Raw genomic sequence first — 57455 nt, forward strand, 5'->3', positions numbered from 1 at the left:
CAGTGAGCGTTTTGAGAGTATTCGGCAGGCAGCGGTGGATGCTTGATCCTGGCGGACGTTCGTCGGCTGTCGACGACCACTCCCACGATGTTGTACGAGGCAGTGCTACGCGATACTCGTCCTGTGGAGTGGTTCGAGCAGGCCCAGGCAGCGGAACAGCGCCAGGATTGGGATGCGGCCATCGCGTTGGTGAGCGCCCACGCCGAGTGCTACTCCACCGATCCGTCCAGGCACGACAGCCACCTATGGCACATGGAATTGCTCGCCCGTGCGGAACGGCTCTCGGAACTCACAGAGCGCGCTCTCACAGATGTCCACGCACGTCGGAGACTCAACGCATCGCTTCACGAGCGGGGGATGGAGGCGGCGCTGCGCAACCACGCCGAAGACGGTGACAGTGGTGCCCTGTATGCCCTTGTTCGGCTGCTGTGCGAGACGAGTCGGACCGAAGAGGCCCATCGAGCGGTCCAAGACCTCGGCCCGGACGATCAGTACGCACACCAGATCGTGGCCCGCTTTCGATCGCCATTGCGCGGTGCACGGTAACGCTCGGCACTGACCTGTCAGGAGCCGGCTCGTGGAGTACGTCATTTTCGGGTGAGGCCGAGCCAGGGTTTCTGATCGCGGTACTCGGTCGGTTACTGCCTTCCTGGCGAAGCTGCCGGTGTCGATCTCGGTGAGAACGTCGAGCTTGACCAGGCGCTTCAGCTTGGCGCGGGTGCCTTGAGGAGGTCTGGACCGGGAGCCGGTCGGCAAGGCCGGTGACGGTCTTCCGGGTGATCGCCAGGTGTTCGAGGTGGGTCTCGGCCTCCCGCAGCCGGCCCCGCGGTTCGTCGAAATGGATGCGGAGGTCCTCGGCCAGGGCCCGGGCGGCGTCCTCCTGGAGGAAGAGCGCGTCGAGCAGGGTGTCGATGTTCATGCCGTCACCTCTTCCGCATCGCGCCAGGTGGGGGTGTTCGCGCCGGTCAGGCGGTGCTCATAGTCGCGGACCAGGCGCCGGCGCAGTATCGAGATGCCGTAGGTCTGCTCGACCCTCCACCGCTTCGGCTGTGGGACGAACCCCGCCTCCTGCGGGTTTCGTTCGACGGTTTCCCCGGTGTGCTCGGCGACCTGGTTCAGCAGGACGACGCCCGCGGCATTGTCGTGCGTGCTTGCGGCGAGAACAGTGACGGCGACGACCAGCCCGAGCTAACCCGCACTGGCCTCCTGAACAGAGCCACTGTTGGCAGTTGCGCCCAAACGGAGAGGTGCCACGCAACGCCCGGGGCGTTGCGTGGCACACCAGCGTTCGCCTCAGGAGGCGGGTCAGCCGGGCAGGTCGCCGGTGTAACGGTAGATCGCGCCGGCGGCGTTGACTCCCCAGACGGTGCCGTCGGCGCCTACGCCGATGTCGGACAGCGACCCCGGGATGTTGAGCCAGGGGTTGGCCGGGGTGGTGTCGCTGTAGGTGTAGTGGTAGATCGCGTCGCCGGGGTCGCAGCCCCACACGGCGGTGCGTGAGCCGACGTCGATCGCTTTGAGTGAGCCGTTGATGCCCTTCCAGTTGCTGGCATCCCGGTCGCCGGTGTAGCGGTAGACCTGGTTGGCTGCGTTGCAGCCCCAGACGGTGCCGTCGGCGCCCGCGCCGATGTCGGACAGTGACCCGGGGATGTTGATCCAGGGATTGGCGGGGTTGGCGTCGCTGTTGCTGTAGCGGTAGACCGCACCGGCAGGGTCGACGCCCCAGACGTTGGTCCTGGATCCCACAGTGATCCGCACCAACGAGCCGTTGATCTGCTTCCAGTTGTTGCTGGTCTGGTCGCCGGTGTAGCGGAAGACCTGGCGTGCTGCGTTGACTCCCCAGACGGTGCCGTCAGCGGCCGCGCCGATGTCGGACAGCGACCCGGGGATGTTGATCCAGGGGTTGGCGTCGTTGTTGGTGTAGCGGTAGATCGCACCGGCGGCGTTGACGCCCCAGACGTTGGTCCTGGATCCCACTGCGATCCGCGCTAATGACCCGTCGATGTGTTTCCAGTCGGACATGCTGGCGGCCCCTTTCCAGTCGGGTGTGGCTCGCCAGCACGCTGCCCAAGCGGAACGATTCATCACCAAACCAGATTTAAAGGGTGATCAGAGGAAATGGCCCAATGTGGTGGTTTGCCCGGGAGTCAGCCGCTCCCACGCTGGCCTCACCCAGCTCGGCCCGGCCATCGGGATGACGCAATCGCGGTCACCCGTGCAGCTGCTTGACAACAAAATGACCGGGCCATCTTCCGTCTGTCTCTCACGTTCCCGACCGGCAGGGCGATGTCGGCGCCCCACTGAGCGCCGGAGCGGGCAACTCGGCTGGGGCTCTGTTTCCGTGAAGACGCACCGACGCGATACAGCTCACCGAACATCCCCACTTCATGGAGAACCGGACCGAGCGAGGCGGAGAGCATCCCTGGTCGTTTTCAAGGCTCTGGCCGCATGTGTGTGAAAGGACAGCTCGGCGCCCGGCAAGGAGGAAAAGGGCTGTCGTGCGTGACGGCCTTCAGCTGGCGGCGGGAGTGATGGTGGTCTCGGCGGTGGTTGGCGGCGGCACCGATGGCATGGTGCTGTCCGCCAGGTCAAGGAGGTTCGCGATCCGGCGGTCCCGCGACTCTGCCGGCCAAGCGAGCCGCAGGTTGGTGGGGGGCAGGTCTGTGACGGGAATCCCGACCACGCCGGAGCCGAGGCGATCCGTCACGCTGTGGCCCACGACGACTACGAGCCGTCCGAGTGCAACGCGGTCGGTGAGTTCGTCCAGGCCGGTCGCGGGGGGCTCGGAGACGTAGGCGGGATCGCTGCGCAGACGAGCCAGGGAGACGTCCCGGCGCCCGGCGAGGGGATGGTTCGCGGGCAGCAGCGCGACCGGGTACTCCTCGCCGATGTCGCTGCTTTCAAGATCGAGGGGGTCCTCGGTCACACACAGCAGGGCGACGTCGGCCTGCCCGCCTCGGACAGCCGCGGCCTGATCATGGGTGAAGAGCAGGTGCATCGTGCCGTGACCGTGGCGGGTCTCGTAGCGGCGGTGGAGGTTACGCAGCAGCCCGGAGCCCATGCCCGGGGCGACGGCGATCCGCAAGGCGCCGCTTGCAGCATGGATGGTTCGCTGGGTCGCGCGATCGATTGCCTGCAATGCGTTGCGGGACTCGACCAGGAGGACCTTGCCCGCGGGGGTGAGGTCGACGCGTCGGCTTGTCCGTTCGAACAGCGTGACGCCCAGGCGCCGCTCCAACTGCGCGATGGCACGGGACAGCGGCGGGGGTGCGATGCCCAGCCGTTCGGCGGCTCGGCTGAAGTGCAGTTCCTCGGCTACTGCGACGAAGTATTCGAGCTGCCGAACCTCAAGGCGATTCATACCTCCAGGGTAATGATCTGCGAATAAGTCTGCATCGCTCTCCCCGTTGACCAGGCGGCACGCTGGACTCGTTCTCAGACCGACAAGAAGTCAAGAGGAGAGAAGATGGACGACGAGCGCGCGGTGGCCCAGGTGCTGGCCCGGTACGTGCGAGCGGCCGACCACCGCGACGGCGCGGCCATGGCCGCGCTGTTCGCGGAGGACGCTGTTGCCGAGATCTTCTACAGCAACGGCGGAACCCGGGAGAAGCTCGCCGAGCTCACCGGGGCCGAGGCCATCGGCAAGGCCGTCGCCGGGCTGATGGCGCCGCACCCGCCGCGCGGGTGGAGCCACCACACCACCCACGACCACATGATCGAGGTCGACGGGGACGAGGCGACGCTCGACGCCCAGTTCGTCGTGTTCAACACCCGGGGCCACGAGCGTCCGGCCGACGGCTGGCCCGAGGCGACGTTCGGCGCACAGGGCACCATCACCCCGATCGAGTCCGGCTACTACCAACCGCGACTGCGCCGGATCGACGGCGCCTGGCGCATTTTCCACCACACGATCCTCATGGACCAGCCGATGGCCTTTCCGGGAGCCTGACTTGAAGGCGATCATCTACCGGCGGTACGGCGGCCCGGAGGTACCGGAGCTGGCCGAGGTGGAGCCGCCCAAGGTTCACGTCGACTCCGTGCTCGTCCGGGTAAGAGCCGCCGCTGTGAACCCGGCCGACCTCCAGATGCGCGAGGGACTGGCCCACGCGAACGTCCCCACCTGCTTCCCCGTCATCCCGGGGTGGGACATCGCCGGCGTCGTCGAGGAGGCCGGCCCCGGTGCCCCCGAGTTCCGCCCCGGCGACGAGGTGGTCGGCTATGTCCGCACGAGCGTCAGCCACCTGCACGGCGGGTACACCGAACTGGTCTCCACCGACGTGCCCGCTCTGGCACCGAAGCCGGACGGCCTGGGCTCGGAGCAGGCCGCAGCGCTTCCGCTGACCGGACTCACGGCATACCAAGCCGTCACCCGGGTCCTGGACGTGCAGCCCGGGGAATCCCTGTTGGTCTACGGCGCAGCCGGCGGTGGGGGCTCGATGGCCGACCAGATCGCGGCGGCCCGTGGCACAACCGTGCTGGGCGCCGACGCAGCCCAACGCGACGATGACCAGGTCACCGAGCGGGTCCGCGCACTGGTCCCAGAGGGCGTCGACGCTGTCTTCGACACCGTAGGCCGCGGCACACTCGAACGTGCAGCCGCGGCCGGGCACGACGCCACGCGTTACGCGTCGACGGTCGACATCGCGGGTCCGGACACCCGCCCGGTGTTCGCGCGCCTGCTGTCCGCAGACCTGCACGCGGTGACCGAACTCGCCGCCACCGGCCGTCTTTTCTCGCACATCGCAGTGGTGCTTCCCCTGGAGGCGGCTGCCGACGCGCACCGCCTTGCCGCGAGCCCCGCTCCCGCCTGGCCCCGCGACGACCACGTTCAACCCAAACCACGCGACGAAACAGACGTAACGTAACGAACCGTACTCTCAGGGTGCGTGTTCAAGGTTCCCGGCATGGACCATCGCCTACCAGTAGGCGGAGCGCCACAGCACGACGAGCGCCCCATTGGGTTGGACCACTCACTGATCACGACTCGATGCGCGCCCTATGACCGCCACTTGGTGCTGAGTGCGATGGCGCGCAGCTGCTTCATGGTCAGCGCCGGCACCTTGCGGGTCGCGGCCGTCTGCTGGGAGCCGGAGTTGAAGGCGCTGACCACCACGCGGAAGCCGTCGGTGCGCAGCGTGTCGACGGTCCACATGACGACCCCGGCGCCGCCCTTCTCCCCGGGCTGCTTCCGTTCGGCGACCCTGGTCCCGTCGGCGAGGGTCTCGGACCCGGCCCCGAACAGCTGCCCCGCGACATCGGACATGTCCGGCTGCACATTGATCTGGACGAGACTCCGGCCCTTGCCGTCGTCGACGACGACGTAGGTGAACTGGCTGTCGTCGTCGCTCCCGTGCGCCACCACCTTCAGCCCCCTCGGGACGAGCGAGGCGAGGGTCTGCCGGATCGCCTTGCCGTCCTCCTGCGCCATGGGCGGTTCCTGGGTCTGGCGCGGATCCTCCGGAATGGCGTCGACGACCCCACGCCAGTCCTGCGCCGCCGCCAGCGCCTTCAACTGGGCGGCCGACAACGGCGGTTCGTCGCGGCTGACCGGCGTGTCCTTCTCGGCGGCGGCGTTCCACTCGCTCACGGAGACGTGATGGCCGTCCGGGGTGACGAGATTGGCGGTCCAGAGCTTGGTGTCCACCCGCCGGTCGGGATACTCGTATCCCTTGACGACGGTGACCACGGACGCGTCGGGCAGATGGCTGGTGGTGCAACTGTCGTACGGCGTAAAGACCTTGTCCGGACACCGCACGGCCTGCCGGGCGTCGTACCCGCCCGGCCGCACCCGGTTCACGGAGACACTGATGGCGGACGCGCCGCGCCCGTCGTCGTACACGACCTGCGCGTACGGCGCCACGAGCGGCTCGCTCGCGTCGACGCCCCGCCCCTCGGCCTTGCCGAACTTCCCCTTGGGCAGCAGCTTCTCCAGCGTACTGATCATCTCGTCCGACGTGACGGCGCGGGCGGCGGGGGAGGACGTGGGGTGCGGGGTGGTGCTCACGGAGGAGGGGGGCCGGGGCTGTCCGGACGGCGTCCCGCTCCAGGGCACCAGCAGCGCCCCGCCGACCCCGGCGAGCGCGACGCCGGCGGCGCCGCCAAGGACGGTCGTCCGCCGCCGCAGCCGTAGCCGCCGCCCCCGCACCGTACCGGCGGCGACGAGCGCGCCCCGGTCGGTGTCGAAGGTGTCGCCTGCGTCGTGCAGGGCGGCGGAGAACCGCACCTCGAAGGCCTGGCCGTTGTCACTGTCACTGTTGCTGTCGTCGTTGTGCCGCTGCTCCACGGGCATGACGAACCACCGTTTCCACAAGGTTGATGTCAGGAGCGATGTCAGGAGCGGGCGTACTCGGCGAGGTCCTCGCCCAGCAGCTCGCGCAACCGCGCGAGGGCGCGCACGCACCGCGTACGGACGGCGGCCGAGCTCATGTTGAGCGCGTCCGCGGTCTCGTGCACCGACCGGTCCTCCCAGTACCGCAGGACGACCACGGCCCGGTCCTTCGCGGGCAGCCGCGCCAGCGCGTCGAGGAGGGTCAGCCGCAGCGAGGGATCGGCACCCGTGTGATCGGCGCCGGTGTCGGCGAGTTCGGGGAACGAGTCCCTGGCTCTCTCCCTGCTGCTGAACCGCCGCCGGTGGGCGAGGAAGGTCCGGGTGAGGACGGTCTGCGCGTACCCGGCGGGGTTCCCGACGCGGGAGACCCGGCTCCAGCGGACGTAGATCCGCCCGAGGGCCTCCTGCACCAGGTCCTCCGCGAGGTGGGTGTCCCCGGCGGTGAGCAGGCAGGCGGACCGGTACAGATGCCCGGCCCGCGCCGCGGCGAACTCGGCGTAGTCCTCCCCAGCCCTCTGACTCATCCGCAAGCTCCCCGTCCCCGCCCCGGCGCTCTGCCGCTCACCTCATTGATGCGGTGGGCCGGGAAAATGTTTCAAAGGATTTTCAGGGGAGGCCCACTGGAGCGAGTCGAGCCAGTGGAGGAGACGGGCGCCTTCGCGGGTCATGACCTCCGGGTCGCGCAGGGCGTTGGCCATGAGCGACATGCCCTGGTAGCCGGCGACGAGGGTGAGGGCCAGGTCGTCCGGGTCGTACGGGGCGTACGGGTCGTACGGATCGTCCGCGCCGTCCGTGTTCCCGTTCGCGCCGGACAGCCTCATCTCCCGGAACTGACGTGCGGCCCAGTCCAGCAGCCGCCGGATCACCGCGCCGGCCTCGGCGTCGAGGGTCCCGTCGGCACGCTTGCCGAGCTCGGCGGCCAGGGTGCCGGTGGGGCAGCCGTACCGGGCGGCGACGTCACGCTGCTCGACCCACGCCCGGACCAGCGCCTTGAGCCGGTCGCGCGGGTCGGGCAACTCGTCGAGCCGGGCGGTGAGTTCGTCGAGATGCGCGGTGTGCTCGGACAGGGCGGCCTGGACCAGCTCGTCCTTGGTCTTGAAGTAGTAGTAGACGTTTCCGACGGGGACGTCGGCCTCGCGTGCGATGTCCGCGAGGGTGGTGCGCTCGATGCCCTGCTCGTGCAGGACCCGGGCGGCCGCCGCCATCAGCCGCTGCCGCTTCTGCGACGCCTGCGCCCGCCGATCCACTGAGTTGGTCACCCAACTAACTATAGACAACCCGGGACTGCACTGTGCTAGCGTCTGAGTCAGCCAAGTAAGTCAGTCAGCTAACTAACTAGCAGGGGGAAACAGATGATCACAGTGACGGGCGCGACCGGCAACATCGGCCGGACGCTGGTGGACCTGCTGACCGAGGCAGGGGAGGAGGTGGTGGCGGTGTCCCGGCAGCCCCAGCAGCCCCAGCATCCCGGGCAGGCGTCCGGCGGCTCCGGTGTCCGATGGGCCGAGGGACATGTCGGTGACGCGGCGAGCATGCGGGCACCCCTGGCCGGCGCCCGAGCCCTGTTCATCGTCCTGGGCGGCGAACTCAACGCCTGGGGCGAAGACCCGAAGCTCCTGCTCCGGGCGGCCGCGGACGCCGGCGTCGAACGCGTCGTCCTGGTCTCCTCCCAGGTCAGCGCCACCCGCCCGGAGGCGGCCTCGCACGCCCGCCTGCGCGAGTTCGAGGCGGCGGTACGCGCGTCGGGGCTCGACTTCACGATCCTGCGCCCCGGCGGCTTCGCCTCCAACGCCTTCGCCTGGGCCGAGACGATCCGCACCAAGCGCACGGTCTTCGCCCCGTTCGCCGACGTGGCCCTTCCGGTCGTGGACCCGGCGGACATCGCGGCGGTGGCGGCGACGGCGCTTCGCGAGGACGGTCACGGTGGCCGCGTGTACGAGCTGACCGGCCCGGAACTCATCAGCCCGCGTCAGCAGACGACGGTCGTCTCCGCGGCGCTGGGCGAGGAGGTGACACTCGTCGAACTCCCCCGCGAGGAGGCCCACGCGGCCATGGCCCGCTTCATGCCGGAGGAGGCGGTCACGGGCACGCTGGACGTCCTGGGAGCGCCGCTTCCGGCGGAGCTGCGGATCAGCGCGGACGTGGAGACCGTGCTGGGTCGCCCGGCGGGCGGGTTCGGGGGGTGGGTGGGGCGCAACGTGGCGGCGTTCCGGTGACAGCTGTCTCCGGTGACAGCTGTCTCCGGTGACAGCTGTCCCGCGTGTCCCGGGCGCACCTGGTTTCGTGCGCCCGGGACACGCGGGCCGACCCCACCCCACCGGAGCTGCCGCCCCCGGCCGCCTCCTCACTCCGTCACAGCGCGGCCCGTACCGCCTCGACGAGCGAGGACGCACGCGTGTCCTCGGCCCCCTCGACGATGCTGTTCATGACGTACCCGAAGGCGATGCCGTGCTCGGGGTCGGCGAAGGCCAGCGATCCGCCGCGCCCGGGGTGGCCGAAGGCGCGGGGCCCGGTCAGGGGGTTGGTCTCGACCGGCAGCATGTATCCGGAGGCGTACCGGATCGGGAGCATGATGACCTTGTCCACCCCGGCGGCCTGCTCCGAGGTCGCCGAAGCCAGCGTCTCCGGGCTGAACAGCCGCACCCCGTCCACCTCCCCGATCAGCGCGGCGTACATCCGGGCGAGGCCGCGCGCGGTGCCGATCCCGTTGGAGGCGGGCAGCTCCGCGGCCTGCACCTCGGCCGAGTTGAAGTCGATCTCGGCGGGGTCGGTGACGGTGAACGCCCTGTTGCTCAACGACTGAGGATCCTGCAGCGCAGCGACGAACTCCCGTACCTCCGGCGGCACGAGGTCCAGCGGTACGGTGCTCAGATCGACCTCCGGCTTCGGATACACCATCCGGCTGACCCGCCCCCGCTCGGCCGCCGGCAGCCCGATGAAGAAGTCGAGGCCCAGCGGCCCGGCGACCTCCTCGGCGAAGAACCGCCCGGGCGTACGCCCGGAAACCCGCCGCACGACCTCGCCCACCAGCCACCCGAAGGTCCGCCCGTGATACCCGTGCGCGGTCCCCGGCTCCCACTCCGGCCGCTGTACGGCGAGCGCGTCGACCATCGGCTGCCAGCGCAACGCGTCCCCCAACGGCACCGGCGGCTCGACCGTCACCACCCCGGCCCGATGCGACAGCAACCACCGCACCGGGATCTCCGCCTTCCCCTCCGCCCCGAACTCGGGCCAGTAGGCGGCCACCGGCGCATCGAGATCCAACTCCCCCCGCTGGGCGAGCAGATGAGCCACGGTGGCGGTGGCGCCCTTGGTCGCCGAGTACACGAGCTGCAGGGTGTCCCGCTCCCACTCCCGCCCGGTGTCCGGATCGGCCACCCCACCCCACAGATCCACCACCGGCCGCCCGTCCCGATACACGCAGACAGCGGCCCCGACATCCCCCCGCTCCGCAAAGTTGGCGCGGAACGCCTCCCGCACACCTTCGAACCCGTCGGCCACTTCCCCGTGGATAGTCGTCATGCCCTCATCCTGGCACCGGGGCCGCTCTCAAGCGGTGGATGCCGCAGGCGAGTTGGAGCAGCGGGAGCCGGCCCGTCCCATCCGAGTGCACCCGAAAAAATCGTCAATTATAAGTTGACGCTCACGGATCGTCAACTTAAGATTGACGCATGAGCCCACTCGACATCAGCCTGGCCGACTTGATCGCCCGTCTCGACGAGGAACTCCCCGAAGCCAGCGAACTGGCCCGCATCAGCGAGGCCCGCCTGCGCGCCCAGACCCTGTCCGACCTCGGTGACCAGCTCATCGACCACTACGTCAGCAAGGCCAAGCAGGTCGGCGCGTCATGGACGCAGATCGGCGACGCCATCGGCGTGTCCAAGCAGGCCGCCCAACAACGCCACGCGCCCGCCGCGTTCGACCGGTTCACCAACCTGAACCGGCACAGCATCGTGCTGGCCCAGGAGGCCGCCCGCACGCACAAGCACGACTCCATCGGCACCGAACACCTCCTCCTCGGCCTGCTCGGCGAACCACAGGGCCTGGCGTACGAGGTGCTGATCGCCAAGACCGAGTCGGAACAACGCATCCGCGACGCCATCCAGGAAGCACTGCCGCCGGCCGGAGAGAAGTCCCTGCGAGGCCACATCCCATTCCATGAGCAGAGCAAGGAGGCCATCGGCCAGGCCCGCCGTGCATCGACCGACCTCGGCCACGACTGGGTCGGCACGGAACACACACTCCTGGGCCTCATCCGCGTGGCGCAGAGCCCGGCCGCCCAGCTCCTGCGCGCCCTCGGCTTCACGTCGGAGGAACTCCACGAGACTGTAAAGACCGAGATCAACAAGCGGCTCGCCGCGCGCGACGACCGCTGACGAATCGACCAGTTTGCCGTGGAGGACTCGGCCAAGCCGAACCGGACCACTCACCTGCAGCCCTGTTGAGTCCTTTGCACTTCCCGCGCCAGCCAGCCGCCGAGATCCTCGAACGCCTGCGTCATTTTCGAGGGGCACCCTCAAAATAAGGGGGGATCCGGGTACGGGTAGTGCCCAGGAAGCAAGAACTCCTGGGCACTACATGCGCGTCGGTGTGCAGCGACCGCCAACGGTCCCTCGCAGCCCACCCTAGGGCCATCCAACGCAAGCCCCACCGCATCCTTCCCGGCCGCCCGCTCGCTTCTTCCCCGTGCTGGAGTGAGCCGAGTCAAGGGTCGGCCGGAGGCCGATCGGCGAAGCCGACGCGGACGCGCAGCGCAGCGGAGCGGGAGCGCCCTTTACTCGGCTCACGGAAGCACGACACTGACGAAGAAGCGGGCGGCCGGGGCACCCTATTGACCGACGGCTGCGAACTCGGCCTTGGTTCTTCCCGTACCTGATCCAACGAGCCTTGCCAGCCGATACTTCAGAGCTTGGGTTCTACGGGGAAGGGCATCTTGTCAGCCCAACTGGCCAGGGCCGCCGCGGCGATCTTGCGGGTCTCGCCGTCGACCGAGACCTCTTCGAGGAGAGTCCGTTCTGAGTTGGGGGCGGTCAGTTCGCGGTAGTACTGAAAGTCCTCGAAGCCGTTGACCGCGACGTCATGGCTGGTGGCGGCATAGACGAGACGCGAGACGTGGGCCCAGTAGCAGGCGACCAGGCACATGGGGCACGGCTCACTGCTTGAGTACATCACGGCGCCCTCCAAGAGGTGGCGACCGAGTTTGCTGCCGGCGGCACGGAGAGCCATGACTTCGGCGTGCGCGGTCGGATCCCGCAGTTCGATGACCGAGCTGGTGCCGGTGGCGATGACCTCTCCGTCGATGACGACCAGGGCGCCGAACGGAGTCTTGCCCTCGTCCTCCAGAGCATGGCGGGACAACTCGATGGCCTGGGCGAGGAAGGCGTGGTCCTCGGGAATCTCTGGGGAGAAGGGCACCTGGTCTCCAAGTCTCTGTGGGCCACTCGCGGCCACGCTCACATGTAGATGGAGGGATCGGCGTCGCCGAAGGGGCCGTCCAGGTTCATGTCGTAGCCCGTGAGAGGCGTGGTGGCGCCGACCGTATGGATGATGTCCAGCGCCAGCCCGGCCCGCTGGTGGTCGGTCCAGTCGCCGTTGTCCAGCACTTCGACCATATCCGGGATGGGCGCGGACGACTGGTCGCCGCCGAGGATGAGACGGTGGATTCTGGGCGCCGGCCGGTCGGAGGTGCAGAGCAGCAGGCTGGTGGCCGACAGCCGCTGGTGCCATTCCTCGAACGCCCGGTCGACGGAGGCGGGTCGGGCCACGGCACCGGCCACGACGGGCAGATTGTGCAGGATCACGCGGTCGACGGTGAGGTCGGCACCGCGACGCAACTGGGCGTTCATGACGGCTTGATCGATCTCATTGCGGATGCCGACAAGACCGGGTTGGAGCCACGTCAGATCGCACTGCACCAGGACGGCGGCTGTCACCTCGCTCGCCTGGAGAGCGGCGACGCGCTCGCGCCAGGCGGTCGTGTCTATGACCGGGTCCGTCATGCTCCCTCCCGGGTGTGTGCCCCGACCAGCGTCAGGACCTTGAGACCTGCGACGACGGCTTCGATCGGTTCGGTCTCCTCGGCCGCCCCGGGAAGAACACGGGCGGCCAGAACGGCGGTGGCCTTCAGGCCGGCGGAGGGAAGTGTGGCGAGGAAGGTACGCAGCTCCATGCCGTCCCCGCGGGGCGTGAGCGGAGCCAGACGGCACGCTACGGCGAGGATCATCGCGGCGGGCCGCTGCTGCGGCACCACGTGCGGGGCGGGCACGCGGTACGTACGGCCGACCCGACTGTGGTGCACGCGGTCACTGGCCGACCCGACCGGAGCTGTACGGGAAAGGAGTCCGAGCAGGGCCGTACGTGCCTCGTCGGCCGTGGCGAAGTACCGGTGAGTGGCGAATGTCCGCAGGTAAGCGCCCAGCAGCTGGTGGTCTGACGTGAATTCGGGACGTACGAGCTCCGGCGGGTGGACGACGCGGCAGTCCCGCAGGGTGGCGAGCGCGGTCACCGAGGTGAGGGCCCAGAAGTGGTCGTACTCCTCGACGTCACCGAAAGCCGCACGAGCCGCGTCCGCCGCCGGGCCGGTCACGGCGTCGTCGGCGCCGAAGAGAGCCTGACGCAGCTGGGTGAGGATGGACGCGCCGTCCCAGTAGTTCCCCATGAACTTCGTGCCGGTGAGGATCTCGTACACGCCGTACATGGCACTGGCCTGGTGCGCACCGTGGAACTCGGCGAAGTCGGAGCTCCACATAAGGACTTGGTGCGGCTGCGCGAGAAGAGTGCCGAGTTCGTCGCGGGCAGTGGCGGACTTCGGATCCGGGTCGACACAGCGCAGGATCTTGAGCCGGGCATCGGTGCTCAGGGCGACCAGCTCACGGGCGGACCGATTGGACGCGACACCGCGCACCGACATCAGCAGTGAGGTGTTGGCCAGCCAGGCGAGATAGCGGCTGAGGGCTCCGAGCGGCAGAGCCGGCTCGGGCAGGTTCCGGCACAGGCGGACGACGGAGTCGACGAGGGCGTGAGCACAGGCGGTTGCCTGGATCGGATCGGCCCCGCTGACCAGGGCGGCTCGGGCGAGCCGGTGCAGGACGTCGATATGGAGGGTGATCGCCCCCTCGGCCGCCTCCACTCCCACTTCGACCTCGACCAGTTGGTCCACGAGGTTTCTGACAGCGGTCGGATCGTTGCTCGTTACGGCCTGATTGATGGCGCCGAGGTAGGCGTTGACGACCGAGCTGTTCTCGAAGTCGTGGCCAGAGACCCTGCCGCCCGGCTGACTGAGCGACTCGGCGAGCGTCCGGCACAGCAGCCGGTTACGGCCGCCGACGCTGGCCAGACCGAAGAGCCGTATGAAGGAGAAGATCCCGAAGATGTTGGCCAGCAGGAACAGCAGCGCGCCGTAGGTTGCGCTGATTCTGTTGTCGCCCAGCAGGCCACAGGCGGTGAAGAGGGCGGCGAACCAGCCGATGAGCACCCACTCCCGGAAGGCGATGTGACTGTCTATCGCCTGTAAGGAGGGCCAGGAACTGGCCGCGGAGAAGGTGAGCGCGAAGATCACGGCTTCGCCGGTCAGCAGCGTGGCGAAGAAGGCGATGCTGAACTGGGTGGCGGCCACGACGTCATCGGCGCTGCGTGGATACAGGACTGCTACGACCGCGAGTACGACAGCACACACGCACAGCACGACCTGCCGACGCCTCTGCACCACAGCCCCCGCTCATCCCCTGCGGCTCGCCCGTCGTGACCAACTGTCCCAGGGAGTAAGGGTGTTGCCAACAGCGTGCCAGTGCCCGAAGTCACGAGTCATTCCAGGCGTCAACGAGCCGGCGCTCGCTCCGGGACTCACCTCAACAGGTGGTCCGCCTTGCCGGCCTTGATGTCGAGGATCATGGTCCGCAGAGCGTCCCGACTGTCCGTGATGAAACGGTCCTCCTGGCCGTTCACCGCTATGAACGCATTGCCGGAGCTGTCCACGCCTATCCGGAAGCACGAGTTGCCTTCCCCGCAGAACGGATCTTCCCACTGAATCTCAGGCATGACGTCTCCTAGAGTTCACGTGCGATGGCGTGGATGAAGGCTCTTGAGTCGTCGGGGGACAGTGCCAGCTCCTCCATCCGGTTCAAATGAGCGCGGTACTTGGTCAATTCTGCCTCGCCGTATAGGAAGTCCGGGCCGTGGGAGTTGTCGATCTGCACGGTGTCCAGTTGTTCCGTCGGTCCTTCCGCGTACAGAACGGTCTGTCCTGCACCTGGAAAGGCTCCACTGCTGAACGGGACGACCAGAACCGTTCGGCCGTCCCGCTCGGACTGGTCCAGTAGGTGTTCGAGTTGCGCGCGGCTGACCCGGGAGCCTCCGAACTGCATCCGCAACGCCGCCTCGTGCACGATTCCGGTGAAAGTGGGTGCGGCCTCGGAGGCGAGCACCTCCTGACGGTTGTTGCGGTGGGCTGCTCTCAACGCCACTTCGTGCTCGGGTAGTTCCGGAAGGACGGCACGGAAGACCGCGAGGGCATAGTCGGTCGTCTGAAACAGGCCAGGAATGTGCACTGTGCATGCGGTGCGCATGCGAATGGCCTGCCACTCCAACTCGGCGATGTCCAGCAGACCTTGAGGAAGGGTTCCGCGATACCGCTCCCACCAGCCCGAGGTGGTGGGTGAGGCCATTTCGACCAGGGCGGCTACGTACTCCTCGTCGTCGCAACGGCAGTGGTGAGCCAGGGTGCGCAGACGTTCCTCGCTGATGCTCCGGACCCCGGACTCCATGTTGGAGATCTTTCCCCGGTCGACACCGAGGAGATTCGCGGCCTGCTCCGCGGACACTCCTGCGGCCATCCGCATCCTGCGCAACTCGTGACCGAGGCGCTTCTGACGTTGCGTCGGTACTGCCCTCGGGGCCATGTCGATCCTTCCGTTTCGGACTCGGACGGCAGTCTGCCGTGCTGGGCGGCTCGCGAGCCACGATCGAGCTAATTTGCCGAAGAGTGTGGCAAATTTACCAAGCCGTCTTCTAGCTTGGACATCGCGCCGCTCACGCACAGCGAGCAGAAGCGCATCGCGTATGCCCCCTGTTCTCTCCTGCCCTGGGAGGGGTGGCCTGCGCCAGGGCGACAGGCCACTGCTTCACGAGCAGCGCAACGAGTCAGGTGGACGAAGGAGTTGGGACATGGATTGCGGTGGATGTACGCCGAGAAGGCCTTGGGATCTTTCTTTCCCCGCCGAGCCGGCGGAAATGGCGGCGCTGCGGCGCTTGCTTCGCGCTCATCTGGGCCTCTGGGGGCTGGCGGAGCTGACGGAGTCGGCCCAGCTCTGCCTGAGCGAACTCGTCTCCAACGTGATCACTCACGTGGGCCCCGGTACCCCGACGACGCTCGCCGTCTCCATCAGCGGTACGCGCCTGCGTATCGAAGTCCATGATCCCGACACTCGGGCCTTACCGCGTCTGATCGACTCGGCTGGCGATGCCGAGGCGGGGCGCGGTATGGCCCTAGTAGCCGCGATGTCCGAGCGCTGGGGCGTCCAACTCCTGCCCGACCGCAAGATCACGTGGGTTGAACTCGCGTCGGGACTGACGGAGGCGAACGGCCACAGCAAGGACGTCCGGGTGTCCAGAGCCACGAGTTGCCTGCACCTCTACAACGCGGCGTTGCCGACCCACCTGGGGGGACCGAGCAGGCTGAGCGCCATCGCCGCGGAGGAGGTGGCGATCGACGTCATCGCCGATCTTCTTCACTGGCTTCGAGCCCATGGCCATGACGCAGATGGGGCTCTGGACCGCGCCCAGATGCAGTTCGAGGCGGACACGCGACGACCGGCATGGTGACGGAAGGCTCCCTGACTCGGGAAGCGCGGCGAAGGCGCCGATCAGTGTCGGCGCCTTCGCCAAGGCGGGGCGGACGTCATGGGTTCAGGGTGTCGGCGAAAAAGCCCACCTCGGGATCGTCAGGGGTTCCGACAAGGAGGGCGCGGTCCAAGAGGACGTTGTTGTGCTCACAACTCGTCTCCGGGAGCATCACGCAGGCATGGCAGGCCGCCAGGTTGATTCCGCCGGCGCCGGACGCCTCGGTCTCCATGCAGAGCGGGTCCGAGGAACACCACTCGGCACGGCGGACGGCCGAACGGACCGTGCGAGCGAGAATCTCCGGCTCACCTTGAGCGACCAGGCCACCCAGACTGCCTGCGGAGTCGCTCGTCGCCGTGTAGACGAGCACCCCGGCCATGTCCTCGGCGGTGTACAGGCGCTCGCGCAGGGACGCCGCCGGGTATCCCGCCTCCAGGCTCCACTCGTTGATGAGAATGTGGGCCAAGGTGTGCAGCAGCACCATGCGAGGGGTGGCGGGGGAGAGGACGACGCGGCTCGGGTCGTCGGCCCGCTGCTCCAACACCCGCTGGTGGGCGGTGCGCATCCGTTCGATCCGGGCCGCCACCGCTGTGGCTTTCTCCCAGGCGCCGAGTCGATCCTCGTTCAGACGGAGAAAGACTCCCTCGCCCCGAACCTCCATGGCCGGGAGCCAACGCAGGGAGCGTTCGGACAGCGGCATCTCCTTGGGATCGGTCGTCGACTCGGCGTCGCCGAGCCGGGTGAACGCCTTCAGTGCGCGCACCTCGCGGAGCTTCTTGACCAGCATCGGGCCGGTGACGCCGAGCGGGTCGAGCAAGCTCTGGTCGCCCAGCGGGGTCTCGCAGACGAACTCCTCGTCGCGGGAGTGCTCGCTCTCGTCGTTGCCGGAGCGGAGACGCTCGTATTCCTTGTTGCGCAGGGCGCGATAACGATGGTCGAAGGAGGGCGCCTCGTCGCCAGTGGGGTCTTCCTCTCGCTCGGCATCGAGGAAGGCCATGACTTCGTCGATCGGAACCGGGCTCTCACCCTTGAAGACGAACTTGAGGCACATCTCGACCTCTGCGCGGCTGTTCAGCTCGCGCAGTTGCTCCCAGTGTTCGGCGAGCGGATCCGCGCGGCCATTGCTCCACGGCGGGATGGAGAGCGCAGACTTCAACACCGGCTGCCAGACTGCCGACGAACCGCGCTGCAGGGTGCGCAGAGGGAGTCCGCATCCGCCCGTGGCGGCGGACGTACCGAGCCACGGACGGGAGCCTCGGCACTTGAGGCCCAGGTCCTTGAGCGCTCTCCTCCGGAAGGAGCCCTCCATCGAGACCTCGGGCGCCTGCCCACAGGTGCAGGAGACGAGGATGGAGCGCAGCGAGGAAGTACGCCCGGACGTGCGCATCTTGAGCTTCCCTCCGCACTGTGCCGCCGTCGAGGCACCACGATCCGTGGAACGGTGCACCCACTGCCAGTACGGGAACTCGTCGAGGTGCCCGGCCTCGCAGGCGACGACGAAACGGGAGGGGACCAGGTCGACCTCGCACGTGCCGCAGACGCTTCGACCGGCCGGCGGGTTGAAGTCGCGATGTCGTTGCAGGTCGTTGCACTCGGGGCAGGAGTGCATCAAGGGAAAGCGTCGGACCCGGATACCGTCTTTGCTGGTGTCGTCGGAAGCGGGCGGCAGCCGGAAGTAGTCGACGCCGAGCACTCGGGCCAGCCGCCGTTCGTGGATCTGCGGGGACTCATCACGGCTCCAGCTCTGCTCGGCCTCGTCGAGTCCCGAGACGATGAAGGACTCATGGTCGACGGCGATGAGCGACCCGACGCCGTACGTGGTGATCGCCTGGGCGCGGCGGACCGCACCGCGCCGCGGAAAGTTGTGGGCGGGTGCGGCGCCGTCCGCGCCGGTTCGGCGACGGCGGGCGGGGGGCGGGGTCATCGGGTTCCCTCCATGAACAGGGCGGTCTCGGCGTCGACGTCACGCAGGCTCCACAACGTGGGATATGCCCCGGTGCCCTCGGACTCGTCGTCATAGGCCTTGAGGAGCGACGGTGCGCGACTGCCCCTCTGAGGCTCGAACAACAGGCCGTTATGGATGTCGGCCTCGGCGCACCACCACTCGACGAACTCGTCGAAGGCCCGGGACACGGCGTTGGTCTCCTCCCGGGTGACCGCGTCCACGCGTTCCAGGAGGATCGTCTTGATGGGGCCACGGAGCACGTCTTCGTAGGACTCGACCCTGCCGGCGCCATCGTTGGGTCGGGCGGCGGGGATCATGATGCGGGCGAGGGCGACAATCACCGCGTGTAGGCCTCGGTAGCGGGCGCGGGCGGAGAACGGTGTGACGGAGGTGGACTCGACCTCTCGGTACAGGGCCGAGTGGAAATGTTGGAAGCTCTCGTAGTGGGAACGGTCCCGGGAGCGCGTTGAGTTGAGCATGATCGCGACCAGACCGGGGTGCGCGCGACCGACGCGGCTGGTCGCCTGGATGTACTCGGCGGTCGTCTGTGGCTGGCCCATCACGGCCATGAGACCGAGTCGGTCCACGTCCACGCCGACCGCGATCATGTTGGTGGCCAGGAGGACGTCCACGGTGTCCTCGTCGGGCAGCCGCTTCTCGATGCCTTTGAGGCGGGTGGGGATCTCGCTGGCGTCGATACGGCTCGTCAGCTCCGAGTAGTTGACGACCGAGCGGACTTCCACCCCCTCGCGCTCAGCGAGCACCTCCAGATAGGCCACCACGTCGTCGTGGACCTGGAGTTCGGCAGCGGACAGCAGTCGGAGGCTGTTGAAGTAGCCGACGAGACTCCAGTAGGCGTCGCGTACCTCGTCCTCGGTCTTCGCCTGCTTGGCCCGGTGCAGAAGGGTGGCGTACGTGCGGATCAGGAGGGTGGCCTGGCTGGTGCCGGGGGCCAGGAGGCCGACGTAGCGGCGGCTCGCCTTTTCCTCGCGCGGTGTCTCCACGGCGAACCACGAGTCGCGGGCGTCGAGGCCGGCGGGCGGGAACTGCCGCACTTCGCGGGCGAAGAGGTGGCGTCCCTGGTCGGCTGCGCGACGGATGGTGGCTGTGGAGGCGATCACCTTGGGTCGGCCGGCGAGTGCGTCCACGGCGGTCTCGTAGAGGCCGGTGAGTGTTCCCAACGGGCCGGAGATCAGGTGGAGTTCGTCCTGGACAATCAGTTCCGGGGGTGGGGTGCCGCCGTCCGGGTCGTCGTCGCGGTTGAAGAGTGCCGCGGTCGCCGGACGCCACGGCATCGACGCGAACTTGTCCACAGTGGCGATCACCAGTGTCGGCCGCGCGTCGTACACCGCCTCGTCGATCAGGTGGACGGGCAGGCCGTCGGCGAAGTCGCAGTTTGCGCCGGGGCATCGGACGTGCATCCGCTTCGCGTCCTCGTCGGCTTCGTAGTTCCGTGCGTCGAGGCGGGTTCCGCACCAAGGACAGGCGTGCAGCTGGACGGGATTCTCGGTGGCGAGGCGCTTGTCGAGGTTCGCGCGGAGCTCGTCGAGCTTCAGGCCTGCCTCGGTCAGCGTGTTGGGGGTGGCCGAGCGTCCCACCCACATACCGACGGAGAACTCTTCGTGTCCCAACTCGGGTGTTCGGCGCCGCATGTGTTCCATGGCACAGAGAAGGATCGCGGCGCGCTCGAACTGCTGGAGGGTGAGCAGCCGCAGCGTGTAGCGCATGAGGACGGTGACACCGCCGCCGTCCACGCCCTTGCGGATACGGCGCAGGAACGAGGTGAAGGCGATCAGACCGAGGTAGGCCTCGGTCTTGCCACCACCGGTGGGGAACCACAGCAGATCGGAGATCTGCCGATCACGATGCTCGGGGTCGTCGATGCCTGCCAGGCACAGGAGTACGAAGGCGATCTGAAAGGGACGCCAGCGTCCGGCGGTCGGGTCGGGGACGCCGACGCGTCCGCCCTTCACCCAGGCGCTGCGGGCACGCTGGTCGGCCATGGCGCGATTGGCCAGTCGGAAAGCCTTCATCAGATCGGGCTTGGTCCGCAACAGCTCGATGCCCTCGCGGACTCGGCCGAGTGCCTGGCGGCAGGCCTTGACCTGTTCCCGCGCGGGTTCCTCGTGCGTTCCGGCAGCCAGATCCTCCGTCTCGGCCGCCTTGCGGTCGATCCAGCGTTCGTACCCGTCGGCGAGCCCTTCCAGAGCGGTCAGGATCTCGGCGTCGGAATTCTCCGCCAGCCCCAGCATGGACAGCGCCGAGCTGTCGATCTCGGGGTTTGAGTCGGTGAGCAGCACCTCCACCGTCGGCACGAACTGGGTCCGCACCTCAGGGACGGCGATCTCCGGGGCGGTTTCGGTCATGCCGATAGGCCAGGGATTCCAGTCCCATTCGGCGGCACAACCGTGCCCGACGGCGAAGGTCGGGGCGTGGCGGTGCAGCAGCCGACTCGTGGCGACCTCCGGGTCGTGGGCGGCGTCCGGAGCCGGGCGTTCGACGAACGCGTCGGAGCCGTCGGCAGCCCGGACCGTCAGCCCGCACTGGAAGAGGGAGAACGCGTCCTGTAGATCCCACTCGCCGATCTTCTGCGTGTTGATCAGAGTGACCGTGATCGTGACCGTGCCGGTGGTCTTGTCAAGGCGACGGATGTTGACGTGCAGTGAGGCTTCGTCGCTGAGCGGGATCGGATCTTTCGGAGCGGCCTTGGTCACGACGAAGCGCTGGTCGGGGAAGGAGAGCTCCCGCCGGCGCCACCGTTCACGCTGGTCGGCGACGGTACGGGCCTCGGCGCGACGGGCCGGGATCCGCTTGCCGTCGGCGTCCGTGGGCTCGTAGACGGCCGCACACGCCGAGACCACGATCGTGTCGTTTATATCCGGCTTGACCGCGAAGGTCAGGCCCATCGAGGAGGGCCGCCTGTCCCCCGAGGCACCGACCTCCGGCGGGGTGCCGGAATCCTCGCCGTCGCCACGGGTGTTGACGGGAGTGTCGTCCGGACCGTCCTGCTTGGCGGCCTCTTCCTCCTGCCGTTCTTTCGTGGCACGCGGATACAGCACACCGGTCAAGTAACGGTCGATCGGCGCGTCCTGGGTGAGTACCTCGTCCCGATCGTCCGGCACGGCGTCCTCGGCGGGGCCGAGGAGCTCACGGCGGAGTCCCACGAGGAGTTCCTCGTCCCGGACCCGGTAGTGCTCGGAGTGTCGGCCTGCCACCTGCGTCATGCGTGCTGCTCCTCGTCGTTGTCGGCTCTCCGGTACCGGCCGATGCCGGTGATGCGCGGGACGATCCACACGCCTCGGTCACCGAGACCGGCGTTGGCGCCGGCGGCGGCGCTGCCCGTCACGGTCTCCAGGGTGTCGATCCGCAGGTCGTGGATCTCGTCGGGCCACCAAGGGTCCCAGGTGCGGTTCACCTTCTGCACCTGGAACAGCCCCTCGCGAAACCTCCGCGAGGCCTCGCCGATCTCCTGGCCTTCGTGTACCAGGGCGTACGGCGGGCTCTCCGTCTCGCCCATCGGCAGGTCGTGGAGCCTGCGCAGCAGCACCTCCTGGCCGGGACGGATGTGCTCCAGAAGATAGGCCTGGGTTGCGACGGCGCCCGTCTCTTGGCCGGGCGGGTCGTCCCGGCTCACGTCGCCCGCCTCGGCGACGATCCCGTACCTGTCGTACGACCGCCACGACCCGAGGTAGCGCCGGCCGTGACCCCGGCTCCCCGTCCGCCTGAAGAGCGGCAGTTCGGGAGGGGACAGGTGGTAGAGGTCCTGGCGGGCACGCGTCATAGCCACGTACAGGGCGCGCGCCTCGGCGGGAAGGTCCAGCTCGTCCTGGTACCGCTTCTGGAGTTCGGCGAGGGGCGGTGGCGCCAGGACGATCACCCGGTCGAACTCCAGGCCCTTGGCCCGGTGCACCGTGGAGACGACGATACGGGCCGTCTCCGGGTCGGCCGCCTCGTCGGGGAACCTGCCGTCAGCGACCGCGCGGCGCAACCGGTCCAGATCGAGTGCCCCGCGCCCCGCTCCGCGCGCGATCCGACGCAGCACCGACCACAGGGCGTCGGCATCGGGTTCGTATGGGAGGGGGATCTCCGCGAGGAGCGTACGGAACCGGTCCTCGGTGAGGGCGTTCGCCTCGGTACGGCGCAGCAACTCCGCCACCCAGTACGGCACCGGGCGCTCCTCCAGCGGGCGCCGCAGCCGGTGGTCGATGCCGTGCGCGTGCAGCAGGCCGGAGACCACGAGGGCCTGCTGGTTGTCGCGGGTGAGGACGGCGCATGTGTCGGAGAGGTCCCGCAGGCTGTCCAGGGTGTACTCGTCGTTCAGGCTGCCCATGTCGTTCGCCGGGTCCAGGAGGAGGTCGCGCAGTTCGTCGTAGAGCGTTCCCGCCTGGTCCGGATCGCTGAGACGTTGGAGCAGGGGACCGAGCGGCAACGCGACCCGCGCCTCGGGGGTGGTGGCCCGGAAGTTCCGGGTGAGGTGCAGCTCCACCAGGTCGTCGGGGTAGGAACAGCGCAGCCAGTCGAAGAACCGGCCGGTCTCGTCGGCGCGTTCGACCAGGTCCTCGATCTGGAAGCCGTACACGGACTGGGCCGCGTCGCCGACGACGGTGAAGCCGCAGCTGTCCTGGTACCGGTCGAGAAGCGTCTCCACCAGCTCGCGGCGCCCGCCCAGCAGGTCCTGCACCTCGTCAATCACGACATGGGCCGGCGGGACCGCGTCGCCGACCTCCAGCGCGCCCTTCTCGACCGCGCGGGTCGCGGCGGCGATCCGCTCGTCGAAGCCGACCGCTCCCCACTCGCCGTCCGGGTGCGCCTGGAGGAGCACCTCGTAGGCCCATGCGTCGAAGGTACGGGCGCGAACCCGGTGGGCTCGTTCCCCGTGCCGGGAGATCCGCTCGCGCAGTTCGCGGGCGGCGGCCCGGGAGAAGGTGAGCACGAGGATCTCGGCGGCCTCCAGCGCCTGTTCGGGATCCTCGTGACCGCACAGCGCGTCGAGTCGGCGCACCAGGGTGTGGGTTTTTCCCGCCCCGGCGCCCGCGGTGACCAGGACCCGGGCGTCCCAGGGCTGCTCGACCACGGCCAGCTGCTCGTCGGTGAGCGGAGGGCTGTCCTGGTAGACGTCGGTCACTTCCGGCTCCAGAGATGCTCGAACTCGGCGAAGGCGAGGTCGGTGTCGAAGTTGGTGATGTTGTCGCTGATGTTGAGGATCAGACAGCTGTCCTTGCCGCCGTTCAGCGGGCCGCGCAGTCCGCGACCGATCATCTGCTGGTACACGTTGGTGCTGTAGACCGGCCGGGCCACGACCACGGCACGAGTGGCCGGAGCGTCGAATCCCTGGGTGAGCACACCGTAGTTGGTGAGTACCCGGATACGTCCGCTTCGGAAGTTCTCGATGCGAGTACGACGGTCCTGCGCACTGGTCGTCGAGTCCACGGCGGCGGACGGGACACCCCGGTCGTTGAGCATGGCCGCCAGGTACTTGGCGTGGTCGACGGAGGTGGCGAAGAGCAACGTCGGCCAGTCGTCCGGAAGTTCGGCCACGGAGTCGACGATGCGTCGACTGCGCGCGTGGTCGTCGGCGAGCCGCTGTTCGGCGGAGCGGGAGAGCGTGGCCATGCGATCGGCGTGCGTCTTCTCGTCCCGGGTGAGTTCGATACGACCGCCCTCAAGGGTGCGGTGCTCGACCTGGGCGAGCATGCCCCAGTCCTGGAGGTCGCGATACGGGTCGCCCGAGGGGAAGACTCCTTGATCGAGTCGCCGGTTGCCGAAGCGGTTGACCAGGCGGCGGGTCTCCTCCTCGTTGGTGTTCCGGAACGGGGTGGCGGTCAGGCCGAGCAGATGCCGGCCGGTCTCGTACTGGGTGAGTCCCAACTGGCTCAGGATCTCGGTGTATCGCTTGGAGATGGCGGTATGCGCCTCGTCCACGATCACCAGCGCGGCCTGGCGCAACCAGGAGTACTGGTCGGTGCCCAGGCACCGCTCCAGCTTGGCGTCGGTGGCGACCACCAGATGCGGGTGGTCGACGACGTCACCGACCTCGTTAGTGCTCCACAGTCGGCTGATGGTGAGCGGGCGTTCCGCGCCGACCTTGCTCCAGACGAACTTCCAGCTCTGGACGGCCTGTTCGCACAGCTCCTCGGTCTGTGCGATCCACAGCAGCGGACCCTTGAGGTCGCCGACCCGCTTCACCCAGCGGATCACGGCCTCGGCGGTGACCCGGGTCTTGCCGGCGCCGGTCGGAAGCGACAGCATGCCGCGCTGAGGCGCCAGTCGGTCGAGCATGGTGGAGATGTTCCGGACCAGGTCCTCCTGGTAGCCGTGGAGGCTCGGGAAGTCCCGAGGGCCCTCGACGGTCTCGAACGGGGGCGGGGAAGGGGTCCTCGAACCGGCGAACGCGACAGGCAGCCTCAGTTCCGAGACGAACGCGATGGCTGCCGACGAACCTCCGTATGCGACCGGGGCGTTGGGGAAGCGTGCCTGGATGTCCCGGGCATGCTGCTGGAGCACTCCGTCACCGTGCGCGTTGAACGCCATCTGCGCGATCCGGCGCCCGGTCGGCTCCACGCCGTCTGTCGCCTGCAGTTCGGCCTCCATCAATCCCTCGGGGAGGCCGGTCCGGAGTGCGTCGGCACCGATGAGCAGCTCGATCTTGGCCACCACGTCCGTGGCCTCGCGCACCGCCTTCTGCGCCGCCTTCAGCTCGCTGTCCCGGGCCATGCGGTCCTGGTGGTCCAGGACCGTGCGACAGCCGGCGGCACCGAGGCCGAGGCCGAGCTCGCGGTCGATCAGGCGCAGCATCGGCTCGGGGTCCAGAGGAACGCGGACCTTGACGGTGCCGTCCTGGCGTACGGCGTCCAGAGGGGAGGCGTGCGTGCCGTTGGGCGTACGGGTGACCTCCTCCAGTTCGCTGCACCGTTGCACCATGCTGTTCCGGTTCCCGCTGTTCAGGCGCTGCCGCAGGGCAGGGAACAGCTCGACCAGCGGTACGGGGTCGCCCTCCGGTACTTCGCGGGTCTCCCGGCTGATCACGTCGGAGTAGCGGAGCATGCCCCACTTCTCGATCATCAGCTCGGCGTCCTCGGCGGTCGCCACGAGCAACGCCGGCAGCTGCTCACCGCGCAGCGCGCGGTACTGAGCGGACCCGACGGCGATCGTGATCTCGTCGTCGGGACGGGTGCCCCAGACGTCGCCGATCCGGCAACGGGTCAGGGAGTCCTCGGGGAAGTCCGCGCCGAACCGGGTCAGCATCACGTACGTGGCACCCACGAAGGAGTCGTCCTCGCTGCGGGTCACCTCGTCCAGGAGAGCGTCCCAACGGTCGGGGGGGACCTCGTCGACGGTGGTCGGGAGTCGTAGCCTGCGGGCCTTCTCGGGGGAGATGTCGGCGACCGGCAGCACGTCTCGGTAACTGGCCAGCTGGGGGCCGACGGCTTCCCTCAGCGGCTTGATCCCCTGGGAGGTGGCGATCGTGCCGAACTTCCTCAACATCCACCGGATCGGCGAGGGCACCGCCTGGCGGGTGTTGGTCTGCGCGCCGATCTGGCGCGTCCAGTTGTCCACCACGGCGTCGTCGGGCAGTACCTTCAGGAAGGCGGCGCGGGATTCCTCGGATAGGGCACGGAAGAGGTGGAGCGGGCCACCGATCGCGGCGCCCTCGACCTTCATCCGGTTCAGTGCCGGGCGCGGGGCACGACTGTCCAGACCGCGCAGATAGGCGGCGTGGAGGGTTTCGCGGTACTCCTCGAACCACGCCTCGCCCTCCTGGGGCCGGACCCCGCCGGACGGTCGTTCCCGCAGACCGACCTGGGAGAAGAAGGGCGTGTCGTCGGAGTGGAACGCCATGTCGACGGCGATGCTCGGGTCGCGCTTCCCATCGACCACTTCACCCGGCAGCATGCAGTCCTCGACCGGCCGGAACCGGCCGTCGGCAGTCCGCACACGCAGCGTCGAGCGCGGCGCGGGCACCCGCTCCAGGACCTTGTGGGCCAGCCTACGGACCCCCGCCTGACGGAACAGCTCCCAGAACCGTTCCCAGTCCGATTCGCTGTAATGATCGAAGCCCTGATCGAGAACGCTGTCGAACCGGCCCTCGACATCGGCCTCCCGAATGCCCAGGACGTCGAGCGAGTGCGCCAGCGAGGGGTCCTGGGCGAGCTCGTCGACCACGTACACCAGAGACTCGCGCAGTCCGCCCTGGTCGGCGCGGCGGTACACCTTGCCGTGCACAGGGGCGACGAGACCATGCTCCTCGGTGAGGACGATGTGGGCCTTGCGGGCCTCCTCGACGAACGGGGAACCGACCTCGATCATGTCGGCGAGAATGCGGACCGCCGTCGCGGACGCCTGAGCGGTGCCGCTCTCGACGAGGGCCTCCAACCAGTCGCGAACATCCGCTCGTTGGTGCTTGGCCGCACCAAGGATGTGTTCGACCTTGCCGGAGCGCAGAGCATCCACTTCGGCGCTCGGATGCAGCCAGTTCGACGGACGGTCCGGGCACTCGTGCCACAACCGCAGCCAACGGACCAGAGACTTCGATTCCTTCTTCGGGTCCTTGGGGCGAGGGTGCACCCGCAGCTCGGTCGGCACGCGCAGCACGCCGTTCTGGTCAGGAAGCGACGCGTTCACCGCGGTACGCGTCCAGATCTCTTCGGTCAGGAACTCGTCCGCCCAACTGATCGCCTCCTTCGCACGACCGGGCAGCAGCGGGAGATAGGCGGCCGGGTCCTCGTCGGGCGCCAAAGCCGGGAGCGAGTCGACGACCAGTTGTGCCGCTGCTCGGATCATCTCCTGGTTGAAGGGGGAGGAGTCGAGGAGATTCTGCCGGTCCTCGTTCGTCTTCCAGGCGCCGTTGAGGATGCCGCTCAGCGACATCTCGTACTTGGTCGGGAAGAAGGACCAGAACTTGCCGCGCCCGCGCGAGCGCGGGCTGACGTACAGGCCGCTCTCCTGATCCTTCTCCAGGGTCGGGACACCCCAGGCGAGGTCGAGCGAGAGCCGGTCGTGCAACTCTCCGGCGTCGTTGCGGGCCGCCGGACCGGGCTCGTGGGTGGTGGTGAACACGCGCCACCGATCGGTGGTGACGGCCTTACCGGTTCGCTCCTCGATCACGGTGTGCAGGTCGCCGGTCTGCTGGGCGGTCAGCGTCCGACGGGCCATGGGCCGAGACCGGCGGTCCTCCAGCACGACCTTTGCGACGTGCGGGGAGAAGAGCTGGAAGCCGGCCGGGAACTCCTCGCGGGGCTCGCCGTGGTCCTTGGCGCGACCACCATGCATGTCCCGGCCCAGCCGATCGTCGGCCTTCGGGAGCAGGGGCAGGCGAACAACGGTGGTGGCCCAGCTCAGCAGCTCGTTCAGGACGTGATCGGAGGCACGCTCGGCCTGCACGTCCAGAGGCCGGGCCATCCGCAGCACGGGGGCGTCGAACTCCGGGCCGTAGCGTGCCGTCACGCCGGGCACGGCCTTGATCTGCTCGTACGACCAGGTGCGGTCGAATCCGAAACTTCCGGTGCTGCTGAAGAATTCGGGTGCGTCGGTGACCACGAGAACCGATTTGACGCCCACCCCGAAACGCCCGATCTGGCCCCCACGCTTCTTTGACATACTCATTCGAAGAATTGTCTCCGCGCCCTCCGGGGTCACCGGATTACCCTCGTTCGCGCAGTACAAGTGGGTGTCCGTGAGGACGACGTAAACTCGCCCGCCCTGCTCGTCGGCCATTTCGTCCGCCGCGTTCTGAACGAGCTCGAAAAGCTGGCGATCGCCATATCCCCCCTGGGTGATACGACGCTCGCCATTGGCATGCTCGGCCACGAGACCGGGGTCCACGGCGTAAGTCTGCAGGACACGAGAGGACTGTTCGAGAACGGTTTGGATTACCGGTGAGGACGAAGACAGCACTGCTACTGCGCTCCTGGGGTGTCAAAGGTCCGGGCGAAAAATCGAACGGCGGGCCGACCACCGGCGTCGTCGGCCGGCCCGTGTTCGTCGTGGCGCTGGGCGTGATTTCCACAGTGCCTTCGTGAAGCGGCGGGCTCATGGGGAAGGTGTTGGTTGTTGCGAGACTGATACTTCGGGCCCGCGACGTGCTGAATCAGGCCGGGGGAGCGGTCTCGTCCGGCAGCCCCTGGACCAGCTTGGCCAAGGAGGGGAACCGGTTGGCGAATTCCTCTTCGAGCACGTCGAAACGGTGAAGAATACCCCGGACATCGGCCATGCTGCTTGCCATCTCCATGTCCAACCGAAATGAATTGGAGTCCCGCTGCGAATCCAACGATTCGTCGTCGTCCTGCTCATTCATCGAGTGATCCACCCCTAAGGTCGCATCCTGCAGTTGCACAGGGGTGTATTCGAGCACACGTCCCCCGTGTGAAATAAAATTGATAAGTTGGAACTTCGAGTGAGACTTTCTTCCGATGAATCAAGCTAGGGGGTGGAGCCTCGTGTGGCCAGTCCTTTTCGGAAGGTACTTCTGTGTGAGGTTTCGGCGGTGTGTATGGCTGAATTTTGGGCGCACTTCTCCCCTTGTCGCCCGGCCCTCCCGTTTCGGGTTTCGTGAGCGAGATGGAATCCCCATCGTCAAACACGGTATCGATCGTCACCTGAATGCGCAAGCACAACTTCCGCTCCCCTGGAGGGAGTTGATCGCTCCGTTTGAGGAAGTGGCATATAGCGGGCGAAAGTTGATCATTCGAGGCAAGTTGGACACTGGATCGAAGTGACTGGATGGTCGAGCTCGATCAACTGTTGGTTGACGCTGCTGTACGTGTCAAATTAACCTCGTGGTCCACGACATGCGATCAGCATGGGACCGAAGAAAGAGCAGGCGACGCGTGGAGACAGGTGAGGAGTTCGGGCCTTGGCTGGCCCGACAGCTCAAGCTCGCGGGGAAGACGCAGGCCGAACTGGCCGACGAACTCCAGCTGACTCGGGCCGCCGTGTCCGCGTGGATCACGGGCCGGTCGACGCCTCGCCCTACCGTAATGACGGACATCGCCAAGGCGCTCGGCACGGACGTGGGTACGGTGCACACCCGCACCACCGACACCCAGGCCGGCCTCCCGGTCACCTGGTACCACCGCCCCGGCTACTCCGACGGTGGCCGTGACCTGGGCAATGCGGCAGCCTTCGCCTTCGACGCCGACGTGCAGGTCCTCGCCCGCGAGACCTGCCAGAACAGCTTGGACGAGCGCCTTACAGAGAACGGCCGCCCGGTCCGGGTCCGTTACACCCTGCACGAGCTCACCGGTGAGGCCCTGGACTCCTTCCGCGAGGCGATCCTCTGGAACGATCTCTTCCCGCACTACTCCGCCGTCTCGGAGGCCGCCGGTAACCAGAAGGTTGGTCGGGTCGTGGACGCCGGGGTACGGGACATGTACGAGAAGGGCCGTCTGGTCCTGCTGCGTGTCGACGACTACAACGCTTCCGGGCTCATCGGCGACGACTACGCGGACGGCAAGTTCGCCGCCGTGGTCAGGCGTCAGCTGGAGAGCCTCAAGTCCGGCCCCGGCGCGGGTGGTTCGTACGGCCTGGGCAAGGCGACGCTGTGGGCCACCAGCGCCCTCGGACTCGTGCTCATCAACTCCACTCTGTCCGTGCCTCACGAGGGACGTACCGAGCGACGGGTCATCGGCCGTCTCGAACTGCCGTGGCGCGAAGTGGACGGCGAGCCGTACGCGGGGCCGGCCTGGTTCGGGCGCCCCGATCCCGATTCGCCCGGTGCCATGGTCGCCCGTTCCTGGTGGGCGGACGAGGAGACCGTCGCACGTCTGTATCTGACCAGGGAGAGCGACGAACCCGGTACCTCCTTCCTCATCGTCGGCGCGCACGACGTTGCCAGCCTTGAGAGCAGGTCCGACGCCGACGACGAGTCCGGCGGTGTCGAGGACGGCGATGAGGACACGCGTGACATCCGCAAGATGCACGGCCGTCTGGTAGAGGCGCTGGGACGTGACTTCTGGGCCGCGATGACCGGCGGCGGCAGCAGGCTCCCCCTCCTGGAGGTCTCTGTCCGGGCCTTTCAGAACGGTAAGGAGGTCGTGCCGGAGAAGCAGGTGGACCCATCTGTCGAGCAGCCTGCCCGGACTCGTGCTCTCAGGGCGCACTACGAGGGCACCACAGTGGACCGTCTCACCGAGGCCGGGCAGGTCGCGGCGCGGAACGTCCCGCTGAAGCTGCCGCTCTCCGGCGGCGCCCATGGGACGCTCGGCACGCACCAGGCGGTCCTGCTGGTCACCGAGGCCGAGGGCGACAGAGACGGGGACGGGGGGAAGAACCAGGTGCACTCGCTGCGCGGCAACCGGATGACCGTCAAGAGGGCCGGGGTTCAGAGGCTGCCGCTTGGGACCAACCCCTTCCAGGCCGTTCTGCTGGTGGGCGAGGCAGTCGGAGAAACGGCTCCCTTCGCGATGGAGGCTGAGGAATTCCTACGTGCGGCGGAACCGCCTGAGCACGACCGCTGGGGGCAGACGGAGGAGCTGACTCTGCGCTGGTCCCCGTCCGCGTATCGCCGGATCAGCGCGCTGACCGCCGAGGTCAACAATGCGGTCAGGGAACTTGTCGCACGGCCGAAGCGCACCAACCGCGAGGGCGGCGAGGCCGTACGCAAGGCGTTGACCGTGAGAACTAGGCCAAAGGCCAAGGCGCCCGCCGGGCCGGTGGTTCCGGTGCTGGACAAGCTCGACGCGACAGTCGGCGACGACGGGGAATGGCGGATCACCGCAGAGGTGAGCATCCCGCGGGGCGACGAGATCGTCCCGATGGTGCCGGTCGCGCAACTGGATGTGCGTTCCGGAGGCCGTCCGAAGTTGGAGTGGGCGGAACTCGTGGCTGTCGAGGGCTGCGAGGTGGAGGACGAGACCCTGCGCTTCACTCCCGGCGTGCGTCGCGCGAAGTTCCGAGGATCCACCGATGTCACCAGTCACCCGGTCAGGACCACGCTCACCCGCCTCGTCCTCGAACTCCGTGCCGGAAAGGGGGAGTGACGCGTGAAGATCTATCCGTACAAGCGACTCAACCGGCCGGTCGCTCTCAGAGTGACGTCGGTCTCCCTCAAGCTCTCGGACGGTACCCGCGACCAGCTGGAGACCACGGCGTACTCGACCCAACAGCAGTCCGTCGCGCTCGGCATCGCCGGCCACATCGACTGGGTGAGCGCCACGATCGGCCTGTCGGCGACGCTGCCACCCGGGGCGAACGCGCCGGACGCGGCCTGGTCCGATCTGAGTGTCCTCGCAGTGCTGACCGACGGCGAGACCAATGTCCGCACCTCTGCGGATCTCACGCTTGACGCGGAGGGCGGGCGGGACTGGTCGGGGTCGCTGGAGGTGCTCCGCGACGACCACTTGGGTCGAGCCTCCCTCGCTGTGTACGCCGTCGGGACGGTGGACGGAGTGCGCGGACGGTCGATTGCTGAGACCGACCGGAGCTGGATCGTCGACACGGTCTCCGACGAGCCCGTCCGTGGGCTCCAACTGGACGTCCAGACAGCATCGTTCAAGAGAAGCTCCCGGGAGTGGCTCCAGGCCTACGCCGACGCGCCCTGGATCGTGGACGCCTCGGCCAGAGTCCCCACCGTGTTCGTGAACACCGACGTCGAGGGTGTCATCGGCCTGCTGGACAGTAACGGCTCGGGAGTGGACAGCAAGGTACGTGACCTCTTGGTCGCCCAGATGGCCACCGACGTCTGGACTGCGGTGTTCCACGGTGCCATCGGCGATCTGGAGGTGGAACCCGGCGGCGCCCCGGTCTTCCCGACCGACTGGCAGGGCGAGGTGCTCCGGGAGATGCTCCCGGACGTCTTTCCCGGCGTCCATGTCGAGGAGGCCCTACGACAGGTCCACCGCCGGCGTACCGGTGAATCGGGCTGGGTCGAGCTGCAGACCCGTATCCACTACGCGGCGGTCCGCCGTGCCGATGCCGCCAAGGCGCTTGCCTATGTGATCCGCAGTCTGGAACAGATGAACCGCGAGAGTGAGACGTGATCACCCAACCGAACCATGTACCGGAGCGGCTGGCGCTGCTCGCCACCTCGGCCGTCGATCCGTTCCTTACCGAAGAGCTGCTCAGAGGCGAACAGGTCCACGGCGGCATCGACCTCGCCAAGGTCGTCGAACCGCTTCCCGAGGACGACGCCAGATGGTGGGTCGAGCCGATCCGAAGCCTGGTGGAAGACGCCATGTTCGAGTTCCGGGAGGACCGCACGCGAGCCGACGCATGGCTCGCGCCTCGGCTCCATGCCACGCTGCGCCTGACGCGACGAGAAGCGGCGGACAAGCGTCTGTGGAACCACCTCGCACTGGCGGTGGCTCCCGACTACGTGGTCTGGCGTCACCTTTCGGAACCGACGGTGAAGAAGCCGGAAAGGCGTGTCGCCGCGGAGCGCTTCCGGGGACCTGCCGACCGGCAGTGTTTCTCACGCCTGTGGTGGGCAGCGGAGCTGTTCAGGAATGGGGCGGACTACGAGCCGGTCGAGGCAGCCTGCGGAAACCAGGACCTCATCCACAGCGTTCTGAAGAAGGAGATGATCGACCACCGTCCCACTGCTCAGGCCATGATCCGCCTGCTGAAGAGCGGACTGGTCACCACGGGGCGAGAGGTCGATGGCCTCAGCGTCGCGATCAACGCGGCCGGTGCGACCCTGATCTACGACATCCTCGGGCAGGACCGGCCCCGTGATCCCGTCCATCTGCGCGACTGGATCGCGGAGGCGGAATCGGCGCCACCGGTCGAGCGGTACGAACTCCCGAAGGGGCCCGACGAGGACCCTGTCCCGGAGGAGGCCGTGGCCGCGCTCACCAGCTACTTTGCAGAACTGTTCGAGACTGCGCCGGTCAGAGGCAGGAAGCCCGGGGATTGACCTGGCGCCGGGCTCGGACTACTTGGCCGACGCCTTCTTGCCCTTGCGCGGGCGCATGGATGAGGGCGGTGGCACTTGGTCCTTTGCCTGCGGGCACTTGTCGGTGCAGTTGTCGGGGGCCCCGCAGCCATTGCTTCGCAGCTTGGCTCGCTGCTCCTCCGTGGCCGGCTGCCAGGGCTTTGCCAGTGCCCCTGGAGTCGGCTTGGGGAGTCCGAGAGCGGAACTCAGCAGGTGCGCACCGAACAGGGGCGGTACGGCGTTGCCCACCTGCTGGGCCTGCGCCGTTCCGGACCACGGATAGTCCGGCGGGAAGCTCTGCAGCATCCCCGCCTCGTTCATGCTGAACCGTGGACCCTCGTAGACGATGTTCTCGTTCAGGTGCTCGAAGACCACGAAACGGGAGATGCGGCCGGTGACGGTGGTGGCGGGCTGCTGGTCGGTCCGCACTCCACGCCTCCCCGGGTTCCCCGAACTGCCGTAGTTCGAGCGGACCAAGAAGGGAGTGACACGCCCGGGATGCGAGCCCACCGAGTCCGAGAGGACATCACGCATCGACCTCCAGGGGAGCCTGTCGTCGTCGCTCCCTGTTGTGCCGCCCTCGTCAAGGGTCGGCTGACGGGCCTGGTCAGGTGCGCTCGTCCCGTTGTTCCGGTTCCATTCCTTCGCATCATAGGAACGGTGTGTAGGGGAGGGAAGCGAGGGCTGACCGAGCCCTTCGCGTCGAGCGATCAACACCGCGCGAGATCGGGTCTGTGGTACCCCGTAGGTCTCGGTGTCCAGAACGCCGACGACAACCTTGTATCTGGTCCCGTCGGGGAGCCCTGTCTCGGCCAGCACCTTGGCGTAGTGCTCCCAGAGTGGGGCCACTGCTGGGACCTGCTCCAGGACGATCACATCGTACGGTCGGTTCTCACGGTTGGGGCTCCGCGTTGCCTGAATCGCGTACCGCAGAGGTTCGAGGACCAGTGCGGTACGTGGATCGGGGAGATCCTTGAGCTCTTCGTCGATCTTCTTGTCGGAGTCACCTGGCATCAGCCTGTCGATGTACTTCTTGACCCTGTCCAAGGCCTGGCGCCCGGCGCCATGCCCGGCCACCGAGTACGTCTGGCACGGAGGGCCGCCGGCGAGCACGTTGATCTCCGGAGGCAGCGACTCGAAGGCGTCCCTGCGTACCGCGCTCACATCCGCGTGCAGGGTGTCCAGCCCGGCAGCGTACCGGGTCAGGCACGCGCTTCTGTCCCACTCGATACCGAGACTCGGGATGTCGAGCGAGTGACCGGCGACGTCCAGCCCTCCGGGACCTGCGAAGAGGTCGAGGACGAAGGGCTGGTCGAGGATGGGCTTGTGGGACGCCGTGCTGGTCATGTGGCCGAAGTCTAGCCGGCAGCGGGGACTGCTGGATCCAGAATCAGCGCTGCGGCGACAGCCCTCCCTAGCGCCTCCCCCACCGGCGGTGGTGTCGCGTGCCCGACCTGGCGGTATCGGGCGGTCTTGCGCCCGGTGATCTCCCAAGTCTCGGGAAACCCCTGCAACAGCGCGGCCTGCTCGACCGTGATCTTCACCATGTTGTCCCTGCCGAGCTCGGGGTTCCATACGAAGTCCGCGTCGGGCACATCGTCGCCCACGGTGTGACCGTTGACACCCATGGTCGCCCAGGTCCGCTTGGCTCCCGTCGGTCCCAGGTCCGCGCCGCCCCGGTTCTTCGAGCCGCCGACCAGAGTCGGTGCCGGTCGATCGGCCTGCGCGACCCAACGGGCGGCGTCCGGCCACCCCCGTGAGGCCATGGTCGGTCCCAGAACGGCACCGACCGTCGTGGGCTGCTGCACGGTCGGTACCGGTGGCCGGAATTTCGAGGCCCATTGCTGCTCGATGGCGACGAGGACGCCCTGCTTGCGGTTCTGGGGCACGCCGAAGTCGACGGCGTTCACCACGAACCAACTGAACTCATATCCCAAGTGGGCCAGTTCGGCTCTGGCAAAATCACGAAACTGTTGGTAGGCGTTCGAGTGCGCGAGCCCCGGAACGTTCTCGATGAGCACCGCACGAGGCCTGATCGCATGGACTAGATAGACCGTGGCCTTCAGTAATTGCTCCTCCGCACGCGAATCCGCACGTCCGACGGTCGCACTCGACTTCACCCGCGGCAGGCCGGCCGAGAGGAGATCCACATCGAGGCTCTCGGGATGTTCCGCTGGGTCGAAGTCCACCAGGTCGGCGTGAAGTACGTTCCAGTGCGGTCGGTTCGCCCGCAGAGTGCTGACGGCGAGTTCGTCGTCGTCCAGCAGCAGGCGCGGCTCGAATCCTGCCTGCTCCAGTCCGAGGGCGAGCCCACCGGCCCCGGAGCACACGTCGACGAAAGTCAGTCCACTCATTCTCTGCTCCCCCGGGTCGCTTCCGTCCGGCGTTGCTCCACAGCCGCCACCACCCGTACGGCCACTTCCCCAGGAGCCTCGTGCTCCCAGAATCGCAGCACCGTCCAGCCTTCCGCGATCAGATGCTCGGTCGTCTCCCGGTCGCGGGCCATGTTCCGATCAAGCTTGCGACGCCACCAGTCCGCGTTGGCCTTCGGGTGAGTGGCGTGCTGGGGACAGCCGTGCCAGAAGCAGCCGTCGATGAGGACCGCGACCTTGGCCCGAGTGAAGGCCACGTCGATCCGTCGCCGGGGCATGCCCGGCACGGGGTACTCCACGCGATAACGCAGGCCGGCTGCGTGCAACAGCCGTCTTACAGCCAGCTCAGCCTCCGTGTCTTTGCTCACCTGCTTGCTCATGCGGGCGGAAACGGCAAGAGAGGAGGGGACGACATTGGGCACGGGATTATCCTGCCGGCGTAGGTGGATCGGCGTGTAGCGAGGGAAGGACTCGCCGCACTGGAGTGGGCATCGTCGGCGGAGGGGCCGCCCGCTTCTTTGTCAGTGTCGTGCCTCCGCGCCCCGCATCAAGGGCGCTCCCGCTCCGCTGCGCTCCGCGTCCGCGTCGGCTGCGCCGATGGCCCTCCGGGCCACCCTTGACCCGGGCCGCTCCAGCACGGGGTGGAAGCGAGCGGGCGGCCCGGGGAAAGTGGGCGGCTTCCCGGGGTGTGCCCTCGGGGCGGCTGCGGTCGTGGCCGGGGTTGGGGGCGCGTCGGGTGGTCCGGGCACGCCGCGTGGGTTTGGCGGCGGGCGGCGGGCTCAGAACCGAGGTGCTTATGAGCCGTGGCAGGCGTCGTACGGCTGGGTTTGGCCGCACCAGCAGTCCGAAGTGCGCTGCGGAGGCCAAGCCACCGCTCGTCCCCGGGCCGCCAGGGTCGTTGCGTACTGGGGGAGGAGGGTGGTGTCGGCCGGGGAGGAGCCCTCTGAGGCTGCGAAGGCCTCGTAGGAGGGGACTGTGGCTGTGACGATGCCGAGGTTCGGGGTGCCGGAGGTGGAGAGTTCGCGGAGGGAGGATTCTATGGTCGCGAGGTGTTCGGGGTGGGACGGGTACTCCGTGGCCAGGTCCGGGTACGCCGACAGGAGTTCTGTCAGTTCGGTCGCCGGCCAGTGCAGGACCGCTACCGGGAAGGGGCGGGAGAGGGCCTCGCGGTAGGTGCCGAGTTCTGCTCGGAGGCGGGAGATCTCGGCTTCCAGTTCCTCCGGGTTGTCCGAGCCCAGGGACCAGACGCGCTTGGGGTCGTGGAGTTCGTCCAGGGAGATCGGGGAGGAGTGGAGGGTGTCGGCCAGGGCGTCCCAGTCGTCGTGGGGGAGGCCGAGCATGCGGCGGACCCGGTGGCGGCCGAAGAGGACGGGGTGGGTGGCGTAGGGGGGTTCGGCTACGTCCGTGAGGAGGAGGGTCGCTGCCTCCGTGAACGTGTCGTGCGCCGCTTCCAGCTCGTCGTGGGATTCCAGGGATTCGGCGACGATGACCCAGGGGGCCGGGTCCCGGGGGGCCGTGGTGCGGATGCCGTCGATGATCGCCCGCGCCTCGGCCTCGTGGTCGTACTCCCACAGGTTCGACGCCTTGAGGGCGCGGACGAGGGGCGCGTTCTCCAGGGTGTCCGGGGTGGAGAGGAGGCGGTCGTAGAGCGCGGTCGCGGCGGGGCGGGCGTCGGCCAGTTCCAGGTGGGCCGCGGCCTGGAGCAGCAGGGCCTCGGCGTCCTCGGGGTAGCGGTCGGCGGTCCGCTCCAGGCGTGCCGCTTCGGCGGTGTGGTCGACGTTCTCGGCAGGCGTGTCGGGGCGCATGAACGACACCGTACTGCCCGGCGGTGACAAAGAAGAGATAGGGATAGGGGGCAGTCGGTAGCGAGGGGAGTCGTTCGGTGCGGTTTGAGTTCGGTGGGTGTGTCGTGGAGTGGCGGGGGCCTGCTCCGTACTACTTCGTGCCTGTGCCGGAGGAGGAGTGCGAGGAGGTGCGGGCCGTGGCCGCCATGGCCTCCTACGGGTGGGGGGTCATTCCGGTCGAGGTGACCTTGGGCGGGGTGGTGTTCGAGACGTCCTTGTTTCCCAAGGACGGGGGGTATCTGCTGCCGCTCAAGAGCGCGGTGCGGAAGCCGCAGGGACTGGAGGCGGGGGACGAGGTGCGGGTGGAGATGCGGGTTCGGCTGGGGTAGGGGGTGGGGTGGCGGCGGGGCACGGTGAGCTGCTTGGCCCCGCCGCCGGTCCGGTCTGGTCCGGGACGGTTCGGGTCAGATCGTCACGCCGTCGATCTGGAGGGTCTGGACCGCCTTCGCCGCCACCGACACCGCGACCGTCTTCCCGGACAGGTAGGTGTCCGAGTACGACTTGTACGCGTCGCCGCCCGTCGTCACCGTGTTCCAGCGGGGGACCAGGCCGCCCGTGCCGCCCGTCACCGTGGTGAAGCCGGAGAGGTTGAAGGTGAAGGTCTGGGCGGAGGTGGCGGTGTTGAGGGCCACTATCACCAGGCGCTTCGCCGAGGAGTCGTAGGCGGCCACTGCGTTGCTCACGCCCGTGTCCAGGATCTTCATGCCGGGGCGGATGTGGCGGCTGAACTGCGCCATCACGTAGTACTTGGTGGTGACCGCGCCGGCCGCCAGGGTGCTCGCGTCGTACGCGATCATCGCCCAGTTCGTGGACGGGTCCATGACCTGCCAGTAGACCCAGGCCGTGGGGTGCAGCCAGCGGAAGTCGTAGAGCAGGTTGAAGGCCATGGTGTAGCCGGTGCCGTCGTTGTCGCCGGTCTCGGAGTTCCAGAGGGCCTTGCCGGCCGTCGTCACGACGTCGGTGTAGAGCAGGTCGCGGCGGCCGCCCGAGCCCTGGTAGCCGTGGACGTTCACGCGGTCCACATAGCCCTTGGTGGTGGAGGAGAAGGCGCTCCAGGTGGTGCGGGCCAGGTCGTAGCTCGTCTCGTCCGAGGCCGAGATCTTGGTGCTGGTCAGGCCTCGGCTGTTCAACTCGCTGCGGAGATAGGGGAGTACGGCTGACTGGACGGTCGAGTCCATGTGGCAGCCCTCTTGGGTGCCCGTGGCCGTCCACCAGGAGGACGACGGTTCGTTGAAGGCCTCCACCGTCGCGAAGTTCACGCCCCAGTTGTTCTTGGCGTACAGGGCCACGGAGGCGAGGTGGGAGGCGTGCTGGCGGTAGTTCCAGGACTGCAGGTTGTTGCCGCCGTCGGAGGCGCCGGACGGGTTGTGGTTCAGGCACATCCACCACATGGGGGAGTTGGCGAAGAGCTCGGCCGTCGCGCCGCGGTTCACCGCCTTGACGAGCATGGCTCGTTGGGTGGCGTCGGCGGTCCAGTCCCAGGCCGAGGAGGTGGGGTCCTCGTTGTTCCAGTCCTGCCAGTAGCCCTCGATCTGCTTGAACGCGGGGATGTTGGCGGAGGCCACCATGCTCTCGCCGTTCACGCTGTTCCAGCTGGACGCGCCCAGGTTGTAGCGGGCGATGTTCAGGCCCAGGCCGGGGAGCGACGTGCTGTTGTACGTCGTCGACTTGGTGGTGAAGAAGATGTCGGCGAAGTCGTCCCGGGTGCCGAAGACGTTGCCCCACCAGGCCAGCGAGGTGCCCCAGCCCTCCCAGGTGCCGTACGAGGTGGATGGGCTGACGGCGATCGTGGCGTCGGCGCGGGCCGTGCCGGTGGCCAGGGCGCTGCCCAGGAGGCCGCCTCCCGCGGCGGCCAGAAGTGTTCTGCGTCGGATCATGGCTGTTTCTCAACCTCTCCGTGCGGCTCAAACACCGGTTCCCGGACCGGCGTTGACTCGTCCCCCCGCATGCCAACAGGAAGCATCAGGTGTGGCGTGCGAGGTTGTCGAGGGTTGTGACAGTGCTTTCTGACAGTGGTTTCTAAAACCCGTGAAGGAAGCGGTGGGGAAACCGTCGTGGGGAGGTCCGGTGACGGGGAGCCGTGCAGCTCTGGTGAGTTGGCGGCGGGCGCCTTATCGTGCGGGACCGACCGGGGGTCGGCGGGAGGTGCGCGGTGCGGGTCGTGGGGCACGGTGAGCGGCGGTGGCGGGCCCGGCGCCGGCGGGTGCTGTGGACCGGGGGTGAACTCCTCGTCACGGTGGGCGTGGTGCTCATGCTCCTTGTCGTGCACCAGCTGTGGTGGACCAACCGGGAGGCCAGGCAGGGGGCCGAGCGGAAGGTGGCGGCACTGGAGCGGGAGTGGGGCAGCGGGCAGTCGAACGGCTCCGGAGGCGATGGCGGTGGAGGAACGGGCGGCTCCGGTGCGGCCGGTTCCGGTTCGTCCGCCGGGTCGTCCGGCGCCGGGCGGCGGCAGACGTCGTACACCACCCGGGTCGTCGCATCCCAGGCGTACGCCGTCCTCGTCATCCCGCGGCTCGGGCTGCGCGTCCCGATCGCCGAGGGCGTCAGCAAGCCGAAGGTGCTCAACCACGGGTACGTCGGCCACTACCCCGGTACCCAGCAGCCGGGCCAGGCCGGGAACTTCGCGCTCGCCGGGCACCGCAACACCCACGGCGAGCCGTTCCGCTATCTGCCGCGGCTCAGGCGCAAGGACACGATCGAGGTCGAGACGGAGTCGGCGACGTACACGTATGCCGTGGACCAGATCCTGCCGCAGACGTCGTCCCGGGACTCGGGGGTCGTCAGGGCCGTACCGCGTTCGATCGTGAAGCCGTCGTACGGGTACAAGGAGCCCGGCTACTACATCACGCTCACCACCTGTACGCCCGAGTTCACCTCGCGGTACCGGATGGTGGTGTGGGGGAAGCTGGTGTCGATGCGGCCGCGGGCGGGGACCGGGTGACCGTCGGGTGCGGGGGGCGAAGGGCCGGGGGTCGGGTTCCGGTGATATTCACGGGAGTTGAGGAGCTGGCGAAGGCCGACGGGTGAGGAAGCGCCGAGGCCCGGTTCGGCTCCCTGTGGCTCCCGGCAGGCGACGGTCGACCGCATCGCCTACCGTGAAGAGGTTCGGTGAGCCCGGGGTCCTCGACCTCGGAGCACTCACGTCCGCAGTCGCGGACACATCTGGTGGGGCCGGGAAGATACCGGCCGCCCCGCTGTCTCGCCCTTGGCCCAGGCCCAGGACCTCATGGGGGTTCTGGGAGTCACGTATGCCGAGGACATGATGTGTCTGCGGCGCTTCCTGCTGGTCGGTGCCGCCTTGACAGGTGCCGTCGAGACGGGTGGTGCCACTCCGGGTGAGGAGTTCGGCATCTCCCCGCCTGTGGTGCCTCCTCGAAACGGCACGGCGGTCGCCGAGTCGCAGGAGACTCAAGCACCGGAGGGATCATGACCATGTCCCGCCTGTCTCTGAAAGCCACGCTGTGCATGTTCGTCGCGTTGCTGATGGCAGCGCTGTGGACGCAGCCGGCGAACGCGTACACCTGGGCCCGAAGGGTCACCGTGTACAACGCTTCCGGTCTGTGCGTCCAGGGAGACGCAGGAATCGACCACCAGAGGCCCGGCGCGTTCTCCGGCAACCTCGCCTACTCGGTGACCTACGCGCTGAAGCAGGGATGCGGTACGGGTCTGAACGAGCCCGACGGCTGGGCCGCCACGCGAGCCATCGTCTTCAAGTGGAACGGGTCCGCCTGGGACGTGTGCCGCAGCAGTGACTGGAAGTTCGGTGCCACCGGCGTGAACCGATGGGGTCCGTGGGGGCCGGAGCAGGGCATCGACTGGGGCGGGTGGGCTTCGTGCGGGGCGGGCTTCTACGGAACGCAGGCCGCGGCCTTCGTCTGGGACGGGTCCGCATGGCGAGGGGGCAGTGTCTGGTCGGGGTTCGAAAAGGCCACGCCCGCGGGAGTTGCCCGCATGTGGCAGCCCGCGAACAGTTCCGCTCCCGCTCCGCACGTCAAGCCGCCCGCTGTCCGGCCGGCGGCCCGGGCCGCCCGGTAACGGGCGGGAGCAGGAAGCACTTTGAGCTCACTCGGGGATCGCTCTGAGCTCACTTCGGGGAAGTGCCCGGCGCGTCTGCGAAGGCGCGTCGGGCACTTCCGCGCTGGTGAAGGAACGTACGGTCGATCGAGGCACTTCCGGCGCCGGATCCGCTCATGCCGGATGCCGGATCCGCTACCGCGCCCGCTCCCGCAGCGCCACCACCCCCGCCGCCCCCAGTACCGCCACCCCCGCGGAGACCGCCATCGCCACGTCCGCCCCGTGTGCCAGGCCGGTGCCGGACGACGTGGCCAGGGCGATGGTCAGGGCCACGCCCGCGCAGGAGCCGATGTAGCGGAAGGTCTGCTGGGCGCCCGAGCCCATCGCGGCCCGGGCGGCGGGGACCGACTCCACCGCCAGGAGGGGGAGCGCGGCGTTGAGGAGGCCGCTGCCCACCCCGCCCAGGACCAGGCCCGGCAGCAGCCGGGGCCAGGAACCCGCGTCCAGGGCGCCCAGCATGGCCAGCGCGCCGCCCGCGTGGAGGAGGAAACCGGCGGCGAGTTGCCAGCGGGGTGAGACCCGGCCCGCGAGGCGCTTCGCCTGCAGCGCCACCGTGAAGGACAGGCCGGACCAGAGCAGGAACAGCCACGCCGTGTCCATCGCGGACATTCCCAGCGTCTGCTGGAGCAGCGCCGGCAGATAGCTGAACAGGCCTATCACCGTCAGGCCCGTGACCAGGCCGCTGAGGGAGGAGGCCAGGAAGCGGGGGGTGCGGAAGAGGGCCAGGTCGATCATCGGGGTCGACGAGAAGCGGCGCTCGACGAGGGTGAAGGCCGCCAGCAGGACGACCGTGGCCGCCAGCAGCAGGGCCACCGGTGCGCGCAGCCACCCGTCCCGGCCCAGGGTCAGTGCCGCCACCAGGGACACCAGCGCCAGCCCGAAGGTGAGGGCCCCGGCGACGTCCGGGCGGCCGCCGCGCGGTGAGCGGGACTCCGTCAGCGTGCGGAAGGAGACTCCGGCCACCAGCAGCGCGGCCGCGCCCAGGACGGCGTACGCCACCCGCCAGCTGGGCATCGCGCCGGCGACCAGCGGACCGAGTGCGATGCCGCCGCTCACGAACGCGCCCCACACGCCCGTCGCGTGCAGCCGGCCGCGCGGGCTCGGGAACGCGGCCACCAGCAGGCCCAGGCTGCTCGCCAGGATCGCCGCGCTCGCCGCGCCCTGTGCCACCCGGGCCAGGGTGAAGGCCCAGGTGGAGGTCGTCAGGCCGCCGAGGGCGGTGGTCAGGCCGAGGGCGAGGGTGCCGGCGACGAAGACCCGGCGGCGGCCGTAGTCGTCGGCCAGGCTGCCGACCACCAGCAGGAGGGCGGCGAGGCCGAGCGGGGTGCCGTTCAGCAGCCAGGCCTGGGCGGAGAGCGGGGTGTGCAGGGCGGCGACCGTGTCCGGGAGCGTGACCATCGGGGCGGTGTACGTCATCAGGGCCACGGCGGTCGCGGCGCTGGTGAGGGCCAGGGTGGGGCGGCCGCTCCGGACGGGGGCCGGGGTGGCTTCCGTGACCGGTGCAGGGCTTGCACGCTTCATGGTTCTTTCATTGAACCTAGTCATGGGGGTACCGTAGCACCGTTGGTTCGTTCATTGAACCTGCGAGAGGGAAACTGACTAAGGTGGTCCCCATGGCACTGGGCAAGGACTACGCGACACAGGAGTGCTCGCTCGCCAGCGCGCTGGAGGTCGTCGGCGAGCGCTGGACCCTGCTCGTCATCCGCGACGCGCTCTACGGCGTCCGGCGCTACAACGACTTCCTCGTCCACCTCGGCATCCCGCGCGCGGTCCTGTCGGCCCGCCTCAGGACGCTCACCGAGGAGGGGATCCTGGAGAAGCGCCGGTACCAGGACTCACCGCCCCGGGACGAGTACGTCGTCACCGAGCGCGGGATCGAGCTGTGGCCCGCCCTGCGCGCCCTCGCCGTCTGGGGGCGCGAGCACTTCACGGAACGCCGGCTGCGCTACTTCCGGCACGTGGACTGCGGGACCGAACTCGGCTCGTACGGCGAATGTCCCGCCTGCGGAACCGTCGTACCCGCCGCGGACGTTCTCCTCACGCCGGGGCCCGGACTCGACCCCGACCCGGCGGACCCGGTCAGCCGGGCGCTCCTCAAGCCCAAGAGGCTCCTGGAGCCGCTGGAAACGGATCACGCGTGAGCCGCTGCCTACGGTCCAGTACGTGAACAGGCTCTTGCCCGTTGCACGCTCATCTTGGAGGATCGACCAGTCCTCCGATGGCTGCACCCATCGGTCGGGCGACTGCTGTCAAAGGAGATGGTGACGACCATGAAGCTGCTGCGAGTCGGTACGGCGGGGGCGGAGCGGCCCGCGCTGCTCGACGCCGAGGGTGTCCTGCGGGACCTGACGGGGATCGTCGACGACATCGACGGGGCGCTGCTCGCCGACGACGCGGCGCTCGGGCGCGTCCGCGCCGCCGCCGACGCGGGGGAGCTGCCCGCGCTCGACGCGACCGGGCTGCGGATCGGGCCGCCGCTGGGGCGGATCGGCAAGGTCGTGTGCATCGGGCTCAACTACCACGACCACGCCCGCGAGACGGGGGCCGAGCCGCCGGCCGAGCCGGTCGTCTTCTTCAAGGCCGCGGACACGGTCGTCGGGCCGTACGACACCGTGCTGGTGCCCCGCGGGTCCGTGAAGACCGACTGGGAGGTGGAGCTGGCGGTCGTCATCGGGCGTACGGCCCGTTATGTGGCCGACGACGAGGACCCGCTGGCCTATGTCGCCGGGTACGCCGTCGCGCACGACGTGTCCGAGCGGGAGTTCCAGATCGAGCGGGGCGGGACCTGGGACAAGGGGAAGAACTGCGAGACGTTCAACCCGCTAGGGCCGTGGCTGGTGACCGCGGACGAGGTCGGCGATCCGCAGGGGCTGTCGCTGAAGCTCTGGGTGAACGGTGAGCTGAAGCAGGACGGGACCACGGCCGAGCAGATCTTTTCGGTCGCCGAAGTGGTGCGGTATGTCAGCCGGTTCATGGTGCTGTACCCCGGGGATGTCATCAACACCGGGACTCCGGCGGGGGTCGCGTTGGGGGCGCCGGAGCCGAAGCCGTTCCTGCGGGCCGGGGATGTGGTGGAGCTGGAGATCGGGGGGCTCGGGCGTCAGCGGCAGGAGCTCAAAGACGCCTAAGGGGCGGGGGGGGGTGCTCTGCGCGGGCGGGTGCGGCTTCGTCGTGGTTGCTCGCGCAGTTCCCCGCGCCCCTAAAGGGGCGCTACAGCTTGAGGAAGCTTTCCAGGGCCTCCACCACGAAGCGGTGGTCCTCCAGTTGGGGCAGGCCTGAGACCGTCACCGATCCGATCACGCCGGCGTTCTCGACGGTGATCGGGAACGAGCCGCCGTGGGCCGCGTACTCGTCCGGGTCCAGGCGGGAGGACTCCTCGAAGGTCGTGCCCTTGGCCCGGAAGCGGGCGCCGACCAGGTAGGACGCCGAGCCGTAGCGCTCCACCACCCGGCGCTTGCGGGTGATCCAGGCGTCGTTGTCGGGGGTGGATCCGGGCAGGGCCGCGTGGAAGAGCTGCTGGCCCGCGCGGTGGATGTCGACGGCCACGGGGGCCTGGCGCTCCCGGGCCATCTCCACCAGCAGGGAACCGAGGGCCCACGCGTCGTCGTACGTGAACTGCCGGAAGACCAGGAGTCGCTCCTGCTTCTCCAGCTCTTCCAGCGAAGGGGTGAGTTCGGGGGGCGAACCGCGGGGTGATCTGCGGGTGCTGCATCAGAGGGTCACCGTCACCTTGTCTCGCGCCGAGCGGCGGGCTGCTTCCAGTACGTCCAGGGCGGCGGCCGCCTCCAGTGCGGTCACCGGGTTGGGGCCCTCGCCCCGCAGGGCCCGGGCCACGGCCGCGTAGTACGCGGGGTAGTCACCGGGGAGGGTGGGGACGGCCCGGCCGCCGGTGACCGGGGACTCGCCGGCGCCGATACGACCGTACAGCGACTCCGGTTCGTGGCCCCACGCGTCCGCGGCGCCGGGGCGCTCGCCCGTGCGCAGGGCGTCCTCCTGCGGGTCCAGGCCGTACTTGACGTAACCGGCCTTCGAGCCCAGCACCCGGAAACGCGGGCCGAGCTGGGCCGTCGTCGCCGAGACGTAGAGGTGGGAGCGGACACCGTTCGCGTGGGTGAGCGCGATGAACGTGTCGTCGTCGGTCTCGGCGCCGGACCGGCGGATCACCGACTCGGCGTACACCTCGGTGGCGGGGCCGAAGAGCACCAGGGCCTGGTCGACGACATGGCTGCCGAGGTCGTAGAGGAGACCTCCGATCTCTGCCGGGTCGCCGGACTCGCGCCAGCCGCCCTTGGGCTGCGGACGCCAGCGTTCGAAGCGGGACTCGAAGCGCCAGGGATCGCCCAGCGAACCGTCCTCAAGAAGCTTGCGCAGGGTGAGGAAGTCGTTGTCCCAGCGGCGGTTCTGGAAGACCGAGAGCAGCAGACCGCGCTCCTCGGCCAGGGCGGCCAGCCCGCGCGCCTCGGCGGCGGTGCCGGCGACCGGCTTGTCGACCACGACCGGCAGGCCCGCCTTGAGGGCGGTCGTCGCCAGCGGCACGTGCGTCTTGTTCGGGGACGCGATGACGAGGAGGTCGAGTTCCGCAGCCCGGTCGAACAGCTCGTCGGGGGTGGCGACCGTCCGGACGTCGGGGAACTCGGCCTTCGCCTGCGCCTGCCGCTCGGGGTTCGAGGTGACCACCGTGTCCAGGCCGAGGCCCTCGGCGGCGGCGATCAGGGGGGCGTGGAAGACGGATCCGGCGAGGCCGTAGCCGACGAGGCCGACGCGCAGGGGAGTGGCAGCTGTCATGCGTCCTACTTTCGCAACGCTGTTGCCAAAGTGCAAGTGGCAGGGAGAATGAGTGCCGTGAACACGACGAGGAGCGGACGACCGGGTACGGCCGGCGGGCGACCGGGTGCGGTCGGAGCGAATCTGCCGGCCATGCGCAGTCACAACACCGCGCTGGTGCTGGATCTGCTGCGCACGGCGGGCGAGGGCGGCATCAGCCGGCTCGAACTGGCCGAGCGGACCGGGCTCACCCCGCAGGCGGTCAGCAAGATCACCGCCCGGCTGCGGGAGGAGGGTCTCGCCGCGGAGGCCGGGCGGCGCGCGTCCACGGGCGGCAAGCCGGCCACCGTACTGCGGCTGGTGCCGGACGCCGGGCACGCGGTGGGGATCCAGCTCGACCGGGACGAGCTGCGCGCGGTGCTCGTCGACCTCGACGGCACGGTGGTGGCGGCGCGGCAGGCGGAGGTGGACCTGGGGGCCGGGGCGGAGGCCGTCCTCGGCGCGGTCGTGGAGCTGGCCGGGGAGCTGGTCGAGCGCGGCGGCGACACCCTGCTCGGGGTCGGGGTCGGGGCGCCCGGTCCGCTCGACCACATCCACGGGGTGCTGCACCGGGTCACCGGGTTCCCCGAGTGGGACGGCTTCCCGCTGCGGGACGCGCTCGCGGCGCGGCTCGGGGTGCCGGTCGTCGTCGACAAGGACAGCAACGCGGCGGCCCTCGGACTCGCCGTCGGCGGCGAGAGCGGGTCCTTCGCCTGCCTGCTCCTCGGTACGGGGCTGGGCGCCGGTCTGGTGATCGGCGACACCGTGCACCGGGGGGCGCGTACCGGGGCCGGGGAGTTCGGGCACCAGGTCGTCCAGCTCGACGGGCCGCCCTGCCACTGCGGCAACCGCGGCTGCATCGAGGCGCTGTGCCTGGCGGCGGTGGCCCGCGGTGACGTGGCCGAGGCGGCGCGGGTCCTCGGCGTCGGCGCCGCGAACCTGGCCGGCCTGCTCGACATCGACCTCGTGCTGCTCGGCGGCCGGACCATCGCGGCCGCGCCGGAGCCGTTCGTGCAGGGGGTCGCCGCCGTCCTCGACGACCACACCCGGCGGGAGGGGAGCCTGCGTACGACGGTCCCCGTCCGCCTCGCCCCCGGCGGCGGCCGGGGTGTCGCGGAGGGCGCGGCCCAGCTGCTCCTCGCTCCGCTGTTCGGACGCGCGGACGGCTGACCGCTGTTCGGCACCGCCGAAATCCGCCGTTGTGGTTGATCGCCGTCGCGGCGGGGTGAGGAAGAGCGGCGGCTGGGTGGGGAAGAGCGGCGGCGGCGAACAGGGGGCGGCGAACAGGCGGCGGCGAACGGGGTACCGGCGACGGCTGATCGGGCGGAGTGTGTCCGTTCCCGTGGAGTGGCGTCCGGTGATCTCGGCCCGTGCCCGGCAGAGTCACCTGTCCATGCGCATGCGACTGAGCACTCCCCTGTCCCTCTGCCTGGCCGCCGCAGCCGCCGTACTCGCCCCCGCGCCGTCGGCGACGGCAGCCCCCGCCGTCGCCGGGACGTCCTGCGCGGGTGCCGACGAGCCGGGCTTCCCCCTCACCACCCGCCTCCACGACGGCCCCTCGTCCTACGAAGCCGGCGGCGGCTTCGGCACCTGGTACCTCGACCTCACCAACACCACGGGCCGCACCTGCACCGACGTCCACCCGGTCGTCGTCCTCGTCGACGACAAGCGTGCCCTCAAGCCGTCCCAGACCGAGCTGGAGTTCTACGACGGCCCGCGCACCCGCCCGGTCCCGCTGACGGTGACCGACGAGTCCGAGCTGGTCGGCGTGTTCGACGGGACCGGCTTCCCCGGGTTCACCGTGGCACCCGGGGCGACCGTCTCGGTCAAGGTCAGACTCGCCGTCACCTCCGACGCCGTACGCAACGGGGTCACGGCCAACGCGGCCGTCGTCCAGCGGCAGGGGTCGGACGGCGAGTGGGTGGGGGAGTCGAACGACTACCGCTTCGGCATCGGCGGCGAACCGCCGCCCCCGCCCGCGAGCATCGCCCCAGCCGTCCCTTCCGGCGGCGCGCAGGTCGGCCCGCAGACGCCCCGGGGGACCAGCCCCGAAAGCCCCGAAGGCACGGAAACCCCCGAAGGCACGGAAACCCCCGGAGGTCCCGAAAGTCCCGCCGACCCCGACACCAGCCCGGGGGCCAGCCCCGGAGCCACTCCCGGGGGCACCCCCACCGCCTCGCCCGGCGGCAGCGCCCGACCCTTCACCGACGAGGCCCGGGGAGGCGGGGACGGCGGCACGGGGGCCTGGGACGCCGAGGGTGCCTGGGCGGCCGGGGAACGCGCCCGCGAACTGGCCCGCACCGGCCTCGGCCTGGCCCACGGCCTGTTCACGGCCGCCCTCGCCCTGCTCACCGTAGGAGTCGGCGCGTTCCTGCTGGCACGCCGACGGCGGTGACCCTCGTCCGGTGCGGGAGGCGCCGTCTGCGACCATCCCTGCGTGGACTACCCGAACGACCAGGCCCCCGGCGCCCCCGTCCGCTCCGGCATCCCCGAGCACGGCCGCATCCCGAAGTACTACGCGGTCAAGGCGCGGATCGACCGGCTCGTCGGCGAACTGGGGGAGGGCGGTCTCATCCCCACCGAGCGTGATCTCTCGGAGGAGTACGGGGTCGCCCGCGAGACCGTCCGGCAGGCGCTGCGCGAACTGGTGCTTGAGGGCAAGCTGCGCCGGCAGGGCCGGGGCACGGTCGTCGCGGGGCCCAAGCTGGAGCAGCCGCTCTCCCTCGCCAGCTACACGGAAGGCGTACGGCGCCAGGGCCGCACCCCCGGCCGCAGCCTGGTCACCCTCGACCGCTTCCCGTGCCCGGCGGCCCTCGCCGCCGAGACCGGCCTGGAGCGCGGCGAACCCGTCTGGCACCTGGAGCGCGTGCTGCTCGCCGACGACGAGCGGGTCGGCCTGGAGAGCACGTACGTCGCCGTCGCCCGGGTCCCGCGCCTCGACTCCGACTTCCACCCCGACTCGTCCTTCTACGGCTACCTGCACGAGCAGGGCATCGCCTTCGGGGACGCCGACGAACGCATCGAGACCGTGCTGGCCACCCCGCGCGAGGCCCTCCTCATCGGCACCCCGCCGGCCCTTCCGATGCTGCTGATCCACCGGGTGTCACGGGACACCGAGGGGCGGCCGCTGGAGCGGGTGCGGTCGCTGTACCGGGGGGACCGGTTCTCGTTCACGACCCGTCTGCGCGGCTGAAAAGCACCGATTCGGGATACTTCTGCCCTCTCTTGATTATCACGAAAAGATAACGGGTCTAGCCCAAATGTGATGGCCGGTTCACGCTCTCGTTGGCAGCCGGACCTTTCCGGTTCCCCAGTCGCGAGGAGCGTGGCGGTCGTGAGAGTGACAGTCGTCGGAGCAGGCGTGGTGGGCACCATGCACGCCTGGCAGGCAGTGGAACGCGGCCACGAGGTCGTGCAGATCGAGCGCGAGGCCGAGGCCCGCGGCGCCTCGCTGCGCAACTTCGGGCAGATCTGGGTGAGCGGGCGCGCGGGCGGAGCGGAACTCGAAACTGCCCTGCGGGCCAGGGAGTTGTGGGAGGAGATCGGCGGCCGGGTGCCCGCGCTCGGCTTCCGTGCCAACGGGTCGCTGACCCCGGTGCGCGGCGCATACGAACTCGCCGTCGCCGAGGCCGCCGTGGCCCGCGGCGACGCGGCCGCCCGCGGCCACAAGCTGCTCACCCCCGCCGAGGCCCGTGCCCTGAACCCCGCCCTGCGCGGAGCGTTCGACGCCGCCCTCTACTGCGAACGGGACGCGGCCGTCGAACCCCGCACCGCCCAGCTCGCCCTCCGCGCCGAACTGCTGAAGTCCCCGAACTACACCTTCCTGCCGGGCCGTGAGGTGCGCGAGGTGACCGGAGCGGGGACGGTCCGGGACGACCACGGCGAGGTGCATGCCGCCGACGCCGTCGTCCTGTGCACCGGCGCCTGGCTCGGCGGCCTGGTGCGCGAGCTGGCCGGCCCCGACCTGCCGGTGCGCCGCGTCCGCCTCCAGATGATGCAGACCGACCCGCTCGGCGAACCCCTCCCCACCTCGGTCGCCGACGCCGACAGCTTCCGCTACTACCCCGCGTACGCCTCCCCGGCCCTGGACGAGCTCAACGCCCGCTCGCCGCAGCCGGAGACGGCGGCGACCCACCGCATGCAGCTGCTCATGGTGCAGCGCGTCGACGGCGGCCTCACCATCGGCGACACCCACGAGTACGAACACCCCTTCGCCTTCGACACCGTCGAAGAGCCGTACGAGCACCTCGCCGGCGTCGTCGAGTCCCTCCTCGGCCGGCCGCTGCCGCGCGTCCGGCGCCGCTGGGCCGGGGTGTACGCCCAGTGCACCGACCCCTCGCGGGTCGTCCACCGGCAGCAGGTGGCCGACGGGGTGTGGCTGGTCACCGGGCCCGGCGGGCGCGGCATGACCTGCTCGCCCGCGATAGCCGAGACAACCGCCGACGAGCTGGACTGGTGAGAGAGATGACCCCGACCCCGACCTGGACCCCGACCTCGACCGAAGACATCCGGCTCGTCGTGCTCGACATGGCCGGTACGACCGTCGCGGACGGCGGGCTCGTCGAGCAGGCGTTCACCGCGGCCGCCCGCCACCTGGGCGCCGACCCCGACCGGATGATCGACTACGTCCGCGCCACGATGGGCGAGTCCAAGATCTCCGTCTTCCGGCACCTGTTCGGCGAGGAGGCCAGGGCCCAGGAGGCCAACAGGGCCTTCGAGGCGGCGTACGCCGAACTCGTCGACGCGGGCAGGGTCGAGGCGCTGCCCGGGGCGCGCGAGACCATCGAGGAACTTCAGGGGCGGGGCCGTACGGTCGTGCTGACCACCGGTTTCGCCCGCGCCACCCAGGACGCGATCCTCGCCGCCCTCGGCTGGCAGGACCTGGTGCCGCTCACCCTGTGCCCCGCCGACGCCGGGGGCCGCGGGCGGCCCTGCCCCGACATGGTCCTCACGGCCTTCCTGCGGACGCGGGCCGCCGACGGGGTCGGGCAGATCGCCGTCGTGGGCGACACCTCGTACGACATGCTCAGCGGGGTGCGCGCCGGGGCGGGGCTGGTGGCCGGCGTCCTGACCGGGGCGCACGACGCGGACGCCCTGCGGGCGGCCGGGGCGACCCTGGTGCTGGACTCGGTGGCCGACCTGCCGGGAGCGCTCGCATGAGCAGCGGGATCAGCAGCGGCATCCGCTTCGACTCGGTGAGCGTCGCCTACGACGGGAACGTGGTGCTGGACTCCCTCGACCTGACCGTCGGGCCCGGCGAGGTGATGGCCCTGCTCGGGCCGTCCGGCTCCGGCAAGACGACCGCGCTGCGGGCGGTCGCCGGGTTCGTACGGCCCGTCTCCGGGCGGGTGTTCCTCGGGGACCGGGACGTCACCGACCTGCCGCCCCACCGGCGCGGAATCGGGATGGTGGTGCAGCAGTACGCGCTCTTCCCGCACCTGCGGGTCGCCGACAACGTGGCCTTCGGGCTGCGGGCACGCAGGACACCCAAGGCCGAGGTCCGGGAGCGGGTCGCCGAGGCGCTGGAGATGACCGGGATGGCGGCGTACGCCCGCCGCCATCCGCGGGAGCTGTCCGGCGGCCAGCAGCAACGGGTCGCGATCGCACGGGCGTTGGCCATCCGGCCGGAGGTGCTGCTCCTCGACGAACCACTGTCCGCGCTCGACGCGCAGCTGCGGTCCGGGATGCTGGCCGAACTCGGCCGGCTGCACCGGGAGTTGCCGGACGTGTCGATCCTCTACGTCACCCATGACCAGGTCGAGGCGTTGACGCTGGCCGACCGGATCGCGGTCATGGACAGGGCGCGGCTACGGGCGTGCGGGACGCCGACAGAGCTCTACCGGGCGCCGGCCGACGAGTTCACGGCGTCCTTCGTCGGCGGGGCGAATCTGCTGCCGGTGACCGTGGGGGCCGGGGGAGTGGACTTCGCGGGGGTCGCGGTGAAGGTCGACACGGGGGGTGTTGCGGCCGGGGCTAGGGCGACGTTGTGCGTGCGGCCGCACCTGGTGGGGCTCGGCGAAGGGCCGAACAGGCTGGTCGGCACGGTGACCGATGTGCAGTGGCGGGGGGCCACGCATCGGCTGTGTGTCGAGGTGGGTGGGGAAGTGGTGATGGCCGATCTGAGGGAGTTGCGGGATCCGCCGGGGTTCGGGGATTCCGTGAGTCTGCATTTCGCGGCGGAGGATGCGGTGTTGCTGCCGGTCGGAGTCGGCCGTGGGTGAGGTTGTGGCTCGGCTGCGGGCCGGTGGGGGCTGGTCGCGCCCACGCGGCGGCAGCCGCAAATCAGATACAGCCCCGCGCCCCTTTCGGGGCGCGTTGGTCCTGCCGCCCGTTGCATTGCTCGCCCTCTTCTTCCTCTATCCGCTCGCCCTCGTCGTCCAGCAGTCCGTTCACCCCGACACCGGCGGTACTTCCCTCCAGCCGTACGCCGACGTGTTCGCCTCCGAGTCGTTTCGCAACGCTCTCTGGACCACCGTCTGGATCGCCGCCGCCTCCACCGCCGGCTGTCTGGTGCTCGGGTTTCTGCTCGCCCTCGTCATCGCCTTCGTTCCCTTTCCCGGAGCCAAGGCCGTCGCCCGGTTCATCGACGTCTATCTCTCCTTTCCGTCCTTTCTCATCACGCTCGCCCTGCTCTTCATCTACGGCACGACCGGGATCATCGGGTCGTTCCAGTTCCTGACCACGCCCTGGGGGGTGCTGCTCGCCGAGGTCACCTACTTCACGCCGTTCGTGATGCGGCCGGTGCTCGCCGCCTTCTCCCAGGTGGACGCCGCGCAGATCGAGGCGGCGTCGAGTCTGGGGGCGCGGGCTCCGCGGATCGTGCGGCAGGTGATCCTTCCCGAGGCGCTGCCCGCGCTCGCGGCCGGCGGGAGTCTGGTGCTGGTGCTCTGTCTGAACGAGTTCGGGATCGTGCTGTTCACCGGCGCCAAGGGGGTCACGACCCTGCCGATGCTCGTCTACAGCAAGGCGATCCTGGAGTCCGACTACCCGGGCGCCTGCGTGGTCGCCGTCGTCAACGTCCTGATCTCCGTGGGTCTCTACGGCCTCTACCGGGTGGTGAGCCGTCGTGCTGGTGCATAGCCGCGGGGCCAGGTGGGCGGTGTGGGCGGTGTTCGCCGTGCTGTTCCTGCCGCTCTTCGCCCTCCCTCTCCTCGTCGTCCTCGGCGCCTCCTCCGCCACCCACTGGTCCGGCGTGCTGCCCTCGGGGCCGACCGTGGCCAACTTCCGGTCCGCCACCCGCGGCGACGCCCTGCAGGCCCTCACCACCAGCCTCGTCACGGCCGTCACCGCGAGCCTGCTCGCACTGGCCGTCGGCACCTGGGCCGCGCTCGCCGCGGCCGGGCTGAAGAAGCGGTACCGGCGGATCGTCGACGCCCTGTTCGTGCTGCCGGTCGCCGTGCCGTCGGTGGTGGTCGGGCTGTCGCTGCTGGTGGCCTTCTCCAAGCCGCCGATGCTGCTCAACGGCACCCGGTGGATCGTGATCCTCGCGCACACCGTGCTGGTGACGGCCTTCGCCCACCAGTCCGTGTCGGCCGCGATCACCCGCCTCGACCCCGCCTACGAGCAGGCCGCCGCCTCCCTCGGCGCCCGGCCGGCGTATGTGCTGTGGCGGGTCCGGCTGCCCCTGCTGCTGCCCTCGCTCACCGCCGCCGCGGGGCTCTGCTTCGCCCTCTCCATGGGCGAGCTGAGCGCCACGATGATGCTCTATCCGCCCGACTGGACCCCGCTTCCGGTCCTGATCTACTCGGCCACCGACCGCGGCGCCCTGTTCGCCGGCTCCGCCCTGGCGGTGGTCCTGATGGCGGCGACCCTGATCGTCCTGTTCGCCGTCTCCCGCGTCCGCAACAGAGCCTCGTACCGCTGATCCGATTTCCCTCATCCGTGCAAGGAGTTCGCCTCGCCATGCCCAGAAACACGTTCAAGATCGCCGTAGCCGTCTCGCTCCTCGCCACCCCGCTGCTCTCCGCCTGCGGCGGCTCCTCGGCCGCCGCCGACGAGAAGGCCGTCACCGTCTACAGCGCCGACGGCCTCAAGGGCGAGAACAACGACGGCTGGTACGACAAGGTCTTCGCCGACTTCACCCGGCAGACCGGCATCAAGGTCAAGTACGTCGAGGGCGGTTCCGGTGAGGTGGTGCAGCGCGCCCTGCGGGAGAAGAGCAACCCGCAGGCCGATGTGCTGGTCACGCTCCCGCCGTTCGTCCAGCAGGCCGACAGCAAGGGGCTGCTGCAGAAGTACGAGCCCGAGGGCTCGGCGCGGGTCGGCGCCGCCGACAAGGCCGCCGACGGCACCTGGACCTCCGTCGTCAACAACTACTTCGCCTTCGTCTACGACAAGAAGGAGCTGAAGCAGGCGCCGACGACCTGGGAGGAACTGCTCGACGGCACGTACAAGAACAGGCTGCAGTACTCCACGCCCGGTGTCGCCGGCGACGGAACCGCCGTGCTGATCAAGGCGATCCACGACTTCGGCGGGGAGAAGCAGGCACTGGAGTACCTCGGCAGGCTCCAGGCCAACAACGTCGGGCCGTCCGCCTCCACCGGCAAGCTCGCCCCCAAGGTCGACAAGGGCGAACTGCTGGTCGCCAACGGCGACGTCCAGATGAACTACGCCCAGTCCAAGACCATGCCCAACCTGGGCATCTGGTTCCCGGCGGCCGAGGGCGGCAAGCCCACCACCTTCGCGCTGCCCTACGCGGCCGGCCTGCTCACCGGCGCCCCGCACACCGAGAACGGCCGGAAGCTCCTCGACTTCATGCTCGCGCAGAAGCAGCAGGAGGAGGTCAGCTCGATCGGCGGCGGCTTCAGCGCCCGTACCGACGTCAAGGCCACCGACGCCAACGCGGCCGCGCTGACGAAGCTGATGGACGGCGTCGACGTGTTCACGCCGGACTGGAACGACATCGACAAGAACCTCACGTCGTACGTGGCGGCGTGGAAGTCGGCGACCGGCAGCTGACCGGCAGGTGAGCCGGGCGTTCCCGGGTGATCCCGTGTGTGTCTAGTCTGGGGGCGTCGGTACGCCGTGGTTCCGGCGCCCCAGCTCACGCATGACCCGTACGTACGCCAGGAGACGCACCACATGGCAGAGCGCAAGCCCATCGAGTCGTGGCTCACCGACATGGACGGGGTTCTCATCCACGAGGGCGTTCCGATCCCCGGAGCGGACGCCTTCCTGAAGAAGCTGCGGGAGTCCGGGCGGCCCTTCCTGGTGCTCACGAACAACTCCATCTACACCGCCCGTGACCTGCACGCACGGCTGCGCCGGATGGGTCTTGACGTGCCGGTGGACAACATCTGGACCTCGGCGCTGGCCACCGCCCAGTTCCTGGACGACCAGCGGCCCGGCGGCAGCGCCTACGTCATCGGCGAGGCCGGCCTGACCACCGCGCTGCACGACATCGGGTACATCCTCACCGACCACGAGCCCGACTTCGTCATTCTCGGCGAGACCCGCACCTACTCGTTCGAGGCGCTGACCAAGGCCGTGCGGCTGATCAACGACGGCGCCCGGTTCATCGCCACCAACCCCGACAACGTCGGCCCGTCCGTGGAGGGCGACCTGCCCGCCACCGGCTCGGTCGCCGCGCTGATCACCGCCGCGACCGGCAAGCAGCCGTACTTCGTCGGCAAGCCCAACCCGCTGATGATGCGGGCGGGCCTGAACGCCATCGGCGCCCACTCGGAGACCTCGGCGATGATCGGCGACCGCATGGACACCGACGTCCTCGCGGGCCTGGAGGCCGGGATGCGCACCTTCCTGGTGCTGTCCGGCGTCACCCAGCCGGCCGACGTCGACCGCCACCCCTTCCGGCCCTCCGAGGTCGTGGACTCGATCGCGGACCTCGTCGAGCGGATCTGAACCGCCGCCGAACGGCCTCCGACCGGCGAGGACCGGCGGGCAGCACCAAACCTGTCGCCACCCGTACGGAGCAAGAAAGCGCCCCCCGAGGATGCGGGGGCGCCCGGTGCGGGGGAGCCTCCAGATATCTGGAGGTTCACGATGGGCTCACTTCGCCTCACTCTCTGTACCGGACTCCTGGTCTGCGCCGCCGGTCTCTCCGGCCTCTCCCCGGCGGCCGCCCGTGCGGCGGACGGCCAGGGCGTCACCGTGACCCCGGCTTCCCCGTCCGCCGGGTCCGTCGTGGCGCTGCGGGTGAGCGGCTGCTCGGGTACGACCGGCACCGCCGTCTCGACGGCCTTCGTCTCGGACGCCCGCCTCGGCGGCACCGGCGGCGACCTGACCGGCCAGGCCCAGGTCCGCTCCACGATCGGCGCCGGCACCTACGACGTGCGGGTCAGCTGCGCCGGCACCGCCGTCACCGGCAGCGTCGCCGTCGTGGCGCAGTCGTCGTCCGGGCCGGACGTGCCCGGCTTGCTGCCCGCCTCGCCGGTCGCGCCCGTGCACGCGGGCGGCGGGGGCACCGCTCCGCTCGCCTCGGTGGAGTCCCGCTCGGCCGGTCCCGACACCGCACAGGCGGTGACCGGCCTGCTCCTCGCCGCTTTCGCCGCGGCCGCCGTCGGACTGCTGAGGGTCCGTCGCGGCCGCGGTTCGCGCTGAGGACGGGACCGCATGTCCGACGACACCGAACGATTCCCCGGCACCGGACGGCTGCTGACCGGGGTGGCCTGGGCGATCCTGCTGCTCGGGCTGTGGCTGTGGGGCCGCGGGGTGACCGAGGTGCCCGACGGGATGACGGGTCCGACCACGGGTGACGTGGCCGCCGTCGGCCGCCCCCCGTCCGACCCCGAACTCCCGCCCGCCGCCAAGCCGTTGACCTCGGCCGTGCCCGAGCGCGTCGACATACCGGAACTGGGCGTGCAGGCCCCCGTGGTCGCCCGCGGTCTCGACCGGGACGGCGGGGTCGACCCGCCGCCCTTCGACCAGCCCGGCGTGGTCGGCTGGTACGGCTCCGGGACCGACCCCGGCGCGGCCGGCACCGCGGTCCTGGTCGGGCACGTCGACACCGAGACCCGGCCGGCCGTCTTCTACAAGATCAGCGCGATGCGCCCCGGCGAGACGATCCGCGTGGTCCGCGCCGACAACACGGTCGCCGAGTTCACCGTCGACGACGTCCGGGTCCTGCCCCGCGACCACTTCGACGCCCAACAGGCCTACGGCACGCGGGAGTCCGGCCGTGCCGAGCTCCGCCTGATCACCTGCGGCGGCACCTTCGACCGGACCACCCACAGCTACACGGCGAACGTGATCGTCTCGGCGTACCTCACCGGCACCGCCGTATAGGGCCGGAACACCGCGGTCACCTGTCGCCCGGTCGACGGCCTGCTCCCCTGAGACCGCCGACCGGGCCGGTCCTCGACCGCGCGCTCGGGCCGCGGGAGTAACCCGGCGTCAGGCGCGGGAGGCTGGGAAGGCGGCCGGG

General features: G+C 69.4%; 49 protein-coding genes and 2 pseudogenes. 26 read left to right on the top strand and 25 right to left on the bottom strand.

Going from position 1 to position 57455, the window contains the following annotated elements; translation table 11 throughout:
- The first annotated feature begins 123 nt into the window (after positions 1-123).
- Positions 124-546, top strand: coding sequence for a hypothetical protein (locus SSP29_RS35760; protein ID WP_150135553.1), 423 nt, complete (start codon positions 124-126; stop codon positions 544-546).
- Between the two features lie 369 nt (positions 547-915).
- Here SSP29_RS35760 and SSP29_RS60275 read toward each other — a convergent pair.
- The 3 genes and pseudogenes from SSP29_RS60275 to SSP29_RS35780 form a co-directional block, all read right to left on the bottom strand.
- Positions 916-1188 (bottom strand): annotated as a pseudogene (locus SSP29_RS60275) (IS5/IS1182 family transposase); the annotation flags it as partial.
- Between the two features lie 117 nt (positions 1189-1305).
- A complete protein-coding gene (locus SSP29_RS35775; protein WP_089105079.1) occupies positions 1306-2022 on the bottom strand; it encodes a tectonin domain-containing protein in 717 nt (238 codons plus the stop codon).
- A gap of 490 nt (positions 2023-2512) precedes the next feature.
- The gene (locus tag SSP29_RS35780; RefSeq protein WP_089105080.1) at positions 2513-3361 is read right to left on the bottom strand and encodes a LysR family transcriptional regulator; all 849 of its coding nucleotides are present in this window, start codon (positions 3359-3361) and stop codon (positions 2513-2515) included.
- Between the two features lie 105 nt (positions 3362-3466).
- Between SSP29_RS35780 and SSP29_RS35785 the strand changes: the two genes are divergently transcribed.
- Both SSP29_RS35785 and SSP29_RS35790 read left to right on the top strand, forming a co-directional pair.
- Positions 3467-3949, top strand: coding sequence for a nuclear transport factor 2 family protein (locus tag SSP29_RS35785; protein ID WP_089105081.1), 483 nt, complete (start codon positions 3467-3469; stop codon positions 3947-3949).
- 1 nt (position 3950) lies between these two features.
- Positions 3951-4865, top strand: a complete 915-nt coding sequence (locus SSP29_RS35790; RefSeq protein WP_089105082.1) for an NADP-dependent oxidoreductase — start codon at positions 3951-3953, stop codon at positions 4863-4865.
- 131 nt (positions 4866-4996) lie between these two features.
- Here the strand turns inward: SSP29_RS35790 and SSP29_RS35795 are convergent, their stop codons facing one another.
- Genes SSP29_RS35795 through SSP29_RS35805 form a run of 3 tightly spaced genes read right to left on the bottom strand, consistent with a single transcriptional unit; the run spans position 4997 to position 7533 of the window.
- Positions 4997-6289, bottom strand: coding sequence for a hypothetical protein (locus SSP29_RS35795; RefSeq protein ID WP_089105083.1), 1293 nt, complete (start codon positions 6287-6289; stop codon positions 4997-4999).
- Positions 6290-6330: 41 nt separating this feature from the next.
- On the bottom strand, positions 6331-6852 hold the full coding sequence (locus SSP29_RS35800; protein ID WP_089105084.1) for a SigE family RNA polymerase sigma factor: 522 nt from the start codon (positions 6850-6852) through the stop codon (positions 6331-6333).
- Between the two features lie 42 nt (positions 6853-6894).
- On the bottom strand, positions 6895-7533 hold the full coding sequence (locus SSP29_RS35805) for a TetR/AcrR family transcriptional regulator (protein WP_218036955.1): 639 nt from the start codon (positions 7531-7533) through the stop codon (positions 6895-6897).
- Positions 7534-7680: 147 nt separating this feature from the next.
- On the opposite strand from SSP29_RS35805, the gene SSP29_RS35810 reads away from it, so the two are divergent.
- Positions 7681-8544 carry an SDR family oxidoreductase gene (locus tag SSP29_RS35810; RefSeq protein ID WP_089105086.1) on the top strand — a complete coding sequence of 288 codons (864 nt, stop codon included), beginning with the start codon at positions 7681-7683 and terminating at the stop codon, positions 8542-8544.
- 136 nt (positions 8545-8680) lie between these two features.
- Here the strand turns inward: SSP29_RS35810 and SSP29_RS35815 are convergent, their stop codons facing one another.
- The gene (locus tag SSP29_RS35815; protein WP_089105087.1) at positions 8681-9850 is read right to left on the bottom strand and encodes a serine hydrolase domain-containing protein; all 1170 of its coding nucleotides are present in this window, start codon (positions 9848-9850) and stop codon (positions 8681-8683) included.
- Between the two features lie 149 nt (positions 9851-9999).
- Between SSP29_RS35815 and SSP29_RS35820 the strand changes: the two genes are divergently transcribed.
- On the top strand, positions 10000-10704 hold the full coding sequence (locus tag SSP29_RS35820) for a Clp protease N-terminal domain-containing protein (protein ID WP_089105088.1): 705 nt from the start codon (positions 10000-10002) through the stop codon (positions 10702-10704).
- A 526-nt stretch (positions 10705-11230) separates the two neighbouring features.
- On the opposite strand, the gene SSP29_RS58765 is transcribed toward SSP29_RS35820, so the two are convergent.
- The 5 genes from SSP29_RS58765 to SSP29_RS35840 form a co-directional block, all read right to left on the bottom strand.
- Positions 11231-11743 (bottom strand): nucleoside deaminase, encoded by a 513-nt coding sequence (locus SSP29_RS58765; RefSeq protein WP_167450071.1) that lies wholly within the window; start codon positions 11741-11743, stop codon positions 11231-11233.
- A gap of 38 nt (positions 11744-11781) precedes the next feature.
- Positions 11782-12327: a hypothetical protein gene (locus tag SSP29_RS58770; RefSeq protein ID WP_167450072.1), complete on the bottom strand. Its 546-nt coding sequence runs from the start codon at positions 12325-12327 to the stop codon at positions 11782-11784.
- Positions 12324-14036 (bottom strand): hypothetical protein, encoded by a 1713-nt coding sequence (locus tag SSP29_RS35830; RefSeq protein ID WP_089105090.1) that lies wholly within the window; start codon positions 14034-14036, stop codon positions 12324-12326. Before SSP29_RS35830 ends, SSP29_RS58770 begins: the two co-directional genes overlap by 4 nt.
- Before the next feature lie 134 nt (positions 14037-14170).
- Positions 14171-14365, bottom strand: coding sequence for a hypothetical protein (locus SSP29_RS35835; protein ID WP_089105091.1), 195 nt, complete (start codon positions 14363-14365; stop codon positions 14171-14173).
- An 8-nt stretch (positions 14366-14373) separates the two neighbouring features.
- Positions 14374-15225, bottom strand: a complete 852-nt coding sequence (locus tag SSP29_RS35840) for a helix-turn-helix domain-containing protein (protein WP_089105092.1) — start codon at positions 15223-15225, stop codon at positions 14374-14376.
- 265 nt (positions 15226-15490) lie between these two features.
- On the opposite strand from SSP29_RS35840, the gene SSP29_RS35845 reads away from it, so the two are divergent.
- The gene (locus SSP29_RS35845) at positions 15491-16147 is read left to right on the top strand and encodes an ATP-binding protein (RefSeq protein ID WP_089105093.1); all 657 of its coding nucleotides are present in this window, start codon (positions 15491-15493) and stop codon (positions 16145-16147) included.
- Positions 16148-16223: 76 nt separating this feature from the next.
- Here the strand turns inward: SSP29_RS35845 and drmB are convergent, their stop codons facing one another.
- The 5 genes from drmB to SSP29_RS35870 all read right to left on the bottom strand — a co-directional run bounded on the left by drmB (position 16224) and on the right by SSP29_RS35870 (position 28461).
- Positions 16224-18089 (bottom strand): DUF1998 domain-containing protein, encoded by a 1866-nt coding sequence (gene drmB, locus SSP29_RS35850; protein WP_089105094.1) that lies wholly within the window; start codon positions 18087-18089, stop codon positions 16224-16226.
- Positions 18086-21334 (bottom strand): helicase-related protein, encoded by a 3249-nt coding sequence (locus SSP29_RS35855; RefSeq protein ID WP_089105095.1) that lies wholly within the window; start codon positions 21332-21334, stop codon positions 18086-18088. The genes drmB and SSP29_RS35855 overlap by 4 nt, the downstream gene beginning before the upstream one ends.
- On the bottom strand, positions 21331-23235 hold the full coding sequence (locus SSP29_RS35860; RefSeq protein WP_089105096.1) for a UvrD-helicase domain-containing protein: 1905 nt from the start codon (positions 23233-23235) through the stop codon (positions 21331-21333). The genes SSP29_RS35855 and SSP29_RS35860 overlap by 4 nt, the downstream gene beginning before the upstream one ends.
- Positions 23232-28004: a DEAD/DEAH box helicase gene (locus SSP29_RS35865; RefSeq protein ID WP_089105097.1), complete on the bottom strand. Its 4773-nt coding sequence runs from the start codon at positions 28002-28004 to the stop codon at positions 23232-23234. Before SSP29_RS35865 ends, SSP29_RS35860 begins: the two co-directional genes overlap by 4 nt.
- A gap of 193 nt (positions 28005-28197) precedes the next feature.
- A complete protein-coding gene (locus tag SSP29_RS35870) occupies positions 28198-28461 on the bottom strand; it encodes a hypothetical protein (protein ID WP_145968987.1) in 264 nt (87 codons plus the stop codon).
- A 475-nt stretch (positions 28462-28936) separates the two neighbouring features.
- Here SSP29_RS35870 and SSP29_RS35875 point away from each other — a divergent pair, with 475 nt between their 5' ends.
- The 3 genes from SSP29_RS35875 to SSP29_RS35885 are packed head-to-tail and all read left to right on the top strand — an operon-like array spanning position 28937 to position 32961.
- A complete protein-coding gene (locus SSP29_RS35875) occupies positions 28937-31087 on the top strand; it encodes a helix-turn-helix transcriptional regulator (protein WP_089105099.1) in 2151 nt (716 codons plus the stop codon).
- A 3-nt stretch (positions 31088-31090) separates the two neighbouring features.
- Positions 31091-32086 (top strand): hypothetical protein, encoded by a 996-nt coding sequence (locus SSP29_RS35880; RefSeq protein ID WP_089105100.1) that lies wholly within the window; start codon positions 31091-31093, stop codon positions 32084-32086.
- On the top strand, positions 32083-32961 hold the full coding sequence (locus SSP29_RS35885; RefSeq protein ID WP_089105101.1) for a DUF6339 family protein: 879 nt from the start codon (positions 32083-32085) through the stop codon (positions 32959-32961). Before SSP29_RS35880 ends, SSP29_RS35885 begins: the two co-directional genes overlap by 4 nt.
- Before the next feature lie 18 nt (positions 32962-32979).
- Here SSP29_RS35885 and SSP29_RS35890 read toward each other — a convergent pair whose 3' ends face one another.
- The 4 genes from SSP29_RS35890 to SSP29_RS35905 form a co-directional block, all read right to left on the bottom strand.
- Positions 32980-34326: a DNA cytosine methyltransferase gene (locus SSP29_RS35890; RefSeq protein ID WP_089105102.1), complete on the bottom strand. Its 1347-nt coding sequence runs from the start codon at positions 34324-34326 to the stop codon at positions 32980-32982.
- A gap of 11 nt (positions 34327-34337) precedes the next feature.
- Positions 34338-35333, bottom strand: coding sequence for a DNA cytosine methyltransferase (locus SSP29_RS35895; protein ID WP_089105103.1), 996 nt, complete (start codon positions 35331-35333; stop codon positions 34338-34340).
- Positions 35330-35731 (bottom strand): very short patch repair endonuclease, encoded by a 402-nt coding sequence (locus SSP29_RS35900; RefSeq protein ID WP_089105347.1) that lies wholly within the window; start codon positions 35729-35731, stop codon positions 35330-35332. Before SSP29_RS35900 ends, SSP29_RS35895 begins: the two co-directional genes overlap by 4 nt.
- 414 nt (positions 35732-36145) lie before the next feature.
- A complete protein-coding gene (locus SSP29_RS35905) occupies positions 36146-37156 on the bottom strand; it encodes a hypothetical protein (RefSeq protein WP_089105104.1) in 1011 nt (336 codons plus the stop codon).
- A gap of 77 nt (positions 37157-37233) precedes the next feature.
- On the opposite strand from SSP29_RS35905, the gene SSP29_RS35910 reads away from it, so the two are divergent.
- Positions 37234-37524: a DUF1905 domain-containing protein gene (locus tag SSP29_RS35910; RefSeq protein WP_089105105.1), complete on the top strand. Its 291-nt coding sequence runs from the start codon at positions 37234-37236 to the stop codon at positions 37522-37524.
- Between the two features lie 75 nt (positions 37525-37599).
- Here the strand turns inward: SSP29_RS35910 and SSP29_RS35915 are convergent, their stop codons facing one another.
- Positions 37600-39072 carry a glycoside hydrolase gene (locus SSP29_RS35915; RefSeq protein ID WP_089105106.1) on the bottom strand — a complete coding sequence of 491 codons (1473 nt, stop codon included), beginning with the start codon at positions 39070-39072 and terminating at the stop codon, positions 37600-37602.
- 275 nt (positions 39073-39347) lie between these two features.
- Between SSP29_RS35915 and SSP29_RS35920 the strand changes: the two genes are divergently transcribed.
- A complete protein-coding gene (locus SSP29_RS35920; protein WP_150135559.1) occupies positions 39348-40136 on the top strand; it encodes a class E sortase in 789 nt (262 codons plus the stop codon).
- 491 nt (positions 40137-40627) lie between these two features.
- Positions 40628-41230: a hypothetical protein gene (locus SSP29_RS35930; RefSeq protein WP_089105108.1), complete on the top strand. Its 603-nt coding sequence runs from the start codon at positions 40628-40630 to the stop codon at positions 41228-41230.
- Between the two features lie 174 nt (positions 41231-41404).
- Here SSP29_RS35930 and SSP29_RS35935 read toward each other — a convergent pair whose 3' ends face one another.
- Entirely contained in the window at positions 41405-42814 is a 1410-nt protein-coding gene (locus tag SSP29_RS35935) for an MFS transporter (protein WP_150135560.1), read from the bottom strand.
- Positions 42815-42882: 68 nt separating this feature from the next.
- On the opposite strand from SSP29_RS35935, the gene SSP29_RS35940 reads away from it, so the two are divergent.
- Positions 42883-43410 carry a winged helix-turn-helix transcriptional regulator gene (locus tag SSP29_RS35940; protein ID WP_150135561.1) on the top strand — a complete coding sequence of 176 codons (528 nt, stop codon included), beginning with the start codon at positions 42883-42885 and terminating at the stop codon, positions 43408-43410.
- Between the two features lie 129 nt (positions 43411-43539).
- Positions 43540-44397, top strand: a complete 858-nt coding sequence (locus SSP29_RS35945) for a fumarylacetoacetate hydrolase family protein (protein WP_089105349.1) — start codon at positions 43540-43542, stop codon at positions 44395-44397.
- An 82-nt stretch (positions 44398-44479) separates the two neighbouring features.
- On the opposite strand, the pseudogene SSP29_RS35950 reads toward SSP29_RS35945, so the two are convergent.
- A pseudogene (locus SSP29_RS35950) lies at positions 44480-44981 on the bottom strand (heme-degrading domain-containing protein).
- The gene (locus tag SSP29_RS35955) at positions 44981-46054 is read right to left on the bottom strand and encodes a Gfo/Idh/MocA family oxidoreductase (protein WP_089105112.1); all 1074 of its coding nucleotides are present in this window, start codon (positions 46052-46054) and stop codon (positions 44981-44983) included. The pseudogene SSP29_RS35950 and the gene SSP29_RS35955 overlap by 1 nt, the downstream one beginning before the upstream one ends.
- Positions 46055-46102: 48 nt before the next feature.
- Here SSP29_RS35955 and SSP29_RS35960 point away from each other — a divergent pair, with 48 nt between their 5' ends.
- The 12 genes from SSP29_RS35960 to SSP29_RS36015 all read left to right on the top strand — a co-directional run bounded on the left by SSP29_RS35960 (position 46103) and on the right by SSP29_RS36015 (position 57316).
- Complete coding sequence (locus SSP29_RS35960) at positions 46103-47242, top strand: ROK family transcriptional regulator (RefSeq protein WP_089105113.1); 1140 nt, start codon at positions 46103-46105, stop codon at positions 47240-47242.
- A gap of 223 nt (positions 47243-47465) precedes the next feature.
- Positions 47466-48467: a hypothetical protein gene (locus SSP29_RS35965; RefSeq protein WP_089105350.1), complete on the top strand. Its 1002-nt coding sequence runs from the start codon at positions 47466-47468 to the stop codon at positions 48465-48467.
- 42 nt (positions 48468-48509) lie between these two features.
- Positions 48510-49265 carry a GntR family transcriptional regulator gene (locus tag SSP29_RS35970; protein ID WP_089105114.1) on the top strand — a complete coding sequence of 252 codons (756 nt, stop codon included), beginning with the start codon at positions 48510-48512 and terminating at the stop codon, positions 49263-49265.
- A 141-nt stretch (positions 49266-49406) separates the two neighbouring features.
- Entirely contained in the window at positions 49407-50531 is a 1125-nt protein-coding gene (locus SSP29_RS35975; RefSeq protein WP_089105115.1) for a TIGR03364 family FAD-dependent oxidoreductase, read from the top strand.
- Positions 50532-50536: 5 nt separating this feature from the next.
- Positions 50537-51232 (top strand): phosphonatase-like hydrolase, encoded by a 696-nt coding sequence (locus tag SSP29_RS35980; protein ID WP_089105116.1) that lies wholly within the window; start codon positions 50537-50539, stop codon positions 51230-51232.
- Complete coding sequence (locus tag SSP29_RS35985) at positions 51229-52293, top strand: ABC transporter ATP-binding protein (RefSeq protein ID WP_089105117.1); 1065 nt, start codon at positions 51229-51231, stop codon at positions 52291-52293. The genes SSP29_RS35980 and SSP29_RS35985 overlap by 4 nt, the downstream gene beginning before the upstream one ends.
- Positions 52256-53152 carry a 2-aminoethylphosphonate ABC transporter permease subunit gene (locus SSP29_RS35990; protein ID WP_150135564.1) on the top strand — a complete coding sequence of 299 codons (897 nt, stop codon included), beginning with the start codon at positions 52256-52258 and terminating at the stop codon, positions 53150-53152. The genes SSP29_RS35985 and SSP29_RS35990 overlap by 38 nt, the downstream gene beginning before the upstream one ends.
- Positions 53139-53936 (top strand): ABC transporter permease, encoded by a 798-nt coding sequence (locus SSP29_RS35995; RefSeq protein ID WP_150135565.1) that lies wholly within the window; start codon positions 53139-53141, stop codon positions 53934-53936. The genes SSP29_RS35990 and SSP29_RS35995 overlap by 14 nt, the downstream gene beginning before the upstream one ends.
- A gap of 38 nt (positions 53937-53974) precedes the next feature.
- Complete coding sequence (locus SSP29_RS36000) at positions 53975-55030, top strand: 2-aminoethylphosphonate ABC transporter substrate-binding protein (RefSeq protein WP_089105119.1); 1056 nt, start codon at positions 53975-53977, stop codon at positions 55028-55030.
- A gap of 123 nt (positions 55031-55153) precedes the next feature.
- Positions 55154-55933 carry an HAD-IIA family hydrolase gene (locus SSP29_RS36005; RefSeq protein ID WP_089105120.1) on the top strand — a complete coding sequence of 260 codons (780 nt, stop codon included), beginning with the start codon at positions 55154-55156 and terminating at the stop codon, positions 55931-55933.
- A gap of 141 nt (positions 55934-56074) precedes the next feature.
- Entirely contained in the window at positions 56075-56632 is a 558-nt protein-coding gene (locus SSP29_RS36010) for a hypothetical protein (protein WP_089105121.1), read from the top strand.
- Between the two features lie 12 nt (positions 56633-56644).
- Positions 56645-57316, top strand: coding sequence for a class F sortase (locus SSP29_RS36015; protein ID WP_089105122.1), 672 nt, complete (start codon positions 56645-56647; stop codon positions 57314-57316).
- Positions 57317-57455 lie beyond the last annotated feature (139 nt).

It is taken from the genome of Streptomyces hyaluromycini, assembly GCF_002217755.1.
In the GTDB taxonomy this organism is placed as follows: Bacteria; Actinomycetota; Actinomycetes; order Streptomycetales; family Streptomycetaceae; genus Streptomyces; species Streptomyces hyaluromycini.

Bases quoted from the DNA above. Each gene is read 5' to 3' on its own strand.
- SSP29_RS35775 (WP_089105079.1), bottom strand. From the start codon at position 2,022: ATGTCCGACTGGAAACACATCGACGGGTCATTAGCGCGGATCGCAGTG.
- SSP29_RS35780 (WP_089105080.1), bottom strand. From the start codon at position 3,361: ATGAATCGCCTTGAGGTTCGGCAGCTCGAATACTTCGTCGCAGTAGCC.
- SSP29_RS35785 (WP_089105081.1), top strand. From the start codon at position 3,467: ATGGACGACGAGCGCGCGGTGGCCCAGGTGCTGGCCCGGTACGTGCGA.
- SSP29_RS35795 (WP_089105083.1), bottom strand. From the start codon at position 6,289: ATGCCCGTGGAGCAGCGGCACAACGACGACAGCAACAGTGACAGTGAC.
- SSP29_RS35800 (WP_089105084.1), bottom strand. From the start codon at position 6,852: ATGAGTCAGAGGGCTGGGGAGGACTACGCCGAGTTCGCCGCGGCGCGG.
- SSP29_RS35805 (WP_218036955.1), bottom strand. From the start codon at position 7,533: ATGGCGGCGGCCGCCCGGGTCCTGCACGAGCAGGGCATCGAGCGCACC.
- SSP29_RS35810 (WP_089105086.1), top strand. From the start codon at position 7,681: ATGATCACAGTGACGGGCGCGACCGGCAACATCGGCCGGACGCTGGTG.
- SSP29_RS35815 (WP_089105087.1), bottom strand. From the start codon at position 9,850: ATGACGACTATCCACGGGGAAGTGGCCGACGGGTTCGAAGGTGTGCGG.
- SSP29_RS35820 (WP_089105088.1), top strand. From the start codon at position 10,000: ATGAGCCCACTCGACATCAGCCTGGCCGACTTGATCGCCCGTCTCGAC.
- SSP29_RS58770 (WP_167450072.1), bottom strand. From the start codon at position 12,327: ATGACGGACCCGGTCATAGACACGACCGCCTGGCGCGAGCGCGTCGCC.
- SSP29_RS35835 (WP_089105091.1), bottom strand. From the start codon at position 14,365: ATGCCTGAGATTCAGTGGGAAGATCCGTTCTGCGGGGAAGGCAACTCG.
- SSP29_RS35840 (WP_089105092.1), bottom strand. From the start codon at position 15,225: ATGGCCCCGAGGGCAGTACCGACGCAACGTCAGAAGCGCCTCGGTCAC.
- SSP29_RS35845 (WP_089105093.1), top strand. From the start codon at position 15,491: ATGGATTGCGGTGGATGTACGCCGAGAAGGCCTTGGGATCTTTCTTTC.
- drmB (WP_089105094.1), bottom strand. From the start codon at position 18,089: ATGACCCCGCCCCCCGCCCGCCGTCGCCGAACCGGCGCGGACGGCGCC.
- SSP29_RS35855 (WP_089105095.1), bottom strand. From the start codon at position 21,334: ATGACGCAGGTGGCAGGCCGACACTCCGAGCACTACCGGGTCCGGGAC.
- SSP29_RS35890 (WP_089105102.1), bottom strand. From the start codon at position 34,326: ATGACCAGCACGGCGTCCCACAAGCCCATCCTCGACCAGCCCTTCGTC.
- SSP29_RS35895 (WP_089105103.1), bottom strand. From the start codon at position 35,333: ATGAGTGGACTGACTTTCGTCGACGTGTGCTCCGGGGCCGGTGGGCTC.
- SSP29_RS35900 (WP_089105347.1), bottom strand. From the start codon at position 35,731: ATGAGCAAGCAGGTGAGCAAAGACACGGAGGCTGAGCTGGCTGTAAGA.
- SSP29_RS35905 (WP_089105104.1), bottom strand. From the start codon at position 37,156: ATGCGCCCCGACACGCCTGCCGAGAACGTCGACCACACCGCCGAAGCG.
- SSP29_RS35915 (WP_089105106.1), bottom strand. From the start codon at position 39,072: ATGATCCGACGCAGAACACTTCTGGCCGCCGCGGGAGGCGGCCTCCTG.
- SSP29_RS35930 (WP_089105108.1), top strand. From the start codon at position 40,628: ATGTCCCGCCTGTCTCTGAAAGCCACGCTGTGCATGTTCGTCGCGTTG.
- SSP29_RS35935 (WP_150135560.1), bottom strand. From the start codon at position 42,814: ATGACTAGGTTCAATGAAAGAACCATGAAGCGTGCAAGCCCTGCACCG.
- SSP29_RS35940 (WP_150135561.1), top strand. From the start codon at position 42,883: ATGGCACTGGGCAAGGACTACGCGACACAGGAGTGCTCGCTCGCCAGC.
- SSP29_RS35945 (WP_089105349.1), top strand. From the start codon at position 43,540: ATGAAGCTGCTGCGAGTCGGTACGGCGGGGGCGGAGCGGCCCGCGCTG.
- SSP29_RS35955 (WP_089105112.1), bottom strand. From the start codon at position 46,054: ATGACAGCTGCCACTCCCCTGCGCGTCGGCCTCGTCGGCTACGGCCTC.
- SSP29_RS35960 (WP_089105113.1), top strand. From the start codon at position 46,103: ATGAGTGCCGTGAACACGACGAGGAGCGGACGACCGGGTACGGCCGGC.
- SSP29_RS35965 (WP_089105350.1), top strand. From the start codon at position 47,466: ATGCGCATGCGACTGAGCACTCCCCTGTCCCTCTGCCTGGCCGCCGCA.
- SSP29_RS35980 (WP_089105116.1), top strand. From the start codon at position 50,537: ATGACCCCGACCCCGACCTGGACCCCGACCTCGACCGAAGACATCCGG.
- SSP29_RS35985 (WP_089105117.1), top strand. From the start codon at position 51,229: ATGAGCAGCGGGATCAGCAGCGGCATCCGCTTCGACTCGGTGAGCGTC.
- SSP29_RS35990 (WP_150135564.1), top strand. From the start codon at position 52,256: ATGCGGTGTTGCTGCCGGTCGGAGTCGGCCGTGGGTGAGGTTGTGGCT.
- SSP29_RS36000 (WP_089105119.1), top strand. From the start codon at position 53,975: ATGCCCAGAAACACGTTCAAGATCGCCGTAGCCGTCTCGCTCCTCGCC.
- SSP29_RS36005 (WP_089105120.1), top strand. From the start codon at position 55,154: ATGGCAGAGCGCAAGCCCATCGAGTCGTGGCTCACCGACATGGACGGG.
- SSP29_RS36010 (WP_089105121.1), top strand. From the start codon at position 56,075: ATGGGCTCACTTCGCCTCACTCTCTGTACCGGACTCCTGGTCTGCGCC.
- SSP29_RS36015 (WP_089105122.1), top strand. From the start codon at position 56,645: ATGTCCGACGACACCGAACGATTCCCCGGCACCGGACGGCTGCTGACC.